Raw genomic sequence first — 56398 nt, forward strand, 5'->3', positions numbered from 1 at the left:
TCCGACACCCCCAATCAATCGAGTGTCGTCCTCAGAATCCATATTGCAATTCAACGCAATAGGCCCACAAAAATCATATGCGATTCCCCTGCCCTCCAGGGGAGGGTAAGATAGACCTCACGCCCCCGCGGGCACCTGATCCAGGAATCCCGTCACGCTCTTGATCCGCCCGTCCTTCAGCACGGCAAAATCCGTCCCCTTGATCGGGCTGTCGACGCCATCAGGGCCGAGCCCCCACGAGAAGCGCACATGATCGCCGTAGCCGTTGGGCTCGCCGATCAGCTTGAACCTGAAATCGGGAAAGCGCTGCTGCACGCCTGATATCAGCGCGTCGATTCCGTCCTGGCCGTCGCCTTTCATCAGGGGATCGACATAGCTCGCATCTGCCGTCCAGTTCTCGCTCAGCAGCTCGCGCCGGCGGCTCGTCGTGCGCTCGTTCCAGACATCGATATAGAGGTGGGCGATGGCGGTGTGATCGGTCATGGGATGCTCCTTCGATGACGCCGTGTTCGGCTGACCGTCACTATCGAAGGACTACGCGCGCTGATCGATTACCTCGGAGGTCATCGGAGCGTGCAAAAAATGAAGCGCGATGATGGCCTCATCGCGCTTCATTCGCATGTGTCTTGTTGGCGAAGGTTACTTCGCGGCCGTCACCATGATCTCGACGGTGTATTGCGGGGCCGCCAGTTTGGCTTCGACGGTGGCGCGAGCCGGGGTGTTGCCGGGCGAAACCCAGGCGTCCCACACCGCGTTCATCTCGCCGAAGGTCTTCATGTCGGTGATGTAGATCGTGGCCGAGAGCAGCTTCGACTTGTCGGTGCCGGCCTTGGCGAGATGGCCATCGATCGTCTTCAGGATGTCCTGGGTCTGCTTCGTCACGCTTTCACCGGCCGCGTTGTTGGCGACGACGCCGGCGAGATAGACGGTGTTGCCGTGCACGACGGCCTGGCTCATGCGCGGGCCGGTTTCGAAACGCTGAATGCTCATTTGGGATCTCCTGGTGGAATGGCGGCCCTGTCTAGCCCAGCGCTTTGCGCTGTGCCACCCCGGGCACGCATGCGTTGCCAGGCACGCATGCGTTGTCGGGCACGCATGCGTTGCCGCCGATGCATGCGTCAGGGAAACTGGCTGAAGAAAGCCCAGATCGTCTCGGCGCCGTCGATGTCGCCGTTCTGCGGCCCGAGCAGACCCGTCGCGACCCTCGGGAAGCGAGCATCGGGCGAGAATCCGGGCATGCGATGACCGCCATGGTTGACGCGATAGAGCACGACGTCGTGCCCGGTTGGGCAGCGCGAGGTGATCCGCGTGACCCCGGACTGATCCGCGGGATTCTTGTCAGGCAGATCGACTGCGGCCGCATCGTCCGTCTCGCAGCCATTGAGCTTGCGCCAGAATGCCAGCGTCTCGTTGGTCGACCAGAACCCGTCTGCGGCAAAATAGCTCGATCCGCGTCCGCCCGCGTAAGGCACCAATGGGTCGGCCGTGCCGTTCATGAGCAGCATCGGCAGCGGTCGCGACGGATGACAGGTGACTGCGGTCTCATCAGTGAGATTCATGACCACGCTGGCGCCGGCCGCGAACAGATCGGCGCGCGCACAGAGAAGCGTCATCGCCATCGCCCCGCCATTGGAGATGCCGGCGACATAGACGCGCTTCGGGTCGGCCGTGCCGTTCGCCACCAGCTTCTCGACGAGCTTGGTGATGAAGGCGATGTCGTCGGTGCCGTCGGGCGGACCGCGGAGCGCGGGTCCCGCCTTGGTCCGCGCATCGGCCCAGGCGTGGTTGAGGCCATCAGGAAAGACCACGGCGAAACCTTCACGTTTTGCGACCTGCGGCCACGCCGTGCGCGCGACCATGTCGGCGCCGCGCTGGGTCTTGCCATGCAGCACGACCACGAGCGGTGCCGGCTTCTTCGCCGGAAGCTGCGCGGTGTAGGAGCGCTTCACGCCGTTGACGTCGATGATGTCGGCGGATGCGACCGAGGCGGCGGTCAATGCCGCAAGAAGCATCCCGAGCTGCATCCACCGCCGCATGATCTATCCCACCGCTTTCGCCGCCGCACGGCCGGCATTGCGGCCCGAGAACAGGCAGCCACCGAGGAACGTGCCCTCCAGCGAGCGATAGCCATGCACGCCGCCGCCGCCGAAGCCCGCGGCTTCGCCGACCGCATAGAGACCCGGGATGACCTGTCCCTCCTCGCCGAACACGCGCGAGTCGAGATCGGTCTCGAAGCCGCCGAGCGTCTTGCGGGTGAGGATGTTGAGCTTGACCGCGATCAGCGGCCCCTGCGCGGGATCGAGGATGCGGTGCGGGGCGGCGGTGCGGATCAGCCTGTCGCCGATATAGCGGCGCGCATTGTGGATGTTCATGACCTGCGCATCCTTGACGTAAGGATTGGCGATCTCGCGGTCGCGTGCCTCGATCTGCACTTTGATGTGCTCGAGCTTGAGCAGGTCGTTGCCGGCAAGCTTGTTCATCTCCGCAACAAGGTCCTCGAGCTTGTCGCGCACGATGAAGTCGACACCATGGCTTTTGAAGGCCTCCACCGGCGCGGGGGCGCCCTTGTTGGTGGCGCGGCGCAAGGTCATGCGCCAGCTCTTGCCCGTCAGGTCGGGGTTCTGCTCCGAGCCCGACAGCGCAAACTCCTTCTTGATGATGCTCTGCGTCAGGATGAACCAGGAATAATCATAGCCGGTCGACATGATGTATTTGAGCTGGCCGAGCGTGTCGGAGCCGGGGAACAGCGGCGCCGGCAATCGTGTGCCGGTTGCGTCGAACCACATCGACGAAGGCCCGGGCAGGATGCGGATGCCGTGGCGCGGCCAGATCGGATTCCAGTTCTGGATACCCTCGACATAATGCCACATGCGGTCGCGGTTGATCAGCCGCGCGCCGGTCTTCTCCGTGATGCCGATCATGCGGCCGTCGACATGCTCGGGCACACCGGAGATCATGAATTTCGGCGGCTCACCTAACCGCTTCGGCCAGTTCGCCCGCACCAGCTCGTGATTACCGCCGATGCCGCCGGAGGCGACGATCACGGCTTGCGCCTTCAGCGCGAATTCGCCGACCACGTTGCGCGAGGAGCTTTTGCCGCGCTCGATAGTGTCGGGTGCGAGGATCGCGCCACTGACGCCATCCACCGTGCCGTTGGTGACGGACAGCGCATCGACGCGGTGACGGAACTTGAAGGTGAGGCGGCCGCTCTTCATCGCCTCGCGCGCCCGGCGCTCGAACGGCTCGACGATGCCGGGGCCGGTGCCCCAGGTGACGTGGAAGCGCGGCACCGAATTGCCGTGGCCCATCGCGTCATAGCCGCCGCGCTCGGCCCAGCCGACCACGGGAAAGATGCGATGGCCCATCGCGCGCAGCCAGTCGCGTTTCTCGCCGGCAGCGAAAGCCACATAGGCCTCGGCCCATTGCCGCGGCCAGAAGTCCTCGTCGCGGTCGAAGCCGGCGGAGCCGAGCCAGTCCTGCATCGCGAGCTCGAACGAGTCCTTGATGCCGAGCCGGCGCTGCTCCGGCGAATCGACCAGGAACAATCCGCCGAACGACCAGAATGCCTGGCCCCCGAGCGATTGCTCGCCTTCCTGGTCCACAACGATCACGCGCTTGCCCGCGTCGGCGATCTCGGTGGCGGCCACGAGGCCCGACAGTCCCGCGCCGACGACGATGACGTCTGTTTCTTCAGCCATGCGTTTCCCCCTCCATGAGTTCCCCCCTGTAATTGCCCGGATTGAAGCCAGCGGTTGTACCTGAGATCAAGGGTGTGGCGCGCAAGACACCGTTAACTTGTTCCAGTCTGGGATAGGGACCGGCCGGGTGCAGCGCGGACGCAACACTGGAGTTGAATTTGTTTTGAGCCAGCCGGCCTGCCTAGACAAAACCTTGGTTACGACGGACGCTAGCACTGCATCACCACCTGACACGCAGATTCGAATTCGACCGGGGCGGGGGACAATGAAGTTTCTGACGGGGTTGCTTGCGGCGGTTCTCTTGATCGCGGGCATGGGGGCTTCTCACGCGGTGGTTCGGATCGCGGATGACCGCGGCGGCCGGATTGGAACCTACGTCGACAGGTACCAGGACCTCAGGCAATCGGGCGAGACCGTCATCATCGACGGCCTCTGCGCCTCGGCCTGCACCATCGTCCTCGGCGCCATCCCGCACGACCGCATCTGCGTGACCTCGAGCGCGACGCTCGGCTTCCACGCCGCCTGGGATTTCGGCGCCAATGGCCGCGCCGTGACCAATCCCGAAGCGACCCAGATGCTCTATGCGATGTATCCGTCGCAGGTGAGGCGCTGGATCAACCAGCGCGGCGGCCTGACCCCGCACATGCTGTTCCTGAAGGGCAGGCAGCTGCAGGCCATGTACAAGCCCTGCTACATGGACGCGCAGGCCTCGGCGATCAAGCCGGCACGCCGGTCCCTCCCGCAACCGGAGCAGGTCGAGACGGCTCGGGGCCAGCTCCTCCACTGACATTCGCCGTGACGGGATCGTTTGGCTCGCCAGCGGCGCCTTGCCTGCTGGCGGCGCCTTGCCCGCAGGCGGGCTAAAGCCTATCTGAAAGCCTGGGAACCGGGGCCTTCGCCCCCATCGTTGTCATGGCTCAACCACTGCACCCGGGACATCCGCTACAGGACAATTCGCCCACTGCCGGCCGGACGCCGTCCGTGCTGCTCTTGGCGGGCGCCGGTGCCGGCGGGCTGGTCGTGATCGGCGCGCTGGCGCTCTGGTTCCACTACGGCAGCCAGGTGTTCTTCGAAATGATCAGGACCGGTTTCGCCGCCTGCTTCTGACCCGACAGGAAGTTTTCCGCCCATGAGTTCCACCGCCCGTCCGCTGGTGATCGCGACCGCCTTTGCTGCAAGCCTCGTCCTCGGGCTCCTGATCATGTTCTGGGCCATGGGCGGGGTCAGCAAGGTGGCGCAGCCCGCCGCGGTCGGCGGCCCGTTCCAGCTCACCGACCAGAACGGCAAGGCCGTCACCGACAAGAGCCTGAAGGGCAAGCCGACCCTGATCTTCTTCGGCTACACCCATTGCCCCGACGTCTGCCCGACCTCGCTGTTCGAGATCTCGGAAGTGCTGCGGGCGCTGGGCAAGGACGCCGACAAGGTCAATGCCGTCTTCATCTCGGTCGATCCCGAGCGCGACACGCCGGCGACGATGAAGGACTATCTGTCGAGCTTCGATCCGCATCTCGAAGGTCTGTCCGGCGATCCCGCCGAGACCGCCAAGGTGATCACCTCCTACCGGGTCTACGCCAAGAAGGTCCCGACCAAGGACGGCGACTACACCATGGACCACACCGCGCTGATCTACCTGATGGACCGCGACGGCAGGTTCGTCTCGCCGTTCAACCTGAAGCGCACGCCGGAAGAGGCCGCGGCCGATTTGAAGCGGTATCTTTGAGCTTCACCCTGGCCGCAATCGGCACTCGCGTTCCCGGCGGGATGGTCTATAAGGCCCTCTGATCCCAACGAAATTCATTACTTTCAGCCGATGGCTCCATCGCAACAGGCGAAATCGTTCAAATCTGTCCGTGGCTTGCTGGCAGGGCTGGCTGTCGGCCTCTGCCTGCTCGCCGGCCTGGCGAGCGCGAACGCCCAGGCCCCGGCCAAGCAGCCCCCCTCGGCGCCCCAGGCGACGCCGCAAACCGTCCCCCAGGCGGCCCCCCAGGCCGTGCCCGGGTTCTGGGACCCGCGCCGGCGGCCGGAGCGGCCGGATCTGTCGCGCCTGACCGTGATCCGCTTCCTGACCGAGACCGACTATCCGCCGTTCAACTACACCGGCGCCGACGGCAACCCGGCCGGCTTCAACGTCGACCTTGCCCGCGCGCTCTGCGAGGAGATCAAGGTCACCTGCACGGTGCAGATGCGCCGCTTCGAGACGCTGGTCGATGCGCTCACCTCCAACCGGGGCGATGCCATCATCGCCTCGATGGCGGTGAGCCCGCAGTTGCGCGCCCGCGTCGATTTCACCGATCCCTATTACCGCGTGCCGGCGCGCTTCGCCTCGCGCAAGGATGCGGTGATGCCGGAGATCCGCCCCGAATATCTCGAAGGCAAGAAGGTCGGCGTCATCGCGGGCTCCGCGCATGAGGCCTATCTGAAGGCGATGTTCACCGACGCCGAACTGCACCCCTATCAGAGCGACGACGCGATGCGTGCCGCCCTGCGCAAGGGTGAGGTCGACTTCATCTTCGGCGATGCCATCTCACTCGCGTTCTGGATCAACGGCACGGATTCCGGCGATTGCTGCGCCTTCTCCGGCGGCCCCTTCGTCGAGAGCCGGTTCTTCGGCGAAGGTATCGGCATCGCCGTCCGCAAGGGCAACGACGTGCTGCGCCAAGCCCTGAACTGGGCCCTGTTCCGCGTCTGGGAAAAAGGCCGCTACACCGATCTGTGGCTGCGCTACTTCTCGGTGAGCCCGTTTTAGCTTCGTCGCTGCTCCCTCCGCCGTCATTGCGAGGAGCCCTTGCGACGAAGCAATCCAGACTGTCTCTGCGGAAACATCCCTGGATTGCTTCGCTTCACTCGCAATGACGGTGCGAGAGGCTACACCGCCCACAAAATTGCATTCTGCCCGGAAATCGCTATTTTCCGCGGCCCGGAGGCCCCTGATGTCCGTTATCGACCTTGCCGCAAATCCGAGCGACCTGCGTGCGCTCGCCGAACAATCCAACGCCTGGCCGTTCGAGCAGGCGAAGGCGATCGTCGCGCGGCTGAAGAAAAGCCCGAAGGACGAGGTGCTGTTCGAGACCGGCTACGGCCCGTCAGGCCTGCCGCATATCGGCACGTTCGGCGAGGTCGCGCGCACCTCGATGGTGCGCCATGCCTTCCGCGTGCTGACCGAGGACAAGATCAAGACGCGCCTGCTCGCCTTCTCCGACGACATGGACGGATTTCGCAAGGTGCCCGACAACGTCCCCAACAAGGAGATGCTGGCGGCGCATCTCGGCAAGCCGCTGACGCGGGTGCCGGATCCGTTCTCCAACGAGTACCCGTCGTTCGGCCACCACAACAATGCGCGGCTTCGCGCCTTCCTCGATCATTTCGGCTTCGACTACGAGTTCGCGAGCTCGACCGAGTACTACACCTCCGGCCGCTTCGACGCGACGCTGCTCAAGATGCTCGCGGCCTACGACAAGGTCATGGCGATCATCCTGCCGACGCTGGGGCCGGACCGCCGCGCGACTTATTCGCCGTTCCTGCCGATCAGCAAGACCACGGGCGTCGTGCTGCAGGTGCCGATGATCCGCCGTGACGTCGCGGCCGGCACGGTGACCTATGTCGATCCTGATACCAACCAGGAAGTTGAAACGCCCGTCACCGGCGGCAACGTCAAATGCCAGTGGAAGGCCGACTGGGCGATGCGCTGGGTCGCGCTCGGCGTCGACTACGAGATGGCCGGCAAGGACCTGATCGATTCGGTGAAGCTCTCCGGCGCCATCGCCAAGGCGCTCGGCGCCACGCCGCCCGAAGGTTTCAACTACGAGCTCTTCCTCGACGAGAAGGGCCAGAAGATCTCGAAGTCGAAGGGCAACGGCCTCACCATCGACGAATGGCTGCGCTACGCCTCGCCGGAATCGCTGTCGCTGTTCATGTACCGCGAGCCGAAGGCGGCCAAGCGGCTGTATTTCGACGTCATCCCGCGCAACGTCGACGACTACCAGCAGTTCATCGACGGTTTTGCCAGGCAGGACGGCAAGCAGCAGCTCGGCAATCCGGTCTGGCACATCCACAACGGCAAGCCGCCGAAGGGCGATATGCCCGTCACCTTCCAGCTGCTGCTGACGCTGGTGTCGTCGTCGAACGCGGAGAATGCCGAGACGCTGTGGGGCTTCATCGGCCGCTATCGTCCAGGCGTGAGCCCGCAGACGCATCCGAAGTTCGATGCGATGGTCGGCTATGCCATCAACTACTACCGCGACTTCGTCGCGCCGACGAAGCAGTTCCGCGTGCCGACCGACACGGAACGCGCCGCGCTGCAGGATTTGCGCGATGCGCTTTCGCAGCTTCCGCAGGAGGCGTCCGCGGAGGACATCCAGAACGTCGTCTACGAGATCGGCCGCCGCGAGCCGTTCCTCGACCAGGTCAAGAAGGGCAAGGACGGCCGCCCCGGCGTCACGCTCGACTGGTTCAACATGCTCTACCAGGTCCTGCTCGGCCAGGAGAAGGGCCCGCGCTTCGGCTCCTTCGTCGCGGTCTACGGCGTGCAGAACGCGGTGAACATGATCGACGGCGCGCTGGCGAGGAGCGCGTAGATACGGCCCGCTTCTACAGCGGATCGCCCGCCTTGGTCGTGAATTTGTAGACGCCGTCCGGCCCGAGCACGGCGCGCATGTCGACGTCGGGATAGCTGATCTCGTCGTCCGCCGTGCGGTCGCCGATCACGAGCAGCTTCACGTCCCGCGTCGTGCGATTGATGAAGCGGTGAGCGTCGCCGGTGCCGGCGGGGAAGCCAGCGCACATGCCCGCCGTCAGCACTTGCGCGCCGGAGTTGGTCTCGAGCACCACCTCGCCCTCGATCACGAAGACAAACTCGTCCTGGCGCGAATGCGCGTGACGGAACGAGGACTGGCCGCCCGGGATGATGCGGGTCAGGTTGACGCCGAAATTCTTCAGTCCCGCATGGTTGCCGAGCCGGCGATTGTAGCGCGTCTGATTGGCGGCCCGGTGCATCTCGGGATAGCTCGTGAAATTGCTCTCGTTCACGTCGTCCGGATCGAATGCCGGAGGTCTCGGTTTCGATGGTGCGGTCATTTCGCTTTCTCCGTCAGGCCAGGGATCGGCGCGGCGTCCGCCGCGCGCATCAAGGTCAGCAGCACGCGGCAGAGCGGCGTTGCGATCTGGTGGCGCTCGCCGGCCGCGACCACCGCGCCGGTGAGCGCGTCCACCTCCGAGCGCCGGCCCGCCAGCCGGTCGAAATACATCGATGTGCCGGCATCGGGCGGGAACGTCATCAGCATTGCCCGCAGCTTCGAGGCTTCGTCGTCTGCGAGCCGGGCGCCGTCGGCGCGCGCGACCGCGGCGGCTTCTTCCAGGGCCGCGAGCACTAGCGGGCCCATGTCCTCGCGCCTGAACACGCCCTGGCGCTGCAGCGTGAGCGCGGTGATCGGGTTGGCGATCGCGTTGAGCAGCAGCTTGCGCCAGGCCATCGTCTTGAAGTCGGGGCTGACCAGGATCTGCATTCCCGTGCCTTCGAGCAATTCCACGAAGGCGCGGCCGCCGGCATCATCGCTCACCGCAAAATCATGGTCGCTGGCGCGGCGGTAGCGCACGCGGTCGGGCGCAAGCCGCTCGCCATTATAATAGACGATGGTCGGCACGATGGTCGCCGCTCCGACGAATGGCGCAAGCCGTTCGGTGTGGCCTATGCCGTTCTGCAGGACCGCAACATGCGTGCCGTCGCCGCAGAGCCGCTGCAGCCAAGGCGCGCTCGAGGCGGTATCCTGCGCCTTGGTGCACAGCAGCACCCAGTCATGGATGTCGGCCTGTGCCGGATCCGTCAACATACGTGGCCGCGCCTCGATCGTGCGGTCGGGACGTTCCACCATCAGCCGCGCGATCCCGTGCCTGACGCAGGCGGTGACGTCGTGCCGGCCCGTCGCGTCGAGCGCGCCGGCGATGACGCCGCCAATGCTGCCCAGGCCGACGACGGCGACCCGGCGGCGCCCGGTCGTTGCGGCATGATCGATCGCGGACATCGCGGAATCTCCAGGCATCGCTTTAAGGCGTGTGTTCGCTGAGAGTATTTACTGAAATTGCGGCGTCAGCCAGCCCGCGCGGCCTGCGCAAACTGCAGGGGCGTGATGCCGTAGCAGCACCTGAAGGGCTTGTTGAGTGCGGGCATCTTCGGGCCATCGACGGCTTTTCCGGCGCCTCGTTGTTGCGCCGTGGGGGCGCAGGCCATGCTGACGGCCTTCGATGCCACGGCCGCCAATTATGAGGTCGTCGTGGACGTCCGACCCAGCGTCTCCGGCGCCTGAGCTGCGTTTCAGATCGACCTTAACACGTAACGCCTGTTATCCTTCTGCACCGGGCGTGCGTTCATCGGGTAGAGCTTTGCGAAAGCGGCGACGTCGGCCGCCGACACCTGGATCGGGTCGGTCAGCAGCAGCCATTCGACCACTTCCGAGCAGGGCGGCGTCGTCAGTGAGCCGGGATAGCGGTAATAGCTGAGCTTCGGCGGCAGCATGGCGAGCGGATCGATGCTCGCATCCGCCTTCACCGCCGGCCCTTCCGCCGCCGGCATGGTCTTGACGATCTTGCCAAAGGCCGGGTTCGGCTTGCCCTCGGCCATGAGCACGCCGACCACGGCGAGCCCGCCGGCCTCGTTGCGATGGACGAAATGCGCCTCCATCGGAAAATTCTTGCCGCCGATCATGTGCTCGCTCGGCCGGTGGAAGTGCACCTGGAGCAGCTTGTATTTGACGTCGCCGAGCGTGAGCGTGCTGCCCTCGGCGAAGTTGAGCTGGATCGTGTGCCCGTTGTTGACGATGGTGTCGGCACTCTTGCCCCAGTTCAGCTTCAGCGCCGGCAGTTGCGACTTGACCGTCGCCTCGATGTCGATCGGCGATTGTTGCAGGCCGACCGCGCAGGCCTTGTTGGCTGCATCGAGCTCGCCCCATTTGCCCGGACCGCCGGCGCCTTCATAGCTCCAATGCGCGCCTTCGGCGGCGAAGCCCGGCCTGCAGATCGGACAAAGCGCAAGACCGGCGAGTGCTTTCAATGCGTGGCGGCGATTCATCATATTCCCCCTCCGATGAATTTGATCGGCAATTGCGCGCGCAACCTAGGCGAGAGGGACGGTGAGTCGCAATGGCGATCGCGCGCCAGATCTATTGACTCGCCCACACGATCCTGGCGACCCACGCGACCTCGCCCGTCGCCATCGTGCGCTCGGCCTGCGAGGCATCGAGCGGCTGCAATTCCAGCGTCTTTGCCGTGCGGCGCTTCAGGGTGGCGATCGTCAGCTCGCCCGCTCTGGTCTTCACCACGACGCGATCGCCCTTGCGGATCGGCGTGCCCGGCGAGACCAGGATGACGTCGCCGTCGCGATAGGTGGGCGCAAGCGCGTCGCCCGCGATCCCCAACGCAAAGGTCTGGCTGTCATCGGCGATGGGAAGCGCGACTTCGGTCCAGCCCTTGCCCGATGGAAGGCCGGACTCGTCGAAGGCGCCGCTCGCGCCGGCCAGCGCCAGGCCGAGCAGCGGCACCGAACGGCCATCGCCGGCCTCGCCGTCGACCAGCTTAGCAAAAGTGTCGATCGAGTCGCCGGTCGCCGCCAGCGCTTTCGCGATCGATTCGGTCGAGGGCCATCGCTCGCGGCCGTCCGCGGTGACGCGCTTGGACCTGTTGAAGGTGGTGGGGTCGAGCCCGGCGCGCTTGGCAAGGCCGGACGGAGACAGGCCGGCACGCGCCGCCAGCCGATCCAGCGCGACCCAGATCTGGTCGTGACTCAGCATCCTCTGCGCTTTGGCCTGTCTGACCATGGAAGGTCCAGCCCGTCGCAACTCAGGAAAACTGTCCTCAAATCAACCGGTTTTCCGTTTTTCGCGCAAGGGGTGGCGCGAAAGCGGTTGTCGAGCGAAGGGTATACAAGTTCGTGGCAAGGAAAACGCGTCAAACTGGGAATCTGGAGCCCCGTTCCGATTTCATCGGGACGGAATAGGCTCTAAGTCTTGAGTTCGGAAGGAGCGGCCTTTACGGTCGCGCCCGGGGTTTCAGGGACCCCAACAGACGAAAAAAACCCAGAAAAAACCCAAGAGACTCAAAGAGCTGTCTCAAAGGGCAAACAGGGCTGCGTAAGCGGTGGTCAAGATCTACAAAATCTGTCCGGCCTCGGCCTGGCGCGAGGCGGAACGGCAGGGCGTGTACCAGGGCAGCGCGGACGATTCGCGCGACGGCTTCATCCATTTCTCGACGGCCGCCCAGGTTCCCGAGACCTTGCGCAAGCACTTCGCCGGGCAGCGGGCGCTGTTCCTGGTCGAGGTCGACGGCGACGTGCTCGGCAGCGAGCTGCGCTGGGAGCGCTCGCGCAATGAGGAGCTGTTTCCGCACCTCTATGGCGAGCTCGATCTCGGTGCCGTCATCTCGGTGATAAACCTCAACATGCGCTCGGACGGCGGTCACGACGTGCCGGAGCTTGCCCCGTGATCCGCGCTTTCGACGCTTTCTCGCTGCCGGTGCTGCGCTGGCTCGATCCGGAGGATGCGCATCGCCTGGCGATCCAGGGCCTGCGTTTCCTGCCGCCGGTCAAGCCGCGCCCTGACGATCCCAAGCTCGCGGTGCGCGCCTTCGGGCTCAACTTTCCCAATCCGATCGGCATGGCCGCGGGCTTCGACAAGAGCGCCGAGGTGCCGGACGCGCTGCTGCGGCTCGGTTTCGGCTTCGTCGAGATCGGCTCGGTGACGCCGAAGCCGCAAGTCGGCAACCCGCGGCCGCGCCTGTTCCGGCTCGAGCGCGACGAGGCCGTCATCAATCGCATGGGCTTCAACAATGACGGCGCCGAAGCGGTGCTGCGCCGGCTCGCCGCGCGCGCGCAGCATGGCGGCATCGTCGGCGTCAATGTCGGCGCCAACAAGGATTCGCCGGACCGTGTCGGCGACTACGTCAAGCTGATCGAGACCTTTGCGCCGGTCGCGAGCTACTTCACCGTCAACGTCTCCTCGCCGAACACGCCGGGCCTGCGTAACTTGCAGGAAGGCGCGCTGCTCGACGATCTCCTCGCGCGCGTCATCGATGCACGCGAGCGGGTGCGGCAGAAGGCCGGCGATACGCCGGTGCTGCTCAAGATCGCGCCGGACTTGAGCCTCGCCCAGCTCGACGATGTCGTGCAGGTCGCGCGCTTGCGCCGGGTCGACGGCATGATCGTATCGAATACGACGATCGCGCGGCCGAGCACACTGCGCGAGGAGATGCGCGCCAAGGAGCAGGGCGGCCTGTCCGGCCGGCCGCTGTTCCGCCTCTCGACGCGGATGGTCGCGGAAACCTATGTGCGCGTCGAAGGCGCGTTCCCGCTGGTCGGCGTCGGCGGCGTCGATTCCGGCGGCGCGGCGCTGACCAAGATCCGCGCTGGCGCCAGCCTGATCCAGCTCTATTCGTCGCTGGTCTACAAGGGCCTCGGCCTCGTCGACGAGATCAAGCGCGACCTCACCTCGACATTGCTGCGCACGGGCCGCGATTCGCTCTCCGAGATCGTCGGCGCGGATGCGGCGACGCTGACCGCGGAAGACTGGCCGGGGATGTAGCTCTTCGCCTCGCCCCGCGCTTGTCCGCCGAAGCCTTGGCGAAGGCGGATGCGGGGCTACGTTCTTCTACGGTTTTGAAAACGTCGCCCGGTACAACACCGGATACCTCACCCCCTGCAATCCGCCGCGCGCAACATAGAACGCGATCAGCGCGCACCACAGTCCGGCATTGCCGAGGGATTGCAGCGCCAGCCAGACGCCGAAGAAGATCGCGAGCGAGACCAGCATCAGGTTGCGCATCTCGCGCGCCCAGGTGGCGCCGACATAGATGCCGTCGAAGCCGAACGCGAACACGCCGGGGATAGGCGCGAGCACGATGAACGGCAGGAAATCGCGCGCAGCGCGGCGGACGTCCTCGCTCGCCGTCATGAAGTCGATCAGCGCCGGCCCGAACAGCGCGAACAGCACCGCGACGACCACCGCAAAGCCGAGCCCCCACAAGAGCACCAGCCGGGTAGAATCCGAAAACCCTTTGGCGTCGCGCGCGCCAAAGCTGCGGCCGCAGAGCTGCTGGGCCGCATTGGCAAGGCCGTCGAGGAAGAAGGCGCTGACCAGCAGGAAATTGTTGAGCACGGAGTTCGCCGCCAGCGTGACGTCGCCGGCACGCGCGCCCTTGGCGGTGAAGAACAGGAACACGGCGATCAGCGCCGCAGTGCGGATCAGGATGTCGGTATTCACCGCCAGGAGCCGCATCAGTTTGGCGCGATCGAACAGCGTTGCGCGAGGCACCTTGAAGCCGCCGGCCGCATGGCGGCGGCACACGATCACGCCCAGCACGAAGCCGATGCCCTCCGACAGCAATGCAGCGATCGCCGCGCCTGCTATGCCGGTGTCGTAGACCAGCACCAGCAAAATCGTCGCCACCATGTTGATGAGATTGATGACGACCTGCAGCAGCAGCGCCGGATTGGCGCGGGCCTGTCCAACCAGCCAGCCGAGGATGACGTAGTTGGCGAAGGCGAAGGGCGACGACCAGATCCGGATCATGAAATAGGTCTTTGCCGCCCGCGTCACGCCCTCGCTGCCGCCCATCAGGTCGAACAGCACGGAGGCAAGAGGCAATTGCAGCGCGATCAGCGCCGCACCGATCAGGCCGGCGACGATGAAGCCGCGCACCAGGATCACGGTCTGCTCGCGCGTCTCGCCCGCGCCGAGCGCCTGCGCGGTGAAGGCGAGCGTGCTCATGCGCAGGAAGCCGAACAGCCAGAACAGGCAATCGAAGATCACGGAAGCCATCGCGACGCCGCCGAGCAACGCCGCGTCGTCGAGCCGGCCGATCGCGGTGGTCGAGACCACGCCGATCAGCGGCGTCGTGAGGTTCGCGACCATCGCCGGACCTGCGATGGCGAACACCTGCCGGCTTCCGACGCGGGGATGAACGGGTGCGTGCATCTTTCAGAACACGAGCACCATGCCGTCTTCGGCGGCGAGGTGCGGCACGTCGTCCAGGCGCGACAGCATGTCGTCGCTCATATGAGTGAGGACGAGGCGTTTTGCACCAATTGCAGGCAAATGCTGTTCCAAGGTCTTCAGGCTGAGATGGTTCTTGACCACCTTCTCGTACATGTAGGCCTCGGCGATGAAAAGGTCCGCGTCATGCGCCAGCGGAATGAGCGTCTCTGTCCATTCGGTATCGGCGCTGTAGGCGAGCGTGCGGCCCTCGGCCTCGACGCGGTAGGCGAGGAAGGGACCGCCGGATTCGCCGTGCACGACCGGGTAGGGTGTCACGGTCACGGCGCCAAAGATCTGGCGTTGCCCGGGCGTGAGCGCGACAACGTTGAGCTCGAAGCGCTGTTTTGTTTTCGAGGAGTGCTCGAACAGCGCTTCCATCACCTGGGCGAGCCGCGTCTCGATGCCCTGCGGCCCCGCGATCGTCAGCGGCCGCGTCCGCCGCGAGAATTGAGCGTCGAGCAGAAAGAACGGCAGGCCGGCAAAATGGTCGCCGTGGAAATGCGTGATCAGGATCAGGTCGATGTCGTTGCGCTCGATCTCGAGGCGCTTCAGGGCCGGCAGCGCCGACGCGCCGCAATCGATCAGGAAGTTCGCTTCGCGCCCGGAGACATGGAAGCAGGTATTGAGCCTGCCACCGGAGCCGAAAGCGTCACCGCAGCCGACGAATCGCAGTTGCATCGGCTGCGCACCCCCTTGAATCAAATCCTTACCGGCCGCGCGGCGCGCCGAACACGCGCGACAGCAGCCAGATCGGAATCACGATGACCGCGCCGAGCAGGAAGTAGCGCCACAGCCAGTTTACCGCATCGAAGCCGAGATCCCAGAGACGCTGGAACAACAGGCGGATGCTGTGGATGATGTTCCAGGGATCGAAGCCGATCGCGGCGAGCACGACGCCGACCAGGATCGAGAGCAGGACCAGGCGAAACGCGACCGCCAGCGGCGAGCCGCCGAGAAAGCGGTGCAGGCCGTCGCTGCGGCCGGCCGGCAAATCTCTGACGTCTTGGACCATCACAAACTCCCTGGACGGATTCGGCCCCATTATAGGGCACGGCGAGGCACATGGGGAACCCGCAACGGAGCGTCAATCGGGTTACGGGAGTTTAATTCGGGCGGTTGGTCATCTCTCCCGCGGCCCGATTGAGAGTGTTTCCCAGCGGCCATCCTTCGAGACGCCCGCTTTAGGCGGGCGCCTCAGGATGAGGACGGAGTGCGCGGCAGCAGTTTCAACGGGCACCGACGCCGATTAGCCTCATCCTGAGGAGACCGCGAAGCGGTCGTCTCGAAGGACGAGGCGCGCGCTCAGGCGGCGCCAAAGTTCGGCTCAGCGCGCGCCTCACACCTCGATCTCCGCCGGCTCCGCCTTCAGCATCCTTTCCAGCGTCTCCAGCCGGTCGGCCTCGCGCGGCGGCTTGTCCCAGCGCAGGCGGCTGATGCGTGGAAAGCGCATGGCGATGCCGGATTTGTGCCGCGGCGATCGCTGCAGGCCCTCGAAGGCGACCTCCAGCACCAGCCCCTTGTCGCCCTCGTGCACGACATGGCGCACGGGGCCGAATTTTTCGGTGGTGTTGCGGCGGACGAAGCGGTCGATCTGCAGCAGCTCCTCGTCGGTGAAGCCGAAATAGGCTTTTCCGACCGGCACCAACTCGTCGCCGCCATCGCCTGCCGTCCAGACGCCAAAGGTGTAGTCGGAATAATAGGACGAGCGCTTGCCGTGGCCGCGCTGCGCATACATCAGCACGGCATCGATGATGTGCGGATCGCGCTTCCACTTCCACCACTGGCCCTTCGGTCGCCCCGGCAGATAGGGCGCATCGCGCCGCTTCAGCATCACGCCCTCGACGGCATCCGCGTCCTCGCCGGCGCCGGCACTTGCGGGATCGGCGCGCGCGGCGGTCAGCGCCTCCCAGCTTGTGAAGGGGACGGTGGGCGACAGGTCGATGCGGGGATCGTCGAGCTTCTTGATGAATCTCTCCAGCCGCTCGCGCCGCCCTGCGAACGGCAGCTCGCGCAGATCGTTCTCGTCATCGCCGAGCAGATCGTAGGCGCGCAAGTGAATCGGAAACTCCTTGATCAGCTTTGGCGACACGACCTTGCGGTTGAGGCGCTGTTGCAAAACGTTGAAGCTCTGCACGCGGCCCTCGCGCAGGATCAGCAACTCGCCGTCGATCGCGCCCGGCAGGCGCAGCGACGGCACGAGATCCGGAAAACTCCCCGTGATGTCCTCGCCGGTGCGTGAATAGAGCCGCGCCGTGATGTGGCCGCGATCGTCGCGTCCGGCGACCGCCTGCACGCGGATGCCGTCCCATTTCCATTCGGCGATGTAGTCGGTGGGATCGAGCGCGGCGAAATCGCCGTCCTCGATCGCATGCGCCAGCATCACCGGACGGAACGGAGCGGGATCGCGATTAACAGGCTTTTCGCCGCGGCCTTCCAGCCAGGCGAACAGGTCGAGATAGGGCGGGCTGAGCCCCGGCCAGATCAGCTCGATCTCGTGCGGATCCTTGTCGCCGAGCGCGGCGGCCGCGGTCTTGGCGAGGCGCGCGGAGATGCCGATGCGCAGCGCACCGGTGACCAGCTTGAGCAGTGCCCAGCGGCCGATCTCGTCCAGCTCGTCGAGCCAGCGTTCGAGCTGTTTTGGCAACTCCGTCTTGCCGAGGGTGCGCAGGGTGGTGACGACCTCGGTGAGGGTTGGTGGGGGAGGGTTGTTGTGGCCGGCGAGCTCCGCCCTCGGCCACATCAGCGCCACCGTCTCCGAGAGGTCGCCGACATAGTCGTAACTCAACCCGAACAGCACCTCGTCCGTGCGCGCCGCGATGAGATCGCGGACCAGCGCCGGCTTGGCGTGCTTGAAGCTGAGCGCGCCGGTCAGCGCTGCCAGTGCGTAGCCGCGGTCGGGATCACCGACTTCGCGGAAATAGCCGGTGATCAGCCGCAGCTTGTTGTTGCGGCCGGGCTCGTAGGCGAGACGGTCCAAAAGTTCGGCGAAGCGGTTCATGCTTCGGCCTCGTCTTGAAGCGGCGTCTCGCTCTCCTCCTCGTCGCCATAGCCGACGAGGTCGAGCGGCTGCGCTTTCAGCCCTTTGCTCCGGCACCAATGCACCAGCGCATCCTCCTGGCCGTGCGTGACCCAGATTTCGCCGGCGCCGGTCGCCGCGATCGTCGCGGTGAGGCCGTCCCAATCGGCGTGATCGGAGATCACCAGCGGCAGCTCGACGCCGCGCTGCCGCGCCCGGGCGCGCACGCGCATCCAGCCCGAGGCGAAGGCGGTGACGGGATCGGGAAAGCGTCGCGTCCAGAGATCGGATGTCGCCGAAGGCGGCGCCAGCGTGATGGTGCCGGCGAGTGCGGCCTTCTTCACGCCCTTCACCGGCCTGAGCTCGCCGAGGTCGATGTTGCGGCTCTGGTAGTATTCGGTGATCGTCTCCATGGCGCCATGCAGGTAGATCGGCGCGTCATAGCCGGCCTGGCGCAGCAGCGCGATCACGCGCTGCGCCTTGCCGAGCGAATAGGCGCCGACGAGATGCGCGCGTTCCGGAAACAGCGCGACCGAGGCCAGCAACTTCTTCACCTCGTCGGCCGCATCACCATGCCGGAACACCGGCAGGCCAAAGGTGGCTTCGGTGATGAAGACGTCGCAGGGCACCAGCTCGAGCGGTGTGCAGGTCGGGTCGGGTGCGTCCTTGTAGTCGCCGGAGGCGACGATGCAGGTGTCCTTGCACGTCACCGCGATCTGCGCCGAGCCGAGCACATGGCCGGCCGGGTGGAATTTGACACTGACGTCACCGAGCCGGATCTCCTCGCCATAGCGGATGGCTTGCGTCGAGCCGGCAAAATTCTCGCCGTAGCGCAGTCGCATCATGTCCAGCGTTTCCTGCGTCGCCAGCACTGCGCCATGGCCGGCGCGGGCATGGTCGGAATGGCCGTGGGTGATCACGGCCCGCTCGACCGGGCGGACAGGGTCGATATGGAAGCCGCCGGGCTTGCAGCACAGGCCGGCAACAGCTGGCAACAGGATGTCTTGCGGACGCATGGAAGTCATATAGGCTGCGCCGCGTTTTCTTCGAGTCTTCCTTGCTCCTGGTTCCTATGCCGCTCCGCCTCTTCCTGACCTCCGGCGATCTCATGGCCGACCGCCGTTTCGAGTTCGCGCGCGACCTCCAGCTCAAGGGCGATCTGCCCGCCGCCGCCGACCTTCTGGAGCAGGCGATCGAGCTCGCCCCGAACTTCACCTCGGCCTGGTTCACGCTCGGCGAGATCCGTCAGCAGCTCGGCGAGCGCGACAAGGCGATCGCGGCGTTCCGCAAGGCGCGTGACTCCGACCCTGGGGATCAGCACGGCGCCGGCCTGCATCTGATGCGGCTCGGCGACGCCGAGATGGCGGAAATGCCCAAGGCCTATGTGCAGGCGCTGTTCGACCAGTACGCGCCGCGTTTCGAGCACGCGCTGATCAACGATCTCGGCTATCGCGCCCCCGCGCTGATCTTCAAGGCGGTGCTGGCCGCGCGCGTCGCCGCCAAGAAGCCGGCCTTCTTCAAGCGCACCATCGATCTCGGCTGCGGCACCGGGCTTGCGGCCGCGGCCTTCGCCAAGCAGGTCGATCATTTCGTCGGCATCGACCTGTCGCCCGGAATGATCAAGGAGGCGCGTGCCACCGCGCTTTATGCCGAGCTCGAAGTTGCCGACATGATCGAGGGCCTGCGCACCAAGAGTGACGCGAGCGCGAACCTCGTGGTCGCGGCGGATGCGTTCGTCTATCTCTCCGATCTCGCGCCGGTGCTGACTGAAGCCAGGCGCGTGCTCGTATCCGGCGGCGTGCTCGCCTTCACGCTGGAGACGCATGCGGGCGATGGCATCGTGCTCGGCGAAGGCCTGCGCTATGCCCATTCGGCGGAATATGTGCGCAGTGCCATCGCGAAAGCCGGGCTCAAGCTGCTGACACTGGAGCCGGCCTCGCCACGCAACGAGAACAACGAGCCGGTGCGCGGCCTTGTTGTTGTCGTCGAGAAAACTTGAGTCTAGGCGCTAACGCCCCCCTGCGATTTGAGCGTCATTGCGTCGCAAAGCTGCGACTTCTCACTTGCGAGCCGTGCTGCGTTCCCAGCACAATGCGCGCACCAGGGAGAAAACAACAATGACGAAAAATCCATCGCGGCGCGATTTCAGCGCCGCCGCGCTCGCCACCATCGCCGCATCGACTTTGCCCGCGCCGTATGTCTGGGCCGCGGAGAAGAAATACGATGCCGGCGCCAGCGACACCGAGATCAAGATCGGGCAGACCGTGCCGCATTCCGGCCCCGGCTCGCTCTACGGCGTGCTCGGCCGCGTCGGCGAAGCCTATTTCCAGATGCTGAACGAGAAGGGCGGCATCAACGGACGCAAGATCAAGTTCCTCACCATGGACGACGCCTACAGCGCGCCGAAATGCGTCGAGGCGACGCGGCGCCTCGTGGAGCAGGAAGAAGTGCTCGCGCTCTACGGCTCGCTCGGCACCGCGCCGCAGACCGCCGTGCACAAATACCTGAACTCCAAGGGCGTGCCGCAGCTGCTGCTCAACACCGGCGCCTCGAAGTGGAACAACCCGAAAGAGTTCAAATGGACGATGGCGGGGCTGCCGCTCTATCCGACCGAGGCGCGCATCCTGGCGCGGCACGTCGTCAGCGTGAAGCCGAACGCGAAGATCGGCATCCTCTACCAGAACGACGACTTTGGTCGCGACTTCCTGGGGCCGTTCAAGAAGGTGCTGGCGGACGCCGGCGGCACCGCGCAGGTGATCATGGAGCAGACCTACGATCTCACCGAGCCGACCGTCGATTCCCAGCTCATCAATCTCTCCAAGTCGGGCGCCGACGTCTTCTACAACATCTCGACCGGCAAGGCCTCGTCGCAGTCGATCCGCAAAGTGGCCGAGCTCGGCTGGAAGCCGCTGCAGCTGTTGTCGGCTGGCTCGACCGGCCGCTCGATCCTCAGCGCCGCCGGCCTCGAAAACGCCGCCGGCATCGTCGCCATCCGCTACAACAAGGAGGTCGGCCTGCCGAAATGGGAGAAGGACCCCGACGTGATGGCGTTCGAGGAGCTGCGCAAGAAGTACACGCCGGCGATCGACCCCGACAACACCATCGCCTTTGCCGGCTACGGCCAGGCGGTGACCATGGGCGAGATCCTGCGCCGCTGCGGCGACGACCTCACCCGCGCCAACGTCTTGAAGCAGGCCTCCACGCTCGCGGGCTTCCACTCGCCCTATTTCCTCGACGGCGTCACCTACAGCTACACGCCCGAGGACTACACGCCGATGAAGACGCTCTTCATCTCCACCTTCACCGGCAAGGACTGGGACATCTCCGACAAGCCGATGTCGGAGTAGGAACGGGGCGCGCTGCTCTCTCTTCCCCTCTCCCCGCCTGCGGGGAGAGGGTGAGACTCCCCTCACCCGTCGCTTCGCGCCGGCCTCTCCCCGCAAGCGGGGCGAGGCGAAGAAGCCCCCCTCGACGAACCCACCCGCACGGCTTACCTGTGATGCCGTGCCGCCCCGCATCCTCAAAATCCCGGCCGAGCCGGCCACGCTGCTGCCCGATCGCTTCAACGCGTGGTTCGCGGCTCGCGGCTGGTCGCCGCGCGCGCATCAATTGGCGCTGCTGGAGAAGGCGCGCGAGGACGCTAGCGCGCTCCTGATCGCGCCGACCGGCGCCGGCAAGACGCTGGCGGGATTTCTGCCGACGCTGGTGGAGCTGTCGACGCCGGCGGTCGAACGCAACGCCGGTTCGAAGCAAAGCCTCGTCTCCACCGGCCGCAGCGTGCAACGCGCCGGCGGCCTGCACACCCTCTACATCTCGCCGCTCAAGGCGCTCGCCGTCGACATCGCCCGCAACCTCGAGCGACCCATTGCCGAGATGGGCCTGCCGATCAAGGTCGAGACCCGCACCGGCGACACGCCGGTGTCGCGGCGCCAGCGCCAGCGGCGCTATCCGCCTGACGTCCTGCTGACGACGCCGGAGCAGCTTGCGCTGTTGCTGTCGTCCCATGATGCGCCGTTCCTGTTCTCCTCGCTCAAGCGCATCGTGCTGGACGAGCTGCATGCGCTGGTCACGTCCAAGCGCGGCGATCTCTTGTCGCTGGGCCTTGCGCGGCTGTGGCGCCTCGCGCCGCAGATGCGCGCGATCGGCCTGTCGGCGACGGTGGCCGAGCCGGATCAGCTCGCGCGCTTCCTGGTGCCGCAGCCCGAAGGCAGGGAAGCTGCCGCCGACATCGTCATTGCCGGCGGCGCCGCGCCGCCGCTGGTCGAGATGCTGGACACACGCGAGCGGCTGCCCTGGGCGGGCCACAGCGCGCGCCACGCGCTCCCCGAAATCTACGAGCTGATCAAGGCGAACAAGACGACGCTGGTCTTCGTCAACACCCGCAGCCAGGCCGAGATGCTGTTCCAGAATCTCTGGAGCATGAACGACGACGGCCTTGCCATCGCGCTGCATCACGGCTCGCTCGACGTCGCGCAGCGCCGCAAGGTCGAGGACGCCATGTCGGCGGGACGTTTGCGCGGCGTGGTCTGCACCTCCTCGCTCGATCTCGGCGTCGACTGGGGCGATGTCGATCTCGTCGTCAATATCGGCGCGCCCAAGGGATCCTCGCGCCTGATGCAGCGCATCGGCCGCGCCAACCACCGTCTCGAAGAGGCCTCGCGCGCGGTGCTGGTGCCGGCCAACCGGTTCGAGGTGCTGGAATGCCGTGTCGCCATCGACGCCATCGCCGAGAATGCGCAGGACACCCCGCCGCTGCGCACCGGGGCGCTCGATGTGCTGGCCCAGCACGTGCTCGGCTGCGCCTGCGGTGCGCCGTTTTTCAGCGACGAGCTCTACAGCGAAGTCGGCACCGCCGCGCCTTACGCTGACCTGTCACGGAAGGATTTCGACGACGTCGTCGATTTCGTCGCCTCCGGCGGCTACGCGCTGAAGACCTATGAGCGTTTCGCCCGCATCAAGCAGGACAAGGAGGGCCGCTGGCGCGTCGCCAATCCCAAGGTGCGGCAGAGCTATCGCATGAATGTCGGCACCATCGTCGAGGACGACATGCTCAAGGTGCGCCTGGTGCGCTCCCGCGGCGGCGGTAGCGGCTCGACCGGCGTGATCGCGCGCGGCGGCAGATTGCTCGGCGAGATCGAGGAGGCCTTCATCGAGGGCCTCACGCCCGGCGACACTTTCGTGTTCAGCGGCGAGGTGGTGCGCTACGAAACTCTGGTCGAGGACCAGGTCTATGTCTCGCGCGCGCATGATAAGGACCCGAAGGTGCCGTCCTACATGGGCGGAAAATTCCCGCTCTCGACCTATCTCGCCGAGCGCGTGCGCCGCCTGCTCGACGACGGCCGCGCCTGGGGCGGCTTGCCCGAGCAGGTGCGCGACTGGCTGTCGCAGCAGAAGGATGTCTCCCGCGTGCCGGCGGTGCGTGAACTCCTGGTCGAAAGCTTTCCGCGCGCCAACAAGCATTATCTGGTCTGCTATCCCTTCGAGGGCCGTCTCGCGCATCAGACGCTCGGCATGCTGCTGACGCGGCGCCTCGAGCGCGCCCGCGCGCGGCCGCTCGGCTTCGTCGCCAACGAATATGCGGTGGCGATCTGGGGGCTCGGCGATCTCTCCTTCATGATCCGTGAGGGCCGGATCGATCTCAACGCGCTGTTCGATCCTGACATGCTCGGCGACGATCTCGAAGCCTGGCTCGCCGAATCCGCGCTGATGAAGCGCACGTTCCGCAATTGCGCGATCATCTCCGGCCTGATCGCGCGCCGGCATACCGGCGAAGAGAAGAGCCGTCGCCAGGTGCTGTTCTCGACCGACCTCGTCTACGACGTGCTGCGCAAGCACCAGGCCGATCACGTCCTGCTCCGCACCGCGCGCGCCGATGCCGCCACCGGATTGCTCGATCTGCGCCGCTTGGGGGACATGCTCGCCCGCATCCAGGGCCGCATCACCCACCGGGAACTCGACCGCGTCTCCCCGCTCGCGGTGCCCGTGATGCTGGAAATCGGCCGCGAGTCAGTTTATGGCGAAGCTGCAGACGAGCTGTTGGCGGAAGCCGCCGATGAGCTCGTCAAAGAGGCGATGGGATAGCAGCAGGTTTCGACGTGACGGCAGGCGCGCTGGTTTCAGGAGATGACGAGGACATGCGCGTTTCCAGGGTCACCATCAGCGACGTGACGTTCGCGGCCGATCTGTCCGGCGCGCTGTTCTGGGAAGAGCAGCGCCTGCTCGTCGTCTCCGACCTGCATCTGGAAAAGGGGTCGAGCTTCGCCACCCGCGGCGTGCTGTTGCCGCCCTACGATACCATCGCAACGCTCGGCCGGCTCGCTGCTGTCATCTCCCGCCATGATCCCCGCGTGGTCATCGCGCTCGGCGACAGCTTTCACGACCGCACCGCGCATGAGCGGCTGTCAGCGGAGGATCGCGACGCCGTCGCTGGGCTCCAGAGCGGCCGCGACTGGATCTGGATATCAGGCAATCACGATCCCATGTTGCCGCGCGATCTCGGCGGCACCATTGCCGACGAAATCGCGATCGGCCCGATCACCTTCCGCCACGAGCCGACCGGCGCGCCCGGCGAGATCGCCGGCCATCTGCATCCGAAGGCCCGCATCTCCGCGCGCGGCCGCTCGATGGAGCGCCGCTGCTTCGCCAGTGACGGGATGCGCGCCGTGATGCCGGCCTTCGGCGCCTATGCCGGCGGCCTCAGCATCCGCGACGCCGCGTTCGCCAGGATATTTCCGAAGAACGGCTTCGTCGCGCACCTCCTCGGCGACCGCCGCGTCCACGCGATCGCAGCGTCGCGGTGTTATTGAGGCGGGAGGGAGTTTTGTTGCGGCCATCCTTCGAGACGCCCGCCTGCCGGCGGGCCCTCAGGATGAGGACGGAATGCGTGGCAGCAGCATCAAAGGGCGCAGATGCCGCTTAGCCTCATCCTGAGGAGGCGCGTAAGCGCCGTCTCGAAGGACGAGGCGCGTGCTCAGCTTCGTAGGGTGGCCCTGCGGCGGCGCGTAGCGCCGTCCGCTGGCGTAACCCACCATGTCTCCGCGGATGCGGGACGAAGTTGGTGGGTTACGCCGAGCGGTTTGCGCTTCGCGCAGCCGCACGGCTAACCCACCCTACGCACCGTCACGCCGCCTTCGCCTGCACGTTCTCGCAGAACTCCGCCAGCCGGTCGGCGAGCCGCAGCGTTCCGGAGCTCGCATTGGGCGAGGCCATCAGCGCCACTTCCGTCTTGTTGATCGGCGCAAAGCCGTCCTTCGCGGTCAGCACGCGGTGATCGGACTGGATCGACATCTCCGACAGGATGCTCAGGCCCATGCCGGCGGCGACCGCGGCCTGGATGCCGGCGAGGCTCGATGACGAATAGGCCATGTGCCAGGCGCGCCCGGCGCTTTCCAGCGCGTGGATGGCGCCGGCGCGATAGAGGCAGCCGAGCGGGAAGCCGATCAGCGGCACCGACGAGGTGTCGACGTCGATCGGATGGCTCTTGCTGGTGACCCAGTGCACCCGCTCGGGCCACACCGCAATCGCGCCCCTCTCGCCGGCCGCGCGCTTGTAGAGCGCCAGATCGAGCTCGCCGCGTTCGAGATCGCGGGCGAGGTTCTTGCTCTGGTCGGCGCGCACGTCGAGGCGCAGGCCTGGATGCGAGCGCGAGAACGTCCCCAGCAATTTCGCCAGCCGGTACGCGGCAAAGTCCTCGGGGATGCCGAGCCGGATCGCGCCTTCGCCGTCCGGCTGGCGCAGCACGTCGCGCGCTTCTTCCGCGAGCGACAGCAGCCGCCGCGCATAGGACAATAGCCGCTCGCCGGCTTCCGTGGGGCGCACGTCCTTGCCGTCGCGATGCAGCAGCATTTGGCCGACGTCCTCCTCCAGCCGCTTGATCTGCTGGCTCACGGTCGATTGCGTGCGGTGGACGCGCTCGCCGGCGCGGGTGAAGCCGCCGGCCTCGACCACCGAGACGAAGCTGCGCAGAAGCTCGAGATCGAGCATCGCTGCCCCCATTCGAAAATCAACTGATCGGAAGTTAATCATTTAATTTCCAAATGACAAGCGGCGTCCCTAGATCGAGGGCCAGGAGAAAACATCCGAGAATGCCCTCATGTCGCTCGCCACCTCGCTTCCCGCGCCCCGCAGCCGCTTCAACACGCTGCCGCTCGCAATCGGCCTGTTCTGCCTGCTCTGGAGCTATGCCTTCGTCGCCGGCAAGATCGGCGTCACCCATTGTCCGCCGCTGATCCTGCTCGCCGCCCGCTTCTCGCTCGCCGGCATCTTGATCCTGGGCGCGACGCTGATCCGCGGCGAGGCCTGGTCGCTGTCCTGGCGCGATGTCGCGATCTTCGCGGTCCTCGGCATCGCCAACAACGCGCTCTATCTCGGGCTCGGCTACACCGGCCTGCAATCCGTCTCCGCCGGTCTCGGCGGCCTGATCGTGTCGGCCAACCCGGTGTTCACGGCGGCGCTCGCCACATTACTGCTCGGCGAAGGCATGACCTGGCGCAAGGCAGCTGGCCTTCTGCTCGGCATCATCGGCGTGATGGCGATCGTCTGGCATCGCCTGTCGGTCGGCACCGACCAGCTTCACGGCATCGTCTTCACGCTGGCCTCGCTGGCCTCTATCGTCGCCGGCACCATCCTGTTCAAGTTGCTGGCGCCGAAAGGATCTCTGTGGATCGGCAATGGCGTGCAGAACCTGGCTGCCGGAATCGTGCTCGCGCCGGTCGCGCTCACCTTCGCTGACATCCACGCGATCGACTATACGCCCAGCCTGCTCGGCGCCTTCGCCTTCCTCGTGCTCGGCGGCTCGATCCTCGCCTACTGGCTCTGGTTTCATCTCCTGAAAGTATGCGGCGCCACCGCCGCCAGCGCCTACCACTTCCTGATGCCGCCGCTCGGCATGCTGTTCGCATACATCGTGCTCGGCGAGCATGTCGAGGCGCGAGACCTGCTCGGCATCATCCCGGTCGCGCTCGGCATCTATCTGGTGACGCGGCCGGCGAAGGCGGTGTCGTGAGCAAGGCGCCACAATCTCAACTGTCATGCCCCGGCTTGACCGGGGCATCCAGTACGCCGCGGCGGTTGTTGTGAGAGCGAGGCACCTAACGCCGGCCTCTGGAATACTGGATCGCCCGGTCAAGCCGGGCGATGACGAGAGGAGAAGGACGGCGGCTAGTCCTTCCTGAACACAATCGACGCCATCCAACCCGTCATCAGTGCCATCGCCGCGGTGGCGAGGCCGTAGATCAGGCCGTTCTGCCGCGCCGTCGTCGCGACGAACTGCTCGAAGCCGACCTTGACGATCTCGAAGGCGGTCTCGGTCTTGGCGACCAGCGCGCCGTTCGCAAACAGCTTGATCTCGATCTCATAGGTGCCGATCGGCACCTCCGCCGGCAGCGGAATGCCGGTGCGGAACAGCGTCGGCGTCAGGAACGTCACCGCGCTCGGGTCTTCGCGATAGAGCCCGCGCTCGGTGCGCAGGCGGATGAAGGCCGAGCGGAACGCATCGTTCGGCACCACGTCGGCAAAGTCGCCGCTGACCCGCTGGGTCAGCCGCACGTTGTTGAGCCCGATCTGCTGCCGCCGCGCGATCTCGGGCGAGGTGATGGCGTCGAAGGGACGGTTGGCGAACAGCGCCAGATAGCTCGGCACCTGCAGGAACTGCCGGTAGTCGGTGTTGATCCAGATGCCGAAGGTGCGCTCCTTGCGCCGCGTCACCATGTCGGCGCGCGGGCCCATCACGGTGACCACCAGATCGTAGGCGGTGCGGTCCGCGGGCGTGGTGGCGTCCTTCTCCACCGAGCCGAACAGCACCAGCTCCTCGCCGGAATAATTCGGCGTCACCGTGACGCGATGGTTGGACACCGACACGATCAGCCGCTCGGCTTGCGCGGCTGAGCCGAGCAGCAGGACAACGAGGAGAGCGAGAAGCGCGCGCATCAGGTGCTCACCCCCAGCTCACGGATGGTGAAGAGATCTTCGGGCCGGATCACGAGCTCGATCGCGAAGCGGACGCCGACCGAGAGGATGAGCAGGCCCAGCAGCAGCCGCAGCTGCTCGCCGCGGATCTTCTGGCCGGCGCGTGCGCCGAACTGCGCCCCGGTGACGCCGCCGACCATCAGGATCAGTGCCAGCACGGCATCGACCAGGTGATTGGTCACCGCATGCAGCAAGGTCGCGAACAGCATGGTGACGAGGGTGAGGACCATCGAGGTCCCGATCACCGTCGAGGTCGGCACCCTGAGCAGGTAGATCATGATCGGCACCAGGATGAAGCCGCCGCCGATGCCCATGATGGCGCCGATGAAGCCGATCACGATGCCGACGATCACCACGGGAATGACGGAGAGATAGATCTTCGAGCGCTTGAACCGCATCTTCAGCGGCAGGCCGTGGATCCAGTTGTGCGTACGCCGCGGCGGCACCGCGCCGCGCCGGGTCCGCATCAGGGCGCGCAGGCCTTCGGAGAACATCAGGCTGCCGACCGTGGTGAGCAGCACGACGTAGGACAGCGCGATCATCAGGTCGAGCTGGCCGAGCGCGCGAAGCTGCGTGAAGGTCCACACGCCCAGCGTCGTGCCGGTGATCCCGCCGCACAAGAGAACGCTCGCCAGCGCGGGATCGATCGCGCGCCGTCGCCAATAGGTCAGCGCGCCGGAAAACGAGGAGGCCGCGATGTGGCTCGCCACGGAGGCGACCGCGACCGCCGGCGTGATGCCGATGAAGATCAGCAGCGGCGTCATCAGGAAGCCGCCGCCGATGCCGAACATGCCGGAGACGAAGCCGACCGCCGCGCCCATCGCCAGCACCAGGAAGACGTTGACCGGAAGATCGGCGATCGGGAGATAGAGCTGCATTGAGCCTAGTCCGGCGGACGATCGAAGACTGCGGAATGCTCGCGCAGGACGAGCGATTGCCGCGTTCCTCCCATAGCCGAAAACGTCGCGCCGCGGGACAACGAATTGAACACGGCGCGGCGTTTTTCGCAACAAACCTATGCTGAGCCGAATTCAAGGCACTGCATCTGCGGCTTCTTTTGCCTGGAAATAGCCCAGCCCGGTTACGGCTCGAGCGAACGACGTGCCTCCATACACACCCGAACTGGCGATTGCCGCCATCGAAAGGGGTCCGAAGCGTTGATGCAGATCAACAGCCGAGCATCGTCAGCCCGGGTAGATAACCGAGGTAGAGGGACGTGAGCGCAGCCTGATCCGCATCGTCCTGACGAAAAGGCCGGGTGACAAGATGAACGAGAATGTCGTCGCTCTTCTCAACCCCATCAAAACGATCAGGGCGCACAAGATCCTGAGTGTCGCGTTTTTGGCTCTCGCGCTGACGTTGATCGCGGTCGTCAACTCATTTCGGTTTTCACCAGATCCGAGCGGAGATGCAAGTTTCATCAACCGCGCCCAGCAGAAGTCCGTGCCGGGAATCAAGGTGAGTGCGAGCGCACTCGGAGCGGATGAGAGCGAAAGGAGCTTCGGTGAAAATCTGGCCGGCTACAACATTCAACCCGTCTGGCTGTCGATCGAGAACGAGACCGATGAGGCATTGGCGCTTCTCCCGGTCGCCATGGATCCCGATTATTATTCTGCCTATGAGGTTTCCTACAGATTCCACGGCGCTCTGTCATGGTTCGCCAACCGCGCCCGTGACGAATTCTTTCTCAAGCGCCAGATGCCGAGCGACCTAGCGCCGCACAGCAAGACGACAGGCTTCGTCTACGGGGTTCTGGATGCCGGCATCAAATATGCGCACATCATGATCGTCGGGAAGAGCCGCGTGGAGAGCTTCGACTTTGCGCTGTTGGTTCCAGGGCCGCAGTTTGTCGGCGCCAATATTCGGGCCGAGAAAGTCTATCCCGGCACGAAGATCGAAGAACTCGATCTTTCGTCATTGCGGGAGAGATTTGCAAATTTCGCCTGCTGTACTAAAGGGCCTGAGGGAAAACGTGATGGTGATCCGCTCAATCTCGTCATCATCGAAGGCAAGCAAGACCCCATCGTCCCTCTTATTGCCCGCGGATGGCACCTTGCTAGACAGCTCGATTTTGCAAGCGCGATCGAGACCGCGCGCGCTTTCTTGCTTCGAGATCCGTATCAGACGTCGCCCGTGAGCCCGCTTTACGTGTTCGGCCGCAGGGAAGACGTCGTCGTTCAGAAAGCCCGGTCCACCATCAATGAGCGCATTCACGCCCGATTTTGGCTGACGCCGTACACCTTCGATAATCGAAGGGTGTGGGTCGGCCATGTGAGCCGGGATATTGGTGTCCGCCTGACCGATCAGACATGGAATTTGACCACGCACAAGATTGCGCCCGACGTCGATTTCGATCGGGCCTATTTTCTTCAGGATCTCATCATGTCCGGATTCAGCGAGCGGTTCGGTTACGTCAATGGCGTCGGAGCCGCACCACCATCCGCGCCGCGTGCAAATCTGACAGGCGACCCCTATTACACCGATGGATTGCGCGCGGTCATATTCCTGTCGAATCAAATAACGCCGCTCGGCAAGATCGACAGGCTTGCCTGGGAAACGCCGCCGTAGTGCGAGGGCCCCTGTTCGCGGAGCGCTATCGCATCGCGCTTCAGTGCGCCGCCGAGGCCGAGCGCTTGACGGCGACCGGCTTCGGCGCGGGCTTCGCGGTTGCCTGCGGCGCGCTGTCCCAGCCGCCGTTCGGGGCGGGGACGTTGACCGCGTCGTCGGGCTGCGGCTCGGCGCTGAACGTCTGGATAGCGAGCTTGGCGGCGGCGAGCGATTGCGGGTCGAGGCGCTTGGCGACGTCGTCACGCTTGCCGGCGGCATCCGCATCGCCCTGGGCGGCCGCGAGGCTGAACCATTTGTAGGACTCGGCGAGGTTCTGCTCGACGCCGATGCCGCGGGCATAGAGGATGCCGAGGTTGAACTGGCTGTCGGCGACGCCGCGATCGGCAGCTTTCCGGAACCACTGCGCCGCGCTCTTGTAATTGGCGCCGCGTCCGCCGCCGTCGGCATCGAGCACCGCAAGATTGTGCATCGCCTTGGCGTTGCCGCGCTCGGCGGCCTGGGTGTAGTAGCGGCGGGCGATGTCGGCGTCCTTCTTCACGCCGAGACCCTTCTCGTAGAGCGTGCCGAGGCGGAAGGTCGCGGGCACCACGCCGGCCTGCGCCGCGCGGTCGTACCACTTCGCCGCTTCGTCGTAATTGGTGGCGACGCCCTTGCCTTCCGCAAAGCGTACGCCGATCTCGTAGGCCGCGGTGGCATCGCCCTTCATCGCAGCGGTGCGCAAGGACGGGCCGCCGATGCCGTCAGGCAGCTTCTCGCTCGGCGGCACCTGGACGAGGCCGAGCCGCGCGCGGCTGCTGCCCGACAGCGCGCCGGTGATGTCGCTGCTCGCAGCAGGCGGCGGCACTGCCGCGGCGGGCGCCTGCGGGATTTCAACCGAGGCCGAGCTGCCGGAACTGGGCGTGGGCGCCGGCGCAGTATTGTTCTGCGATTGCCGTCCGATCGGCGTCGGCGAGGTCATCGACGGCGTGATCTGTTCGGGCGCGGCCGGCTTGGTCTCGACCGGCGGTGGCGCGGCCTGCGGGGCCGGCTCGCTCGGAATATTTTGCATCGCCTGCGGCGCCGGCGGCGCGCTGCCGCCTTCGAGCAGGTTCATCGCCATCTTGAAGGTGCCGAGCACGATCACGACCACGCTCGCGCCGACCAGCAGCGAGCGGATTTTTGAGGTGATGGTCGAGCCACCTTCCTGGCCCTTCTCCTTGGCGCGGGCGATCGCGGCCTTGGCGCCACGGGCCGGCTTCTCGGGCGGCTGAGCCGCGGCAGCTTGCGCTGCGCGGCGCGCGGCCGCGATGAAGCTCGACGACGACACCGGCTCCTTTGGAGCTGCGGGAATTTCGCTGATCGCGCTCTCGGACGCCGCGATGCGCTCCGACGGCGTGGCGACGCGCCCGCCCGGCCGCGTGCCCGGCTCGAGCGGATGATCCGGCGGCAGCTCCGGCGCGATCGCAGCGCGCGCGGGCGCCGTATGCGGCTCCAGAATCTCGCTGATCGCGCGCGGCGGAACAGGCGGCGGTGGCGGCATCGGCGGCGGCGCGGCAGCAGCATGGAATTCGCGCGGTGCGGCGACGAAGGCCGCCTGCGCCGCTTGTGCGGCGGCGGGATTGGGCAGCTCCGGCTTCGGATCGTATTTCGGCGGCTGTGCTTGCTGCCGTGGCTCACGCGCCACCGGCGCGGGCTCCATCGGCGCGGCCATTGGCATCGATGCCGGCATCGGCTGCGGCGCAGGGGCCGGCGGCGCGGTGCGCACCGCGCGCAGATCGCCCTCGATCATGGAGAGACGATCGACGACGTGGCCGAGCGCGCTGTGCACGGCGTCGAGCGAGTCCTGCGTGCTGCGGTTGGTCTCGGCCTGGCTGAAGCGGATGTCGGAGAGCTCGCGCTTGACGAGATCGACCACGCCGGAATCGACAGGCGGCGCCGCGTTGCGGCTCTCGGCGAGGGCCGAATAGGTCGCCTGCTGCCGCTCCAGGTGCCTGAGGATGTCGTGCAGGCCATCCTCGACGCGGCTTAAGTTTCCGTTGCGCGGATCGGCAGCAGCCTCGATCCGCTCCAGCAGATACGAGACGCGCTGCTCGAGATGTGCGAAGGTCGAGGCAGAATCGTTGCCGACCTGCATGCGGTCGAAGCGGTCCGACAGCGCGCGGATCGCAGCCTCCAGATGCTCGGTGCTCTCGGACGTCTGCGGCCGCTCGCGGGTCTCCAGCGCGGCGGTGAGCGCGGCGATGCGCTGCTCCAGCACCGCAAAGCTGTCGCTATGGCCGGATGAGCGGGTAATCTGGTCGACCTTGGACGACAGCAGTTGCACGTCCTCGGACAGCCGTGCCAACGCCTCGTTGGAGGCGACGTTGGAGACGATGCCGCGCAACGCCGCGATCGCGCCTTCGAGCTGGCGCACCGTCGAGGGATCGTCATTGGCGCGCAGGATCAGGTCGAGCTTGGCGCCGAGATTGCGGATCGCCTCGTCATAGCCGGTGAGCTGCTCGGCCGGCGTCAGCGTGCGCAGCACCTGCTTGATGTCGGACAGCGCGTGCTCGATGCCCGACAGGATCTGGCCGTCGGTGCCGTTGGAGCGGGTCTCGTCGATGCGACGGTGCAGCGAGCGGATCTCGTTCTCGATCGATTCGATCGCGCGCCGCGGCATCGCCTCGGTGATGGCGGTGCGAATTTCGGCGAGCTCGCTGCGGAAGGCATTGATGGCCTGCTCGGTAGTGTCAGGCCGCTGCAGCGCTTCGATCTGGCTCGTGATCTTGAGCAGGTGGCGCTCGAGCGACGAGAAATCCGGCCCTGCTTGCGGTGGCGGCGGAGCATAGGCAGGCGCGGGCGGCGCCATTGGTGCCATGGTCGGCGCGTAAGGCGCTGCGGGTGCAATCGAGGGCGCTGAGCGCGGCGGCATCTGCCTGGGCGCAAAGCCGTCGAGCTCGCTCTGGCGCGCGGTGATCTCGGCGACCGCGACGTCGAACGAGGCGGGGCTCAGGGGTGGTGAGCTGCGGTAGACTTGAGCTGCCGCGCGCTCGACTGCGTCGGCCTGGCGCTGGCGCGTTTCAACAGGCGACGGCGCGGGGGCTGGCCGCGGGGCCTGAGGTTGCTGCGGGCGGGAGATTTGCGACAGGCGCGCGTCGAGCCGCGAGATCGCGTCGTTGAGCTGGCGCGCGACGCCATGCTCGCGCGAGACGTCTGGTCTTGAAGAGTCCTGGCGCGGGGCGGGCTTTGAAATCCGTTCGATCTGCTGGGTGATCGCGTCGAGCCGCTGGTGGATGTCGGCGACTTCGCGGCTCTCCTGACTCGGCATGTGTTGCGGACGTTGATCCTGACGCTGATCGTAAGGTCCGCGAAAGTTCGGCGGGACAGTCTCGCCGAGCGTGGAGTTGAGCCAATCGTTGAGCGACATGCCAGCGCGACGCGCAGCAGCTTCGGCCCGCTCCCTCACGGATGGATCGATGCCGTCAACACTCCACGATACGCGCGAATTCATGACTCTGTCCGGTTCCGACTCCGGCGCCCCACCCGGCGCCTCCAGCCTCCCCACGCGTGCCGGTTGCAAAGACAATCGAATTTGGCGCGGGTCGTCTGCCTCGAAAACCGACTTTTTCCTGTTACGGTAAATAACGGGTTAAGGAATGCGGCGCGGGTGTCTTAAAGTTGGGCGAGGAACCTTCTCCGGTGTCATGCCCCGCGAAGGCGGGGCATCCAGTACGCCGCGGCAGCGCGGCTAGAATCGAGCTGGCGCGGCGTACTGGATCGCCCGCCTGCGCGGGCGATGACATTGGGAGTGGGTAGCCAGAACTCCGTCCTATCGCACCCGCCCCCTCACCCCTTCCCCTCACCCCTTCCCCTCGCGCTTGCCATCCTCGATCGGCACCACGGTGCTCTTGCCGCTCATCGTCGACAGCGCCGCGAGGGCCTCTTCGCAGAAATCGGCCACCATCTGCTCGTGGCGCGCGCCGAGCTGAAGCAGGAGCAGGTTGCCGAGATCGAGCCGGCCTTCCGCGGTGCCGTCCGGAAAGCGCTTCTTCAGGATGCGTTCGTAGTTGGCGTGGCGGTCGCGGTGGTGCTCCAGGCGGGCCATCAGGTCGGTGCGCATCGGCTCGATGTCGATGCTGTCGAGCGCGTGCAGCCGCACCAGCAGGTCGTCCTTGATCGAGGGGGGCGTGCTCGGGCGCGCGGCCCAGTGCCGCAGCGCTGTTCGGCCTTCCGGAGTGAGCGTATAGATGAGTTTATTGGGTTTGCCTGACTGCACGACCTCGCGGCCCTGGATGTAGCCGCGGTCGCGCAGCTTGGAGAGCTCGCGATAGATCTGCTGGTGGTCGGCCTTCCAGAAGAAGCCGATCGAGGAATCGAACGTCTTGGCGAGCTCGTAGCCCGTCATCGGACGTTCCGTCAGGCATGCGAGGATTGCGTCGCCCAGTGCCATGACCGGCCTCCTGTTCTCGATCTCTGACCAATCTACTTGACTTTATGCGCATCGGCGCATATGCGTCAATGTGCATATGGGACGGATCGAGGATGGGGCCAAAGACCCACCCGAAAACCCAGCGAAATCAACCTCCTCGCTACTGTGCATGGGGTTGTTTTCGCAACTTTTTTCCAGGCCTTAGGGAGGCACCCGAGAATGACCGGCCTCGATTCCTGGTACGCCTACATGAAGTCTCATGACCGCGCCGCGCTCTGGGACCTCCTCCATCCTGACGCCATCTTCGAAAGCCCCGTCGTGCATTCGCCGCAGCGCGGCCGCGACATCACCTTCAAATACCTCTCCAGCGCAGAGAAGGTGCTCGGCGGTCCCGGCTTCACCTATGTCGGTGAGTGGAAGAGCGCTGATGGCGCCGTGCTCGAATTCAAGAATGTCATCGACGGCATCGAGATCAACGGCGTCGACATCATCAGCTTCGATACCGAGGGACGCATCACGCATTTCAAGGTGATGGTGCGTCCGCTCAAGGCGATCAACATGCTGCACCGCCTGATGGCGGAGCAGCTTGCCGCCCAATCATGACCCTGCCCTGAGGTTGCCGAACCCGCTAAGCTCGCGGGCAAAGGCTGCGCCGCAGGAATCGCGCAAACATCATTTCAAGCCCAGACTTCAAGGCTAATGCCGGGAGAACCCCATGCCGATCTATAAAGCCCCCGTCGAAGACGTGAACTTCCTGCTCAACGACGTCTTCCAGATCGATCGCTACGACAATCTGGCGGGCTTCTCCGATGCGTCGAGCGACGTGCGCGAGGCGATCCTCGGCGAAGCCGCCAAGCTCGCGGAAGAGGTGCTGCAGCCGCTGAATCGTGTGGGCGATCTCGAAGGCTGCAAGCGCGCCGACGACGGCAGCGTCAGGACGCCGAAGGGCTTTAAGGACGCCTTCAAGCAGGTCGCCGAAGGCGGCTGGCTCGGCCTGTCGGCTCCGACCGAGTTCGGCGGTCAGGGCCTGCCGGTGACGCTCTCGCAAGCGGTCAACGAATTCCAGATCTCCGCCAACATGGCGTTCTCGATGTATGGCGGCCTCACCATGGGCGCGACCGCCGCGCTTCTCGTGCACGGCACGCCCGAGCAGAAGCAGACCTACGTGCCGAAGATGGTCGCAGGCGAGTGGACCGGCACCATGAACCTGACCGAGCCGCATTGCGGCACCGATCTCGGCATGCTCCGCACCAAGGCGGTGCGGCAGGCCGACGGCAGCTTCAAGATCACGGGCACCAAGATCTTCATCTCGGCCGGCGAGCACGATCTCGCGCCCAACATCATCCACCTCGTGCTGGCCCGCATCGAGGGCGCACCCGCCGGCATCAAGGGCGTGTCGCTGTTCGTGGTGCCGAAGTTCCTGGTGAACGCCGACGGTTCGGTGGGGCAGCGCAACGGCGTCGTCTGCGGCTCGATCGAGCACAAGATGGGCATCCACGGCAATTCGACCTGCGTGATGAACTACGACAACGCCACCGGCTGGCTGATCGGCGAAGAGAACAAGGGCATGCAGGGCATGTTCGTGATGATGAACGAGGCCAGGCTCGGCGTCGCCGTGCAGGGCCTCGCGCAGTCCGAGGTCGCCTATCAGAACGCGGTCGCCTATGCCCGCGAGCGCATCCAGGGCCGCGCGCTCACCGGCGCCAAGGCGCCGGACAAGGCGGCCGATCCGATCATCGTGCATCCCGACGTGCGCCGCACGCTGCTCTCGATCCGCGCCTTCAACGAGGCCGCGCGCGCCTTCGTGATGTGGACCGCGCTGAAGAGCGACGTCGCCCACCGCTCCGAAGACCCGAAGGACCGCCAGGCCGCCGACGATCACATGGGCCTGATGACGCCGGTGCTGAAGGGCTTCCTCACCGAGTACGGTTTTGCCAACGCGGTGCAGGCGCAGCAGATGTATGGCGGCCACGGCTACATCGCCGAGCAGGGCATGGAGCAGTTCGTGCGAGATGCCCGCATTGCCATGATCTATGAAGGCGCCAACGGCATCCAGGCGCTCGACCTCGTCGGCCGCAAGCTGCCGCGCGACGGCGGCCGCGCCATCATGGCCTTCTTCGGCGAGGTCATGGCCTTCGCCAAGGAGAACGGCGGCGACGAGGCGATGAAGCCCTTCATCACCCCGCTCTCGGCCTCGCTCGGCCATCTGCAGCAGGCCACGACGTGGCTGATGCAGAACGCGATGATGAAGCCGGACAATGCCGGCGCGGCCGCGACCGACTACATGCATCTCTTCGGCTTCGTCGCGCTCGGCTACATGTGGGCGAAGATGGCCAAGGTGACGAATGCCAAGATTGCCGAGGGCGGCGCGACGCCCTATCTCTCGACCAAGCTCGTCACCGGTCGTTTCTTCATGGAGCGGATGCTGCCGGAGACCGCGGCCAATCTCGCGCGCATCCAGTCCGGCTGCGCCACCATCATGGAATTGCCGGCGGAAGCTTTCTGAGCCGCTCCCGCTGCCTGCTCCCAATCGTATCGAACATCACATCAGGAGGGCGTCATGCCTGAGGCATTCATCTACGATCACGTCCGCACCCCCCGTGGCCGCGGCAAGGCCGACGGCGCGCTGCACGAAGTCACTGCGCTTGCGCTCGCCGCGGTGCCGCTGAAGGCGCTGAAGGACCGCAACAACCTGCCGGAAGACTCGGTCGACGACGTCGTGCTCGGTGTGGTCGATCCCGTCGGCGAAGCCGGTTCCGACATCGCGCGCTTCGCCGCGCTGAAGGCCGGTCTCGGCGACGCCGTGCCCGGCGTGCAGATCAGCCGCTTCTGCGCCTCCGGCCTCGATGCCGTGAACTTTGCCGCCGCGCAGATCATGAGCGGTCAGCATGAGCTGGTGATCGGCGGCGGCGCCGAATCGATGAGCCGCGTCGGCATCGGCGCCTCCGGCGGCGCCTGGCCGATGGATCCCTCGATGGCGGTGCCGGCCTATTTCATGCCGCAGGGCGTGTCGGCCGATCTGATCGCGACCAAATACGGCTTCTCGCGTGATGACGTCGACGCCTACGCGGTGCAGAGCCAGCAGCGTGCGGCGAAGTCTTGGGATGAAGGCCGCTTCAACAAGTCGATCGTCCCGGTCAAGGACATCAATGGCCTCACCATCCTCGCCAAGGACGAGCACATGCGTCCCTCGACCACGATGCAGTCGCTGGCGCAGCTGCAGCCGTCGTTCACGATGATGGCGCAGATGGGCGGCTTCGACGGCGTCGCGACCCAGTCGCACCCGGAGATCGAGCGCGTCAATTACGTGCATCACGCCGGCAACTCGTCGGGCATCGTCGACGGCGCCGGTGCCGTGCTGCTCGGCAGCAAGGAGGCGGGTGCCAAGTACGGCATGAAGCCGCGCGCCAAGATCCGTGCCTTCGCCAACATCGGCTCGGAGCCGGCGATGATGCTGACCGGTCCGGTCGACGTCACCGAAAAGCTGTTCGCGCGCTCCGGCATGAAGAAGTCGGACATCGACCTGTTCGAGCTCAACGAGGCCTTCGCCTCCGTCGTGCTGCGCTACATCCAGGCCTTCGACATCGACAATGCCAAGATCAACGTCAATGGCGGCGCCATCGCGCTCGGCCATCCGTTGGGGGCGACCGGCGCGATGATCCTCGGCACCGTGCTCGACGAGCTCGAGCGCACCAACAAGTCCACGGCCCTTGTGACGCTGTGCATCGGCGGCGGCATGGGCACCGCGACCATCATCGAGCGCGTCTAAGGGTAAGGAGCAACCACCATGTCGTACAAGAACTTCAAGGTTGAGACCGACACCGACGGCATCGCGCTCGTCACCTGGGACATCCCGGGCCGTTCGATGAACGTGCTCGACGAGACCTCCACCAGCGAGCTCGACGCGATCGTCAAGGCGACCACGGCTGACGCCGCAGTGAAGGGCGTCGTCATCACCTCGGCGAAAGAGGCGTTCTGCGCCGGCGCCGACCTCTCCATGCTCGAAGGCATGAACCAGGCCTACGCAAAAGTGTTCAAGGAGCAGGGCGAGACCGCCGCGAACCAGATGCTGTTCGACCAGAGCCGCCGCTTCTCGCAGGTGCTGCGCTCGATCGAAACCTCCGGCAAGCCGTGGGCGGCCGCGATCAACGGCCTCGCGCTCGGCGGCGGTTTCGAGATCACGCTGTGCTGCCACTATCGCGTCGCGGCCGAGAATCCCAAGACCCGTCTCGGCCTGCCCGAGGTCAAGGTCGGCCTGTTCCCGGGCGCCGGCGGCACGCAGCGCGTGCCGCGCCTGGTGCCGCCGCAGGACGCGATGACGATCCTGCTCAAGGGCGATCCCGTCACGGTCGAGAAGGCCAAGGCGCTGAACCTGATCCACGCCATCGTTCCCGCCGCCGACCTCATCAAGGCGGCGAAGGACTGGATCAAGGGCGGCGGCAAGGCCGTCGCACCCTGGGACGAGAAGGGCTTCAAGCTGCCCGGCGGCCCGGTGTTCTCCAAGGCCGGCATGATGATGTTCCCGGCCGGCAATGCGATCTACCGCCGCGAGACCTACGACAATTATCCGGCCGCGCGCGCGATCATGAGCTGCGTCTATGAGGGCCTGCAGCTGCCGATCGACGCCGCGCTTCGCGTCGAGTCGCGCTACTTCACCTCGGTGCTGCGCTCGAAGGAAGCGGCCGCGATGATCCGCAGCCTGTTCCTGTCGATGCAGGAGCTCAACAAGGGCGCGCGCCGCCCGAAGGACGTGCCCGCGACCAAGGTGAAGAAGATCGCGGTGATCGGCGCCGGCTTCATGGGCGCCAGTGTCGGCTACGTCTCGGCCCGCGCCGGCCTCGACGTCGTCCTGATCGACCGCGACCAGGAGAGCGCCGACAAGGGCAAGGCGCATGCGCAGAAGGTGATCGAGGAGCAGATCAAGAAGGGCCGCGCCAAGCCCGGTGATGCCGAGACGCTGCTCGCGCGTATCACGCCGACCGCCGACTATGCCGCGCTGAAGGACGTCGACCTCGTGATCGAGGCCGTGTTCGAGGACCGCAAGGTCAAGGCGGAAACCTTCGCCAAGGCGCAGCAATATCTCAAGCCGGATGTGATCTTCGCGTCGAACACCTCGACGCTGCCGATCACCTCGCTGGCCGAGAGCTTCAAGGACCAGGGCAAGTTCGTCGGCATCCATTTCTTCTCGCCGGTCGAGAAGATGATGCTGGTCGAGATCATCCTCGGCAAGAACACCGGCGATGTCGCGCTGGCGACCGCGCTCGACTATGTCCGCCAGATCGGCAAGACGCCGATCGTCGTCAACGACTCTCGCGGCTTCTTCGCCAACCGCTGCGTCGGCCGCTACGTCGCCGAAGGCAACGAGATGTTCCTTGAGGGCGTGCCGCCGGCGATGATCGAGAACTGCGCCAAGATGGCCGGCATGCCGGTCGGCCCGCTCTCGCTGTCGGACGAAGTCGCGCTCGATCTTGGTCTGAAGATCATGAAGGCGACCGAAGCCGATCTCGGCCCCAACGCCATCAATCCCGATCAGAAGAAGCTGATGGTGGAGATGGTCGAGAAGCAGGGCCGTCTCGGCCGCAAGAACAGCAAGGGCTTTTACGACTACCCCGAGAAGGGCAAGGGCCAGAAGAGCTTGTGGCCGGGTCTCTCCGCGCTGCAGCCGAAGCAGCTCGACCCTGATACGCTCGACATCGAGGAGCTGAAGCAGCGTTTCCTGGTGGTGCAGGCGGTGGAAGCCGCGCGCACGGTCGAGGACAACGTCATCACCGATCCGCGCGAGGCGGATGTCGGCTCGATCCTCGGCTTCGGCTTCGCGCCGTTCACCGGCGGCACGCTGTCCTATATCGATTTCATGGGCACGAAGAAGTTCGTCGAGCTCTGCCACAAGCTTGAAGCGAAGTACGGCTCGCGCTTCACCCCGCCGAAGCTGCTCGAGGAGATGGCGGCGAAGGGGGAAACCTTCTACGGGCGGTTCGCGCCGAAGAAGGCGGCAGCGGCCTGATCGGCTGACAGGCTGCGCATTCGAAACAGAAAGGCCGGATCGTTGATCCGGCCTTTTTGCATTTTCAGACAACTTATCAAGGGTTGTGTCAGATTTGTTCCAGGTTGTGGAACCGCTCACAGATTCCGAGTAGGAACCGTGCCAGAGTCCCCGCTGCTGCGGCGTCGCGCAATTGTCATAGGCGCGCCAAAGCGGCGCCGTTCTTTTGCTCGGCCCTGGCACTAGTCTTGCTGCGGGTCAGGGTCACGAATCGCGTTGGGACACTTGCCGATCCCCATCGGCAAGCCGAAGACGAAAAGAAAGTTGTCCTTGATGAACTCCTTGGTGCTGCGGAAGACCGCGCTCGATCGCGATCTTGCCGCAAAAGATGCTGTTGCGTCCGCAACTGGCCAACTCTCATCGCAGCAGAAGCCGGCGCGCCTGCGCCGCAAAGGCCCCGCGCTCTGGGCCGCGTTGGCGCTACTTGTGCTGGCGGCGGATTTTTTGCTGGCCTATCTCGCCTGGCTCGCCGTCGACTTCGTCATGGGGTGAGACCGCGCGAGCGTGCAGCAGATACGATGCAGCGAGATAGGCGAGCTGGGCGGCGACAAGACAGACGGCAATGACAATCACGCCCCCCACCATCCCGAAATCGTACGCGCGAAGAACGATCGCCGAGACAACTGCGATCAACGGCGAGATCACGACCAGCGCCCAGATCCTGAAAACGCGACCTGTCGCGATTCCCACCAGCGCGCTTGCAACGATCAGGACGATGGCAATCGTCAACTTAAACCCCGGTGAGAGTGCAAATATTCTTCAATCAATGCCTCAAGCTCGCCCGCTTTGCGCGTGCTGACAAGACAGCACCACTTACATTTGGCGAACAGTAGTTCATAAGTCCAGTCAAGGTACGATGATCGGGCGGAACAGGTTCGCGCTGCGCTGCGGCAAATAAAAAGGCCGGATCCTCGATCCGGCCTTTCGCACGTTGCGTCTTGCGAGCGCCTACTTCGCCTGCGCGAGCCCTTCCTTCTTCAGCGCCTCCTGCACCTGCGGGCGCGCGGCGACGCGGGCCTTGTAGGCGGCAAGGTTCGGCATCGCGGTGAAGTCGAACTTCATCCGGTCGGCCCAGGTCAGCATCGTGAAGAGGTAGCCGTCGGCCACCGTGAACTGCTTGCCCATCAGGTAGTCGCGGCCGGCGAGCTGGCTGTCGATGTATTTCAGCTTGCCCATGACGCGATCCCTGAAGAAGGCCTTGGCCTCGTCGTTCAGCGCCGGTGCGAACATCGGGCTGAAGCTCTTGTGCACCTCGGAGGTGAGGAAGTTCAGCCATTCGAGCAGCTTGTAGCGCTCGGCGCTGCCGTGGGCCGGCGCCAGCGCCTTGGTTGACGCCTGATCGGCGATCATCTGGACAATCACGGGACCTTCGGTCACGATCTCACCGCTGTCGAGGCCCAGCGCAGGGACCTGGCCCTTGGGGTTCAGCTTCAGATAATCCTCACCATTTTCGAGCTTCTTGGCCCGGATATCGACCTTGACCAGTTCGTAGGGCAGGCCGGCTTCCAGGAGCGCGATGTGGGGGGACAGGGAGCAGGCCCCGGGCGAATAATAGAGCTTCATGGAATTTCCTCCTCTTGACGCTTGGCTGCGGCGAAGGAACGCCTACATGCACCTGCATGCAATAGTCAAGATTGATGCAGGTGCATCGAGTGAGGTAAGAGACGGGCGACCAGCTTGAGCGGGACCATGAAACGCAAACCATCGACCGAGGCAACCTCCGCCTGGATCCGCCTGATGCGGGTGCAGAGCCGCGTGCTCGACTGCGTCGAGCAGGACCTGAAGAAGGCGGGCTTCCCCCCGCTGGCCTGGTATGACGCGCTGCTCGAGCTGTCGCGCGCGCCGAGCGGAGAGCTGCGGCCGGTGGAACTCGAGCGGCAGATGCTGATCCCGCAATACTCCACCTCGCGCCTGATCGACCGCCTGGTCGACGAGGGGCTCGCCTCCCGGCGCGAATGCAAGATCGACAAGCGCGGCCAGTTCGTGGAGATCACCGAAGCCGGCCGCGAACTGCAGAAGCGGATGTGGGGGGCCTATTCGGCCGCAATCGAGAAATATGTCGGCTCGAAACTGTCCGATGCCGATGCCGTCAAGCTCAGCGGTCTGCTCGACCGGCTGGGCTGCTCGTGCGGCGAGATGAAGCTGCCGCCCGTCGCCAACGTCAACGAAAGCACGCCGTCGCGATGATCGCGCGGCAAACCAGCACGTCCGCGCACCCGGTGGTTCGCGGACGATCCCCTTCACCCCGCGCGCATTCGGTCGAAGCGCCTTTGATTAGAGTTTGATATGGCGCGAGACCAGATCGATATGACGCCACTGCAGTCACGCGACGAACTCGTCGCGTGGTTCGAGGCCGGCTGCAAGGACCCGTCCGAATTCCGCATGGGCACCGAGCACGAGAAGACGCCGTTCACGCTCGAAGGCCACCGTCCGGTGCCGTATGAAGGCGCGCGCGGCATCGGCGCGCTGCTCGAAGGCATGAAGCTCCTGCTCGGCTGGGAGCCGATCATGGAGAAGGGCAACATCATCGGCCTCTATGACGTCACCGGCGGCGGCGCGATCTCGCTCGAGCCGGGCGGACAGTTCGAGCTGTCGGGCGCGCCGGTCGAGAACGTGCACCAGACCCAGAGCGAGCTGATGGCGCACCTCGCCCAGGTGCGCGAGATCGCAGCGCCGCTCGGCATCGGCTTCCTTGGCCTCGGCATGACGCCGTCCTGGTCGCGCTCGGACATCCCGGTGATGCCGAAGGGCCGCTACAAGATCATGACCAATTACATGCCGAAGGTCGGCCAGTACGGCCTCGACATGATGTACCGGACCTGCACGGTGCAGACCAATCTCGACTTCTCTTCCGAAGCCGACATGGTCAAGAAGCTGCGCGTGTCGCTCGCGCTCCAGCCGGTCGCAACCGCCTTGTTCGCCAACTCGCCGTTCACCGAGGGCAGGCCGAACGGCTTCCTCTCCTTCCGCTCCGAGATCTGGCGCGACACCGACAATGCGCGCGCGGGCATGATGCCGTGGGCGTTCGAGGACGGCATGGGCTTCGAGCGCTATGTCGACTACGCGCTCGACGTGCCCATGTATTTCGTCAAGCGCGGCGAGGAGTACATCGACGTGTCGGGCTCCTCGTTCCGCGCCTTCTTCGATGGCCGCAACAACAACCTTCCCGGCGAGCGTCCGACGCTGTCGGACTGGGCCAACCATCTCTCGACGATCTTCCCGGAAGTGCGGCTGAAGCGCTATCTCGAGATGCGCGGCTCCGACGGCGGACCGTGGGGGCGCCTGCCGGCGCTGCCGGCATTCTGGGTCGGGCTGCTCTATGACGATGTGTCGCTCGATGCCGCCTGGGACATGGTGAAGCACTGGTCCGCGCATGAACGCCAGGCCCTGCGCGACGATGTGCCGCGCTTCGGCTTCAAGTCGCGGATCAAGGACCGCTATCTGTTCGAGATCGCCAAGGACTGCCTCGTTCTGGCGCATGCCGGCCTGCGTCGGCGCGGCCGGATCGACCAGCTCGGACGCGACGAGACCCGGCATCTGGAGCCGCTCGACCGCATCATCGATTCCGGCCGGACGCCGGCCGAGGAAATGATCGAGAAGTTCAACGGTCCCTGGAAGGGCTCGGTGGAACCGGCCTACGCGGAATACGCGTTCTAATTCGATACGCGACGACCAGGATTTAGGCCGTTCATCGCCCATACAGGTTTGCGGCGATCAAATGATCGGCTGAAAAAACCTGAGCGTCGTCAATAACTCGAAAGCTGTTCCGATGGGGAAGGGCCGCCTGTCCGGGGGCGTCATGGCAAGCGTCCTGGCAAGCGTCGTGGCATGTGTCACGCTGCTTTCGCTCGCGTTTGCGAGCGTGCCGGCGCGCGCCCAGACGGCATTCGACCGGCCCGGCGGCGACTATTTCAGCACGCCGGTCACCTCGGGCGACCCCGAGGACTGCGCTCTGCTGTGCGAGCGCGACCGCCGCTGTCGCTCGTGGAGCTTCAGCTATCCCGACATCGACGGTGCCGCGGCGGTGTGCTGGCTCAAGAACACCGTGCCGGCGCGCGTGCCCGGCAGTTGCTGCATCTCCGGCGTCCGCGGCGCCGGCGTGATCGAGCCGCGCGTCGAAGGCGTGGAGACGTCGATCGATCGCCCCGGCGGCGACTTGCGCAATTTCGAGCTCAAGGACGGCGAAAGCGTAGAGGCCTGCAAGGCCGCCTGCACCGCCGACAACAAGTGCCGCGCCTTCACCTACGCCCGCCCCGGCTATACCGGCCGCGAGGCGCGCTGCTTCCTGAAAAAGGAGATCAAGCCGCCGCGCAGGAAGGCGGGGTTCACGTCGGGCGTGGTGCGGTAGAGCGCAGCTCTCACCGCCGTCATTGCGAGCGCAGCGAAGCAATCCAGACTGTTTCCGCGGAGGGATTCTGGATTGCTTCGCTTCGCTCGCAATGACGAGGAGGATGAAGCGGGCAACTCACTCCGCCGCGATCACCGTGAGCTCCGGCCACAGCGCCTTCCAGCGCGCGGCTTTCATCGCGTAGTTCGTCGCTGAAAAATTCGGGCCTGGATTCGGTCGCGCGATCAGCCCTGCGACATCGCCAAAGCCATGCGGCGCGTAGACCTCATAGCCATCGCCTGCGCGCCTGACCCCGACTTGCGTGTTCTGCGTGAGGAAGCGGTCGATGCCCTCGGTCGAGCTTCTCAGGGGCGGGTAGGGCAGGCCGTGCTTGGCGGGGTACCACAGATGCACGCGCGCCTGGTTGCGGATCTCGACCTTGACGCCGAGATGCGCGAGCCGCTGATGCAGCTTGCGGATCACCGAATCCTCCGCCTCCCACGATGTATCAGGATCGAAATAGAACGCGTCGTAGTCGGCAATGCCGTGATCGGTGGCGCGGTTTGTCAGCACGTTCCACACCGTCTGCACCAGGCATCCCGAGACCAGCCAGGCATCGGGAAGGGCGAGATGCGCGAGCTCGTCGATGATCGTGACATTGACCGGATTGCGCAGGGCGAGAGCGAGAAATTCGTCGCGGGTCATCGGAAATCGTAGGGTGGGCAAAGGCGCGCTCTTCACGCGCCGTGCCCACCATCTCTCCACGTTGCGACAGACGTGGTGGGCACGCTTCCGCTTTGCCCATCCTACGATCCCGTCAATGCACGGCGGTGAAGAACCGCGCGAGCCGGAAGCCGGACAGCCAGGTCCACACCGGCTGGCCGCGCATGCCGAGATCCCAGGAGCCGAGCACGGCATCCGCGCGTCCGACCAGATTGTCGATCGGCAGCAAGCCGACGCCGCCGGAGCGCAGCGGCACGCGGCTGTCGGCGGAGTTGTCCCTGTTGTCGCCGAGCACGAACAGGTGGCCGGCCGGCACCGTTACCTCGGGCGTGTTGTCGAGCGGGCCGTTGTCGCGCATCTTGAAGATCAGGTGCGAGACGCCGTTCGGCAGCGTCTCGACATAGCGATAGGCCGGCTCGCTGCCGCCATTGTCGTCCTCGGCCGCGCCAACGCCATCCGGCTTCAGCTCGGCGGGGCGGTCGTTGATGAAGAGCTGGCCCTGGCGCATCTGGATGCGGTCGCCGGGCAGGCCGACGACGCGCTTGACCCAGGCCTGCGCGCGATCGCCGGGCCAGCGGAAGACCACGACGTCGCCCTGCTTCGGCGTCTCCGCGAACACGCGGCCGCTCTCGGGCAGGTTGATCTGGATCGGCAGCGACGAGGTGCCGTAGCCATAGGGGAATTTCGAGGCGATCAGCGCGTCGCCGATCAGCAGCGTCGGCTCCATCGAGCCCGACGGCACGTAGAACGGCTCGGCGAGTGCGCCCTTGGCGATGAACACGGCGGCGACGATGCCGGCGAGCTGCACCAGCTGCCCACCCCAGCCGCTGCTCTTGCGCTTGGCGGGTGCAGTTACCTTTTCAACGCTCATGCGCCCGTTCCACCCACCGTAATGCGTTCCATCAGAAGCGACGGCTGGCCGACGCCGACAGGCACGCCCTGGCCGTTCTTGCCGCAGGTGCCGATGCCGGTGTCGAGCGCGAGGTCGTTGCCGATCATGCGGATGCGATGCAGGTCGGTCGGCCCGTTGCCGATCAGCATCGCGCCCTTCAGCGGCGCGCCGATCTTGCCGTTCTCGATCTTGTAGGCCTCGGTGCACTGGAATACGTATTTGCCCGAGGTGATGTCGACCTGGCCGCCACCGAAATTCGCGGCGAACACGCCGTTCTTCACTGAGCTAAGGATCTCGGCCGGATCGCGGTCGCCCGCGAGCATGTAGGTGTTGGTCATGCGCGGCATCGGCACATGGGCATAGCCCTGGCGGCGGCCGTTGCCGGTCGGCTTCATGTTCATCAGCCGTGCGTTCTGGCGGTCCTGCATGTAGCCGACCAGGATGCCGTCCTCGATCAGCACGGTGCGGTTGGTCGGCGTGCCCTCGTCGTCGATCGAGAGCGAGCCGCGGCGCGAGGCCATGGTGCCGTCGTCGACCACGGTGACGCCCTTGGCCGCGACCTGCTGGCCCATCAGGCCAGCGAACGCCGAGGTTTTCTTGCGGTTGAAGTCGCCTTCGAGGCCATGGCCGACCGCCTCATGCAGCATCACGCCGGGCCAGCCGGCGCCCAGCACGACGTCCATCTCGCCGGCCGGGGCCGGAATCGATTCCAGATTGACCAGCGCCTCGCGCAGCGCGCCGTCGGCGGCATCGCGCCAGTTCCTGCTCTCGATGAACTCGGCATAGCTGGCGCGGCCGCCATAGCCCTTGCTGCCGCTCTCCTGGCGGTCGCCCTGGCCGGCGACGACGGAAATGTTGACGCGCACCAGAGGACGGATGTCGCGATAGCTCTCGCCGTCGGGCCGCAGGATCTCGACCACCTGCCAGGTCGCGCCCAGACTGACACTGACCTGCCGCACCCGCGGATCCTTGTCGCGCAAATAGGCGTCGATCTCGGCCAGCAGCTTGACCTTGGTCTCGAAGCCGGGGGCATCGAGCGGATTGTCGTCACTATAAAGCCGCACGTTGGTATGCGCCGGCGGGGCCGCAAAGCTGCCGGAATAGCCGCCGCGCACGGCCGCGACCGCGTCGGCGGCGCGAATCAGTGCCGGCAGCGAGACGTCGGAGGAATGCGCGTAACCCACCGCGTCGTCCTTGACAGCGCGAAGCCCAAAACCCTGCGAGGTGTCGTAGGTCGCCTGCTTCAGCCGCCCATTGTCGAACATCAGCGCTTCGGTCTGGCTGTATTCCAGGAACAGCTCGCCGTCGTCGGCGCCGGAAAGCCCGCGCGCGACCTCGTTGCGAACCTGGTCGCGGTCGAGATTGGCACGGTCGAGCAGGGAGGTTGTGGCGGGGTTGGTCATCGATCACCCATTGTCGGAGAGATGTCGGGCAAGATAATGGCTTCCGAACCGTTCGGCGAGAGGGCGGGCCGTCACATTACCGAAACGACATGATTGAAATCATTGTCATATCCGAAGCGCAGATCGAAAGCTTTGGTCCATCACCGTCACCCCCGCGCAACGGCGGAGCCGTTGTCGCTGGAGGCGCTCACCTCTTCGGCGAGCCTCGAAGGGCGACGGCCCGGCCGGCAGCTCGGCCGTTCATCCTTCGAGGCTCGCACGGCAGCGCGATTGCGCTGCCGAACTCGCGCCTCAGGATAACGGGATTGAGAATGTGCGAGGGATATCGCCTACGGCAGCTTGTCGTAGCCCTCGCCGAGCCCGTTCAGGCTGAGCGGGAAGCCGATGCCTTCTTCCGGGGTCTCGAAGATGATGAAGGTGGCGGTCTTGGCGGTGCGAAGCTGGCCGAGCAGCTTGTCGTCCATCACGACCTCGGCGACGCAGCCATTGGGCAGGCAGCGCACGAAGCCGGCGCGGCCGACGTCCTGGTTGTCGAGCTTGAGGCCGAGGCCGGAGGGCAGCAGGACGCCGAGCGGGGCGACCACGCGCATCAGACGGCTCTTCTGGTCGGCGGTCTTGAGCACGATCACGGTCAGGCCGGCATTGGAGCGGTCTTCCGCCACCACGCTCTGGATCAGGGCGCATTGCTCGGTCTGGGCGCCCGGCGGGGTGTCGCAGCGGATCTGCCAGTCGCCATGGACGGAGCGCACCGCGCCCTGCGCATGGGCAAGGCCCGGAAGGGCCAGGAGAACGACCGCAGCCAGCAGGGCTGCCAGCGCCGAGAGGCCGTCAGCCTGCCTTGCCATGCATCTCGAAAGCCCCATCGGGGTCGGTCCCTCTGCTCGCTTGGGTCGCTTGCGCGGGTGGACTGATACGGAAATGACGGCGTCTTGAAGGCAATTCCCAAGCAAATTCCGCGCCGCCGAGGCCGCCACCGCCGGCACGAATCAGGTTCCTGTGCGGCCGTTCGCAAGTGCCTACAGCGGGCAATTCCGCTGTCAAGCCGCGGCATCCCGGGAAACGGTATTTTTGTCTGATGTTACTAGGAAATATCTTGCGGGTGATCGCTGACAGACGGGGCTCAAGACTGCATTGCGATAGATCAAGAATTATGGTTTGAGAGGCTTGATTTCGGCGTTCTAGCGATCTGGCCCCAATTCCTCTTAGAGGTATTCTTGAGCGGCGGTTCGTCAGACGGACGGATCGAATAAGCGTTTCCCGGAAATAGGGGGACGCACTTGGGGTGATTTCGTAAGGGGAGCGCGAACGGCATGAGGATGTCGATGGGCCGGGTAGGCCGGCATTTGCTGGGATTGGCGACCATCGCCTTGGTGGCGGCTGGCCTGACGCTGGCGACGGGCGGCGTGGCATTCGCCGAGCTCGGGCAGCCGGCGCCGTGGGAGTGGAGGCTCCAGCAGTCCGGATCGCCGGTGATGGACAACATCGTCTGGTTCCACAACTTCCTGTTCGTGCTGATCGCCCTGATCACGCTGTTCGTCCTGGCGCTGCTGATCGTCGTGGTCATCAAGTTCAACGCGAAGGCCAATCCGGTGCCGTCGCGGACCACCCACAACACGCTGATCGAGGTGGTGTGGACCCTGGTTCCGGTGCTGATCCTGGTCGGCATCGCGGTGCCGTCGTTCCGCCTCTTGTTCCTCGAGCTCGATGTGCCGAAGGCGGACCTGACCATCAAGGCCACCGGCAAGCAGTGGTACTGGTCCTACGCCTATCCCGATAACGGCAAGTTCGAGTTCGACTCGCTGATGGCCCAGGACAAGCAGCCGCGGCTGCTCGGTGTCGACAACGAGATGGTGGTTCCCGTCAACAAGGTGATTCGCGTCCAGACCACAGGCGCCGACGTCATTCACTCCTTCGCGGTGCCGTCCTTTGGCATCAAGATCGACGCCATCCCCGGCCGCTTGAACGAAACTTGGTTCAAGGCCACCAAGGTCGGCATGTATTACGGCCAGTGCTCGGAGCTGTGCGGCAAGGACCACGCCTTCATGCCGATCGCGGTGCGCGTGGTGAGCGACCAGGAGTTCGCCTCCTGGGTCGAGACGGCGAAGAAGAAATTCGCGAGCGGCGGCGCCAGCACCTACGCCTCCGCGGCCGGCCCGACGCAGTAAGCGCCGGGCAAGGCTCGAGGGGACTGAAATCGACATAAGAGGGCGGGACCTCCAAAGGTCCGATTGGGACGCAAGGCAGGATTTGAAAATGGCAACGAGCGCAGCGGCACACGGCGATCACGCGCAAGACCACGGACACGAGCACGCCCATCCGACCGGATGGCGGCGCTACGTCTATTCGACCAACCACAAGGACATCGGCACGATGTACCTGATCTTCGCGGTCATCGCCGGCATCATCGGTGCGGCGATGTCGATCGCGATCCGCGCCGAGTTGATGTATCCCGGCGTGCAGCTCTTCCACGAGTCGCACACCTACAACGTCTTCGTGACCTCGCACGGTCTGATCATGATCTTCTTCATGGTCATGCCGGCGATGATCGGCGGCTTCGGCAATTGGTTCGTGCCGCTGATGATCGGCGCGCCTGATATGGCGTTCCCGCGCATGAACAACATCTCGTTCTGGCTGCTGCCGGCCTCCTTCGCGCTGCTCTTGATGTCGACCTTCGTCGAGGGCGAGCCGGGCGGCAACGGCGTCGGCGCCGGCTGGACCATCTACGCGCCGCTGTCGACCACGGGCCATCCGGGCCCGGCCGTCGACTTCGCGATCCTGTCGCTGCACCTCGCCGGTGCCTCCTCGATCCTGGGCGCGATCAACTTCATCACCACGATCTTCAACATGCGCGCGCCGGGCATGACCCTGCACAAGATGCCGCTGTTCGTGTGGTCGATCCTGGTGACGGTGTTCCTGCTACTGCTGTCGCTGCCGGTGCTCGCCGGCGGGATCACCATGCTGCTCACCGACCGCAATTTCGGCACCACCTTCTTCGCGCCCGACGGTGGCGGCGACCCCGTGCTGTTCCAGCACCTGTTCTGGTTCTTCGGCCACCCCGAAGTTTACATCCTGATCCTGCCCGGCTTCGGCATGATCAGCCAGATCGTCTCCACGTTCTCGCGCAAGCCCGTGTTCGGCTATCTCGGCATGGCCTACGCCATGGTCGCAATCGGCGGCATCGGCTTCGTGGTGTGGGCGCACCACATGTACACGGTCGGCATGTCCTCGGCGACGCAGGCCTATTTCGTCGCCGCGACCATGGTGATCGCGGTCCCGACCGGCGTGAAGATCTTCTCCTGGATCGCCACGATGTGGGGCGGCTCGATCGAGTTCCGCGCCCCCATGATCTGGGCGGTGGGCTTCATCTTCCTGTTCACGGTCGGCGGCGTCACCGGCGTCGTGCTGGCGAACGCCGGCGTCGACCGCGTGCTCCAGGACACCTACTACGTCGTCGCGCACTTCCACTACGTGCTGTCGCTGGGTGCGGTGTTCGCGATCTTCGCCGGCTGGTACTACTGGTTCCCGAAGATGTCGGGCTACATGTACAACGAGACGCTGGCGAAAGCGCACTTCTGGGTCACCTTCGTCGGCGTCAACATGGTGTTCTTCCCGCAGCATTTCCTCGGTTTGTCGGGCATGCCGCGCCGCTACGTCGACTATCCCGATGCGTTTGCGGGCTGGAACCTGGTCTCGTCGCTCGGCTCCTACATCTCCGGCTTCGGCGTGCTGATCTTCCTCTACTGTGTGCTCGACGCCTTCATGAAGAGGGTGCCGGCGGGCAATAATCCTTGGGGTGCTGGCGCAACCACGCTGGAGTGGACTCTGTCCTCGCCGCCGCCCTTCCACCAGTTCGAAGTGCTGCCCCGCGTGCAGTAAGCAAGCTCCCGCGGCGCCCGTCATGGGCGCCGCGGCTCTATAACGAAGCGAGTTGAATTAGTGTCCGTCCTCGACCACAACGCCGTCAACATCAATCCCCGCATCTCCGAAGCGGAGGTGCGCGACTACATTGCGCTGCTGAAGCCGCGGGTGATGTCGCTGGTGATCTTCACCGCGCTGGTCGGGATGGCGATGGCGCCCGGGCATTTCCATCCCGTGCTCGCGATCACCTCGCTGCTCTGTATCGCCGTCGGCGCCGGTGCCTCCGGCGCGCTGAACATGGCGCTCGAAGGCGACATCGACGCCAAGATGTCGCGCACGGCGAACCGGCCGATCCCGCGGGGCCGCATCACCCGTCCCGAGGCGATGGCATTCGGCACGACGCTCGCCTTCTTCTCGGTGATGACGCTCGGCATCCTCGTCAACTGGATCGCGGGCGCGCTGCTCGCCTTCACCATCTTCTTCTATGTCGTGATCTACACGATGTGGCTGAAGCGCTGGACCGCGCAGAACATCGTGATCGGCGGTGCCGCCGGCGCGCTGCCGCCGGTGGTGGCCTGGGCCGCCGTGACGGGCACGGTCGACGTCGAGCCGCTGCTGCTGTTCGCCATCATCTTCTTCTGGACCCCGCCGCATTTCTGGGCGCTGGCGCTGTTCCGCTCCGACGATTATGCGCGCGCCGGCATTCCGATGCTGCCCAACGTCGCCGGCCCCGATGCGACGCGTCTGCAGATCCTGCTCTACACCGTCGTGCTGATCGCGGTGGCCGCTGCGCCCTGGGCGCTCGGCTATTTCGACGCCATCTACGGCGTGGTCTCGCTGATCCTCGGCGCCGGCATGCTGGTGCTCGCCATCAACGTCTATATGCGCCGGACGCGAGCTGCGTCGCTGCGCGCGACGCGAAAACTGTTTGCTTTCTCGATCCTGTATCTGTTCGCGCTGTTCGCGACCCTGCTGGCCGAGGTCGTGGTCCGGGCGCTTGCTCCGATGGTTGGGGGCGCATGAGGCAGGAATGGCTGACAAACGCGAGCCAGACGGAATCGTCCTCACCGAGGCGCAGCAGAAGAGCCGTCGTCAGCGTTCGATCGCGATCGCACTCGCGCTCGGCGTGCTGGTGGTGCTGTTCTTCGCCGTCACCATGGTCAAGGGACCGGCAGTGCTAGTCCGGCCGATGTAGGAAACATGGATCACGAGCCGACCATATCGCGGGATCAGAGCCGGACGGCCAAGGGCCGTTCCAAGGGTCGTTTCGGTGGTCTTGGCCGCGACGCGCTGGTCGCCTCGATCTGCGGCGGCGTGGTGGCGCTGATGGTCGGCGCCTCCTATGCGGCGGTGCCGTTCTACAACTGGTTCTGCCGCGCCACCGGCTTCAACGGCACGACACAGGTCGCGACCTCCGCGCCGGCGAGCGGTCCCATTGCACGAAAGATTTCCGTGCGCTTCGATTCCAACGTCGCGCCCGGCCTGCCCTGGAAGTTCGAGCCGGAGCAGGGCGAGATCGAGATCAATATCGGTCAGGTCGTGACGGTCTTCTACACCGTGACCAACCAGGCCGCGCGCACCACCGCGGGGCAAGCCGCCTACAACGTCGCGCCGCTGACGGTCGGCTCCTACTTCCAGAAGATCAACTGCTTCTGCTTCACCGAGCAGACCATGGCGCCGGGCGAGAAGCGCGAGATGCCGGTCGTGTTCTACGTCGATCCATCGATCGCCGACGATCACGAGAACGACAGGCTGAACACGATTACGCTGTCCTACACGTTCTATCCGGTGAAGGATCCGGTGGTGAAGCCGCTCGCATCCGGCGAGGGCGACAGACGCAAGGGAAATCTCTGACCGCCGGGCCTGTCGCTCAGGGGTTGGAAACAAGGGGATAAGTGCCGGACAGGCACGGGATTGAGGAGAGAGACGGAAATGGCTACGGCGAACACCAAGCATCACGACTATCACCTGGTCGATCCCTCTCCCTGGCCGGCCGTCGGTTCGCTCTCGGCCTTCATCATGGCGGTCGGTGCGATCGCCTGGATGCATCACATGTTCGCGGCCGCCCCGATCGTGTTCGGCGTCGGCACCGTCGGCGTGCTCTACACCATGGCGAGCTGGTGGGGCGACGTGATCAAGGAAGCCCAGTACAAGGGCGACCACACCCGAGTCGTGCAGCTGCATCACCGCTATGGCATGATCCTGTTCATCGCCTCCGAGGTGATGTTCTTCGTGGCCTGGTTCTGGGCCTATTTCAACGCGGCGCTGTTTCCGGCCGACGCCGTCCATGCCACCCGCGATGCGGTGTTCGGCTGCGGCCTCGGCACGCAGGCCGGCGCCTGCGCGGTGCCCGGCACCTGGCCGCCCAAGGGCATCGAGACCTTCGATCCCTGGCACCTGCCGCTGCTGAACACGCTGATCCTGCTGACGTCAGGCACCACCGTGACCTGGGCCCACCACGCGCTGCTTGAAAACGATCGCCAGGGCCTCAAATACGGCCTGATCCTCACCGTTGTGCTCGGCGCGCTCTTCACCTGCGTGCAGGCCTATGAGTACAGCCACGCGGCGTTCTCTTTCGCGGGCAACGTCTATGGCGCGACCTTCTTCATGGCCACCGGCTTCCACGGCTTCCACGTGCTGGTCGGCACCATCTTCCTGATCGTGTGCCTGGCGCGCGCCTATGCCGGCCACTTCACGCCGAAGCAGCATCTCGGCTTCGAGTTTGCGGCCTGGTACTGGCACTTCGTCGACGTGGTCTGGCTGTTCCTGTTCCTGTGCATCTATGTGTGGGGACAAGGTGCCGAGGCCATGGCTCACGGCGCGCACTGAGCTGTGTTGGATTGATTGGAAAGGGCGGCCGCAGGGCCGCCCTTTCGCTTTCCGGCCGCCGAAAGATTCTACGGGAAATGTGATAAAGTACGCCATCATGAACGATACCGCCGGTCCATCCGAGCCTGAAACCACCGTTCTGCAAAGCGCGATGCGCGGGCTTGCCTGCAAATGTCCGCGCTGCGGCCAGGGCAAGCTCTATGCGGGCTTCCTCAACCTCGCCCCCGCTTGCGATCGCTGCGGCCTCGACTATGCCTTCATCGATGCCGGCGACGGTCCAGCGATCTTCATCATCATGCTGGCCGGCGCGATTGTGGTCGGCTGCGCGCTCGTCGTCGAGGTCAAGTATCAGCCGCCGTTCTGGCTGCATGCGGTGCTCTGGCTGCCGCTGATCCTCGCCACCACGCTGCTGCCGCTGCGCTCCATGAAGTCGCTGCTGATCGCGCTGCAATTCCACCACAAGGCGGCGCCGGGCCGGCCGATCGACCGCACGAAATGAACCAGCCTGCGCGCAAGCCTCGCGTGGCCGGCTTCGCGCTGTTCACGCTGGTCCTGACCGCTTCCTTCGTCGCGCTCGGCGTCTGGCAATTGCAGCGCCGGACGGCCAAGCACGAGCTGATCGCGGCGCTCACCGAGCGTCTGGCGGCGGCTCCCGTTGCGCTGCCGCCGTCCGCACAATGGGCGGCGCTCAATTCCGCCCGCGATGAATTCCGCCGTATCAGCTTCACCGCGACCTACGCCCCGCTGCCCGATGCGATGGTCTATTCGTCCGGCTCGGCCGTACGCAAGGACGCTTCAGGTCCCGGCACCTGGGCCTTCCTGCCGGCGCGGCTCCCGACCGGCGAGATGGTCGTGATCGATGCGGGCTTCATCGAGAACACGATGCAGGACCGCAGCATCGAGGACCGTGCGGTGAAGAAGCTCGTCACCGGGCAGCCCGTCGCGCTCACTGGCTATCTCCGCTTTCCCGAGGCACCTAACTGGATGACTCCGGCGGAGAATCGCGACAAGCGGCTCTGGTTCGTGCGCGATCATCTCGCGATCGCAAGCGCGCTTCATTGGGGCGCTGTGGCACCGTTCTATCTCGACCTGGAGCAGCCGGCGCCGGACAACGGAATTCCGCGCCCCGGTGCGCTGGACGTGCATCTGAAGGACGATCACCTGCAATACGCCGTCACCTGGTTCGCGCTTGCGGGCGCCGTGCTGATCGCTTTCGGCGTCTGGATGAAAGGACGGCGCTCGGTCTGAACCATCCGTAGGTTCCCGGACGGAACCCGGAATCGCCCGGGCTTTATTATTCAACACATATTCACGAGTGTGATCCTAAGCCGTGCTTGAGTGTGTCCGCGGCAGACAGGAATGCAGCGTGAGCGATTTCGATCAGATGGGAATTGTCGTCGACTGGGTGGATGCCTGCAGGACGGGCGACCTTGCGACGTTGCTCGACCTCTATGCGGACGATGCGGAGGTCGAGTGCATGTGCAACGGCACGCAGCACTATCATCGCGGCCGACGCGAGCTCGAAAGCTACTGGGGATCGCGGCTCAGCGCCTACCTGGCGGCGGGTTTCGGGCTGGAAGAGATCGAGCCGGCGCCGCATGGCGTCGATCTCGAATATTCCGTCGCGGGCGCGCTGCGTATTCACGCCTCGTTTCGCTTCAGCCCGGAAGGCA

General features: G+C 65.4%; 53 protein-coding genes (1 of these 53 cut by a window edge). 29 read left to right on the forward strand and 24 right to left on the reverse strand.

The window, feature by feature from the left end; all coding sequences use genetic code 11:
• Positions 1-117: 117 nt before the first annotated feature.
• The 4 genes from GGD63_RS24180 to GGD63_RS24195 form a co-directional block, all read right to left on the reverse strand.
• Positions 118-483, reverse strand: a complete 366-nt coding sequence (locus GGD63_RS24180; RefSeq protein WP_183245664.1) for a nuclear transport factor 2 family protein — start codon at positions 481-483, stop codon at positions 118-120.
• Positions 484-639: 156 nt separating this feature from the next.
• The gene (locus GGD63_RS24185) at positions 640-990 is read right to left on the reverse strand and encodes a RidA family protein (RefSeq protein WP_183245665.1); all 351 of its coding nucleotides are present in this window, start codon (positions 988-990) and stop codon (positions 640-642) included.
• A gap of 128 nt (positions 991-1118) precedes the next feature.
• Complete coding sequence (locus GGD63_RS24190) at positions 1119-2036, reverse strand: PHB depolymerase family esterase (RefSeq protein ID WP_183245666.1); 918 nt, start codon at positions 2034-2036, stop codon at positions 1119-1121.
• Positions 2037-2039: 3 nt separating this feature from the next.
• On the reverse strand, positions 2040-3698 hold the full coding sequence (locus GGD63_RS24195; RefSeq protein ID WP_183245667.1) for an FAD-binding dehydrogenase: 1659 nt from the start codon (positions 3696-3698) through the stop codon (positions 2040-2042).
• A 265-nt stretch (positions 3699-3963) separates the two neighbouring features.
• Here GGD63_RS24195 and GGD63_RS24200 point away from each other — a divergent pair, with 265 nt between their 5' ends.
• The 5 genes from GGD63_RS24200 to GGD63_RS24220 all read left to right on the forward strand — a co-directional run bounded on the left by GGD63_RS24200 (position 3964) and on the right by GGD63_RS24220 (position 8272).
• On the forward strand, positions 3964-4485 hold the full coding sequence (locus tag GGD63_RS24200; protein ID WP_183245668.1) for a hypothetical protein: 522 nt from the start codon (positions 3964-3966) through the stop codon (positions 4483-4485).
• 194 nt (positions 4486-4679) lie between these two features.
• On the forward strand, positions 4680-4805 hold the full coding sequence (locus GGD63_RS40630; RefSeq protein WP_271581449.1) for a hypothetical protein: 126 nt from the start codon (positions 4680-4682) through the stop codon (positions 4803-4805).
• A gap of 22 nt (positions 4806-4827) precedes the next feature.
• Entirely contained in the window at positions 4828-5418 is a 591-nt protein-coding gene (locus tag GGD63_RS24210) for an SCO family protein (protein WP_183245670.1), read from the forward strand.
• A 90-nt stretch (positions 5419-5508) separates the two neighbouring features.
• A complete protein-coding gene (locus tag GGD63_RS24215) occupies positions 5509-6444 on the forward strand; it encodes a transporter substrate-binding domain-containing protein (protein ID WP_183245671.1) in 936 nt (311 codons plus the stop codon).
• Between the two features lie 184 nt (positions 6445-6628).
• Positions 6629-8272, forward strand: coding sequence for a lysine--tRNA ligase (locus tag GGD63_RS24220; RefSeq protein ID WP_183245672.1), 1644 nt, complete (start codon positions 6629-6631; stop codon positions 8270-8272).
• Positions 8273-8285: 13 nt separating this feature from the next.
• Here GGD63_RS24220 and GGD63_RS24225 read toward each other — a convergent pair whose 3' ends face one another.
• The 4 genes from GGD63_RS24225 to GGD63_RS24240 form a co-directional block, all read right to left on the reverse strand.
• Positions 8286-8771 carry a cupin domain-containing protein gene (locus tag GGD63_RS24225; protein WP_183245673.1) on the reverse strand — a complete coding sequence of 162 codons (486 nt, stop codon included), beginning with the start codon at positions 8769-8771 and terminating at the stop codon, positions 8286-8288.
• Entirely contained in the window at positions 8768-9715 is a 948-nt protein-coding gene (locus GGD63_RS24230; protein WP_183245674.1) for a 2-dehydropantoate 2-reductase, read from the reverse strand. Before GGD63_RS24230 ends, GGD63_RS24225 begins: the two co-directional genes overlap by 4 nt.
• Positions 9716-10005: 290 nt before the next feature.
• Positions 10006-10758, reverse strand: a complete 753-nt coding sequence (locus GGD63_RS24235) for a carbonic anhydrase (protein ID WP_183245855.1) — start codon at positions 10756-10758, stop codon at positions 10006-10008.
• A 91-nt stretch (positions 10759-10849) separates the two neighbouring features.
• A complete protein-coding gene (locus GGD63_RS24240; protein WP_183245675.1) occupies positions 10850-11503 on the reverse strand; it encodes a helix-turn-helix transcriptional regulator in 654 nt (217 codons plus the stop codon).
• A 319-nt stretch (positions 11504-11822) separates the two neighbouring features.
• Between GGD63_RS24240 and GGD63_RS24245 the strand changes: the two genes are divergently transcribed.
• Both GGD63_RS24245 and GGD63_RS24250 read left to right on the forward strand, forming a co-directional pair.
• Entirely contained in the window at positions 11823-12167 is a 345-nt protein-coding gene (locus GGD63_RS24245) for a DUF952 domain-containing protein (RefSeq protein ID WP_183245676.1), read from the forward strand.
• Positions 12164-13261 carry a quinone-dependent dihydroorotate dehydrogenase gene (locus GGD63_RS24250; RefSeq protein WP_183245677.1) on the forward strand — a complete coding sequence of 366 codons (1098 nt, stop codon included), beginning with the start codon at positions 12164-12166 and terminating at the stop codon, positions 13259-13261. Before GGD63_RS24245 ends, GGD63_RS24250 begins: the two co-directional genes overlap by 4 nt.
• Before the next feature lie 66 nt (positions 13262-13327).
• Here GGD63_RS24250 and GGD63_RS24255 read toward each other — a convergent pair whose 3' ends face one another.
• From GGD63_RS24255 to GGD63_RS24275, 5 genes are all read right to left on the reverse strand, one after another.
• A complete protein-coding gene (locus tag GGD63_RS24255; RefSeq protein WP_183245678.1) occupies positions 13328-14653 on the reverse strand; it encodes an MATE family efflux transporter in 1326 nt (441 codons plus the stop codon).
• A gap of 3 nt (positions 14654-14656) precedes the next feature.
• A complete protein-coding gene (locus GGD63_RS24260) occupies positions 14657-15391 on the reverse strand; it encodes an MBL fold metallo-hydrolase (RefSeq protein WP_183245679.1) in 735 nt (244 codons plus the stop codon).
• Positions 15392-15419: 28 nt separating this feature from the next.
• Positions 15420-15725: a DUF6460 domain-containing protein gene (locus tag GGD63_RS24265; protein WP_027575165.1), complete on the reverse strand. Its 306-nt coding sequence runs from the start codon at positions 15723-15725 to the stop codon at positions 15420-15422.
• 324 nt (positions 15726-16049) lie between these two features.
• Positions 16050-17711: an ATP-dependent DNA ligase gene (locus tag GGD63_RS24270; RefSeq protein ID WP_183245680.1), complete on the reverse strand. Its 1662-nt coding sequence runs from the start codon at positions 17709-17711 to the stop codon at positions 16050-16052.
• The gene (locus GGD63_RS24275) at positions 17708-18745 is read right to left on the reverse strand and encodes a ligase-associated DNA damage response exonuclease (protein WP_183245856.1); all 1038 of its coding nucleotides are present in this window, start codon (positions 18743-18745) and stop codon (positions 17708-17710) included. Before GGD63_RS24275 ends, GGD63_RS24270 begins: the two co-directional genes overlap by 4 nt.
• A 56-nt stretch (positions 18746-18801) precedes the next feature.
• Here GGD63_RS24275 and GGD63_RS24280 point away from each other — a divergent pair, with 56 nt between their 5' ends.
• The 4 genes from GGD63_RS24280 (at position 18802) to pdeM (ending at position 24535) form a co-directional block, all read left to right on the forward strand.
• Positions 18802-19728, forward strand: a complete 927-nt coding sequence (locus tag GGD63_RS24280) for a class I SAM-dependent methyltransferase (protein ID WP_183245857.1) — start codon at positions 18802-18804, stop codon at positions 19726-19728.
• A gap of 118 nt (positions 19729-19846) precedes the next feature.
• Positions 19847-21076: an ABC transporter substrate-binding protein gene (locus GGD63_RS24285; protein ID WP_183245681.1), complete on the forward strand. Its 1230-nt coding sequence runs from the start codon at positions 19847-19849 to the stop codon at positions 21074-21076.
• A 157-nt stretch (positions 21077-21233) separates the two neighbouring features.
• Complete coding sequence (locus GGD63_RS24290; protein ID WP_183245682.1) at positions 21234-23810, forward strand: ligase-associated DNA damage response DEXH box helicase; 2577 nt, start codon at positions 21234-21236, stop codon at positions 23808-23810.
• A gap of 53 nt (positions 23811-23863) precedes the next feature.
• Complete coding sequence (gene pdeM / locus GGD63_RS24295) at positions 23864-24535, forward strand: ligase-associated DNA damage response endonuclease PdeM (protein ID WP_183245683.1); 672 nt, start codon at positions 23864-23866, stop codon at positions 24533-24535.
• A 313-nt stretch (positions 24536-24848) separates the two neighbouring features.
• Here pdeM and GGD63_RS24300 read toward each other — a convergent pair whose 3' ends face one another.
• Positions 24849-25712, reverse strand: coding sequence for a LysR family transcriptional regulator (locus GGD63_RS24300; RefSeq protein ID WP_183245684.1), 864 nt, complete (start codon positions 25710-25712; stop codon positions 24849-24851).
• A gap of 109 nt (positions 25713-25821) precedes the next feature.
• Here GGD63_RS24300 and GGD63_RS24305 point away from each other — a divergent pair, with 109 nt between their 5' ends.
• Positions 25822-26733, forward strand: coding sequence for a DMT family transporter (locus GGD63_RS24305; RefSeq protein WP_183245685.1), 912 nt, complete (start codon positions 25822-25824; stop codon positions 26731-26733).
• Between the two features lie 155 nt (positions 26734-26888).
• Here the strand turns inward: GGD63_RS24305 and GGD63_RS24310 are convergent, their stop codons facing one another.
• Together GGD63_RS24310 and GGD63_RS24315 are read right to left on the reverse strand one after the other, a co-directional pair.
• Positions 26889-27656: a TIGR02186 family protein gene (locus GGD63_RS24310; RefSeq protein ID WP_246785625.1), complete on the reverse strand. Its 768-nt coding sequence runs from the start codon at positions 27654-27656 to the stop codon at positions 26889-26891.
• Positions 27656-28573 carry a sulfite exporter TauE/SafE family protein gene (locus GGD63_RS24315; RefSeq protein WP_183245686.1) on the reverse strand — a complete coding sequence of 306 codons (918 nt, stop codon included), beginning with the start codon at positions 28571-28573 and terminating at the stop codon, positions 27656-27658. Before GGD63_RS24315 ends, GGD63_RS24310 begins: the two co-directional genes overlap by 1 nt.
• Before the next feature lie 388 nt (positions 28574-28961).
• Between GGD63_RS24315 and GGD63_RS24320 the strand changes: the two genes are divergently transcribed.
• On the forward strand, positions 28962-30263 hold the full coding sequence (locus tag GGD63_RS24320; RefSeq protein WP_183245687.1) for an LssY C-terminal domain-containing protein: 1302 nt from the start codon (positions 28962-28964) through the stop codon (positions 30261-30263).
• A 40-nt stretch (positions 30264-30303) separates the two neighbouring features.
• On the opposite strand, the gene GGD63_RS24325 is transcribed toward GGD63_RS24320, so the two are convergent.
• Together GGD63_RS24325 and GGD63_RS24330 are read right to left on the reverse strand one after the other, a co-directional pair.
• Positions 30304-33732, reverse strand: a complete 3429-nt coding sequence (locus tag GGD63_RS24325; protein ID WP_183245688.1) for an SEL1-like repeat protein — start codon at positions 33730-33732, stop codon at positions 30304-30306.
• A 348-nt stretch (positions 33733-34080) separates the two neighbouring features.
• Positions 34081-34671, reverse strand: a complete 591-nt coding sequence (locus GGD63_RS24330) for a PadR family transcriptional regulator (RefSeq protein ID WP_183245689.1) — start codon at positions 34669-34671, stop codon at positions 34081-34083.
• A gap of 198 nt (positions 34672-34869) precedes the next feature.
• On the opposite strand from GGD63_RS24330, the gene GGD63_RS24335 reads away from it, so the two are divergent.
• The 4 genes from GGD63_RS24335 to GGD63_RS24350 all read left to right on the forward strand — a co-directional run bounded on the left by GGD63_RS24335 (position 34870) and on the right by GGD63_RS24350 (position 40654).
• Positions 34870-35253 carry a nuclear transport factor 2 family protein gene (locus GGD63_RS24335; protein ID WP_183245690.1) on the forward strand — a complete coding sequence of 128 codons (384 nt, stop codon included), beginning with the start codon at positions 34870-34872 and terminating at the stop codon, positions 35251-35253.
• Between the two features lie 112 nt (positions 35254-35365).
• Positions 35366-37156: an acyl-CoA dehydrogenase C-terminal domain-containing protein gene (locus GGD63_RS24340; RefSeq protein ID WP_183245691.1), complete on the forward strand. Its 1791-nt coding sequence runs from the start codon at positions 35366-35368 to the stop codon at positions 37154-37156.
• A gap of 54 nt (positions 37157-37210) precedes the next feature.
• Positions 37211-38419: an acetyl-CoA C-acetyltransferase gene (locus GGD63_RS24345; protein ID WP_183245692.1), complete on the forward strand. Its 1209-nt coding sequence runs from the start codon at positions 37211-37213 to the stop codon at positions 38417-38419.
• 18 nt (positions 38420-38437) lie between these two features.
• Positions 38438-40654 (forward strand): FAD-dependent oxidoreductase, encoded by a 2217-nt coding sequence (locus tag GGD63_RS24350; RefSeq protein ID WP_183245693.1) that lies wholly within the window; start codon positions 38438-38440, stop codon positions 40652-40654.
• Positions 40655-41113: 459 nt separating this feature from the next.
• On the opposite strand, the gene GGD63_RS24355 is transcribed toward GGD63_RS24350, so the two are convergent.
• On the reverse strand, positions 41114-41422 hold the full coding sequence (locus tag GGD63_RS24355) for a hypothetical protein (RefSeq protein WP_183245694.1): 309 nt from the start codon (positions 41420-41422) through the stop codon (positions 41114-41116).
• A gap of 219 nt (positions 41423-41641) precedes the next feature.
• The gene (gstA, locus tag GGD63_RS24360) at positions 41642-42256 is read right to left on the reverse strand and encodes a glutathione transferase GstA (RefSeq protein WP_183245695.1); all 615 of its coding nucleotides are present in this window, start codon (positions 42254-42256) and stop codon (positions 41642-41644) included.
• A gap of 126 nt (positions 42257-42382) precedes the next feature.
• On the opposite strand from gstA, the gene GGD63_RS24365 reads away from it, so the two are divergent.
• The 3 genes from GGD63_RS24365 to GGD63_RS24375 all read left to right on the forward strand — a co-directional run bounded on the left by GGD63_RS24365 (position 42383) and on the right by GGD63_RS24375 (position 45041).
• Entirely contained in the window at positions 42383-42880 is a 498-nt protein-coding gene (locus GGD63_RS24365; RefSeq protein WP_018644966.1) for a MarR family winged helix-turn-helix transcriptional regulator, read from the forward strand.
• Positions 42881-42979: 99 nt separating this feature from the next.
• The gene (locus GGD63_RS24370) at positions 42980-44350 is read left to right on the forward strand and encodes a glutamate--cysteine ligase (protein ID WP_183245696.1); all 1371 of its coding nucleotides are present in this window, start codon (positions 42980-42982) and stop codon (positions 44348-44350) included.
• 112 nt (positions 44351-44462) lie between these two features.
• On the forward strand, positions 44463-45041 hold the full coding sequence (locus GGD63_RS24375; protein ID WP_183245697.1) for a PAN domain-containing protein: 579 nt from the start codon (positions 44463-44465) through the stop codon (positions 45039-45041).
• 117 nt (positions 45042-45158) lie between these two features.
• Here the strand turns inward: GGD63_RS24375 and GGD63_RS24380 are convergent, their stop codons facing one another.
• From GGD63_RS24380 to GGD63_RS24395, 4 genes are all read right to left on the reverse strand, one after another.
• On the reverse strand, positions 45159-45725 hold the full coding sequence (locus GGD63_RS24380; RefSeq protein ID WP_183245698.1) for a nucleotidyltransferase family protein: 567 nt from the start codon (positions 45723-45725) through the stop codon (positions 45159-45161).
• A 112-nt stretch (positions 45726-45837) separates the two neighbouring features.
• A complete protein-coding gene (gene lepB / locus GGD63_RS24385) occupies positions 45838-46614 on the reverse strand; it encodes a signal peptidase I (protein ID WP_183245699.1) in 777 nt (258 codons plus the stop codon).
• A complete protein-coding gene (gene tldD, locus GGD63_RS24390) occupies positions 46611-48038 on the reverse strand; it encodes a metalloprotease TldD (RefSeq protein ID WP_183245700.1) in 1428 nt (475 codons plus the stop codon). The genes lepB and tldD overlap by 4 nt, the downstream gene beginning before the upstream one ends.
• Positions 48039-48367: 329 nt before the next feature.
• Positions 48368-48901: an invasion associated locus B family protein gene (locus GGD63_RS24395; RefSeq protein ID WP_183245701.1), complete on the reverse strand. Its 534-nt coding sequence runs from the start codon at positions 48899-48901 to the stop codon at positions 48368-48370.
• Positions 48902-49348: 447 nt separating this feature from the next.
• Between GGD63_RS24395 and coxB the strand changes: the two genes are divergently transcribed.
• The 9 genes from coxB to GGD63_RS24440 form a co-directional block, all read left to right on the forward strand.
• Complete coding sequence (gene coxB, locus GGD63_RS24400; RefSeq protein ID WP_183245702.1) at positions 49349-50203, forward strand: cytochrome c oxidase subunit II; 855 nt, start codon at positions 49349-49351, stop codon at positions 50201-50203.
• Between the two features lie 88 nt (positions 50204-50291).
• On the forward strand, positions 50292-51914 hold the full coding sequence (gene ctaD / locus GGD63_RS24405; RefSeq protein ID WP_183245703.1) for a cytochrome c oxidase subunit I: 1623 nt from the start codon (positions 50292-50294) through the stop codon (positions 51912-51914).
• A gap of 60 nt (positions 51915-51974) precedes the next feature.
• Entirely contained in the window at positions 51975-52919 is a 945-nt protein-coding gene (locus tag GGD63_RS24410; protein WP_183245704.1) for a heme o synthase, read from the forward strand.
• Between the two features lie 7 nt (positions 52920-52926).
• Positions 52927-53091, forward strand: coding sequence for a CoxF protein (locus GGD63_RS24415; RefSeq protein WP_183245705.1), 165 nt, complete (start codon positions 52927-52929; stop codon positions 53089-53091).
• Between the two features lie 5 nt (positions 53092-53096).
• Positions 53097-53750, forward strand: coding sequence for a cytochrome c oxidase assembly protein (locus GGD63_RS24420; RefSeq protein WP_183245706.1), 654 nt, complete (start codon positions 53097-53099; stop codon positions 53748-53750).
• 78 nt (positions 53751-53828) lie between these two features.
• On the forward strand, positions 53829-54725 hold the full coding sequence (locus GGD63_RS24425) for a cytochrome c oxidase subunit 3 (RefSeq protein ID WP_183245707.1): 897 nt from the start codon (positions 53829-53831) through the stop codon (positions 54723-54725).
• Positions 54726-54822: 97 nt separating this feature from the next.
• Positions 54823-55224 (forward strand): DUF983 domain-containing protein, encoded by a 402-nt coding sequence (locus GGD63_RS24430; protein ID WP_183245708.1) that lies wholly within the window; start codon positions 54823-54825, stop codon positions 55222-55224.
• Complete coding sequence (locus tag GGD63_RS24435; RefSeq protein WP_183245709.1) at positions 55221-55973, forward strand: SURF1 family protein; 753 nt, start codon at positions 55221-55223, stop codon at positions 55971-55973. The genes GGD63_RS24430 and GGD63_RS24435 overlap by 4 nt, the downstream gene beginning before the upstream one ends.
• 118 nt (positions 55974-56091) lie before the next feature.
• Positions 56092-56398, forward strand: the 5' portion of a protein-coding gene (locus GGD63_RS24440; RefSeq protein ID WP_183245710.1) for a nuclear transport factor 2 family protein. It continues 62 nt past the right edge of the window; the window shows 307 of its 369 coding nt (coding positions 1-307); the start codon lies at positions 56092-56094; its stop codon lies beyond the right edge, outside the window.

The sequence above is a fragment of the Bradyrhizobium sp. cir1 genome (assembly GCF_014198245.1).
GTDB lineage: Bacteria > Pseudomonadota > Alphaproteobacteria > Rhizobiales > Xanthobacteraceae > Bradyrhizobium.

Bases quoted from the DNA above. Each gene is read 5' to 3' on its own strand.
- GGD63_RS24425 (WP_183245707.1), top strand. From the start codon at position 53,829: ATGGCTACGGCGAACACCAAGCATCACGACTATCACCTGGTCGATCCC.
- GGD63_RS24200 (WP_183245668.1), top strand. From the start codon at position 3,964: ATGAAGTTTCTGACGGGGTTGCTTGCGGCGGTTCTCTTGATCGCGGGC.
- GGD63_RS24340 (WP_183245691.1), top strand. From the start codon at position 35,366: ATGCCGATCTATAAAGCCCCCGTCGAAGACGTGAACTTCCTGCTCAAC.
- GGD63_RS24325 (WP_183245688.1), bottom strand. From the start codon at position 33,732: ATGAATTCGCGCGTATCGTGGAGTGTTGACGGCATCGATCCATCCGTG.
- GGD63_RS24260 (WP_183245679.1), bottom strand. From the start codon at position 15,391: ATGCAACTGCGATTCGTCGGCTGCGGTGACGCTTTCGGCTCCGGTGGC.
- GGD63_RS24180 (WP_183245664.1), bottom strand. From the start codon at position 483: ATGACCGATCACACCGCCATCGCCCACCTCTATATCGATGTCTGGAAC.
- GGD63_RS24350 (WP_183245693.1), top strand. From the start codon at position 38,438: ATGTCGTACAAGAACTTCAAGGTTGAGACCGACACCGACGGCATCGCG.
- GGD63_RS24270 (WP_183245680.1), bottom strand. From the start codon at position 17,711: ATGAACCGCTTCGCCGAACTTTTGGACCGTCTCGCCTACGAGCCCGGC.
- GGD63_RS24225 (WP_183245673.1), bottom strand. From the start codon at position 8,771: ATGACCGCACCATCGAAACCGAGACCTCCGGCATTCGATCCGGACGAC.
- ctaD (WP_183245703.1), top strand. From the start codon at position 50,292: ATGGCAACGAGCGCAGCGGCACACGGCGATCACGCGCAAGACCACGGA.
- tldD (WP_183245700.1), bottom strand. From the start codon at position 48,038: ATGACCAACCCCGCCACAACCTCCCTGCTCGACCGTGCCAATCTCGAC.
- GGD63_RS24375 (WP_183245697.1), top strand. From the start codon at position 44,463: ATGGGGAAGGGCCGCCTGTCCGGGGGCGTCATGGCAAGCGTCCTGGCA.
- GGD63_RS24335 (WP_183245690.1), top strand. From the start codon at position 34,870: ATGACCGGCCTCGATTCCTGGTACGCCTACATGAAGTCTCATGACCGC.
- GGD63_RS24215 (WP_183245671.1), top strand. From the start codon at position 5,509: ATGGCTCCATCGCAACAGGCGAAATCGTTCAAATCTGTCCGTGGCTTG.
- GGD63_RS24220 (WP_183245672.1), top strand. From the start codon at position 6,629: ATGTCCGTTATCGACCTTGCCGCAAATCCGAGCGACCTGCGTGCGCTC.
- gstA (WP_183245695.1), bottom strand. From the start codon at position 42,256: ATGAAGCTCTATTATTCGCCCGGGGCCTGCTCCCTGTCCCCCCACATC.
- GGD63_RS24320 (WP_183245687.1), top strand. From the start codon at position 28,962: ATGAACGAGAATGTCGTCGCTCTTCTCAACCCCATCAAAACGATCAGG.
- GGD63_RS24380 (WP_183245698.1), bottom strand. From the start codon at position 45,725: ATGACCCGCGACGAATTTCTCGCTCTCGCCCTGCGCAATCCGGTCAAT.
- pdeM (WP_183245683.1), top strand. From the start codon at position 23,864: ATGCGCGTTTCCAGGGTCACCATCAGCGACGTGACGTTCGCGGCCGAT.
- GGD63_RS24430 (WP_183245708.1), top strand. From the start codon at position 54,823: ATGAACGATACCGCCGGTCCATCCGAGCCTGAAACCACCGTTCTGCAA.
- coxB (WP_183245702.1), top strand. From the start codon at position 49,349: ATGAGGATGTCGATGGGCCGGGTAGGCCGGCATTTGCTGGGATTGGCG.
- GGD63_RS24190 (WP_183245666.1), bottom strand. From the start codon at position 2,036: ATGCGGCGGTGGATGCAGCTCGGGATGCTTCTTGCGGCATTGACCGCC.
- GGD63_RS24365 (WP_018644966.1), top strand. From the start codon at position 42,383: ATGAAACGCAAACCATCGACCGAGGCAACCTCCGCCTGGATCCGCCTG.
- GGD63_RS24300 (WP_183245684.1), bottom strand. From the start codon at position 25,712: ATGCTCGATCTCGAGCTTCTGCGCAGCTTCGTCTCGGTGGTCGAGGCC.
- GGD63_RS24240 (WP_183245675.1), bottom strand. From the start codon at position 11,503: ATGGTCAGACAGGCCAAAGCGCAGAGGATGCTGAGTCACGACCAGATC.
- GGD63_RS24210 (WP_183245670.1), top strand. From the start codon at position 4,828: ATGAGTTCCACCGCCCGTCCGCTGGTGATCGCGACCGCCTTTGCTGCA.
- lepB (WP_183245699.1), bottom strand. From the start codon at position 46,614: ATGAGCGTTGAAAAGGTAACTGCACCCGCCAAGCGCAAGAGCAGCGGC.
- GGD63_RS24435 (WP_183245709.1), top strand. From the start codon at position 55,221: ATGAACCAGCCTGCGCGCAAGCCTCGCGTGGCCGGCTTCGCGCTGTTC.
- GGD63_RS24195 (WP_183245667.1), bottom strand. From the start codon at position 3,698: ATGGCTGAAGAAACAGACGTCATCGTCGTCGGCGCGGGACTGTCGGGC.
- GGD63_RS24255 (WP_183245678.1), bottom strand. From the start codon at position 14,653: ATGCACGCACCCGTTCATCCCCGCGTCGGAAGCCGGCAGGTGTTCGCC.
- GGD63_RS24420 (WP_183245706.1), top strand. From the start codon at position 53,097: ATGGATCACGAGCCGACCATATCGCGGGATCAGAGCCGGACGGCCAAG.
- GGD63_RS24330 (WP_183245689.1), bottom strand. From the start codon at position 34,671: ATGGCACTGGGCGACGCAATCCTCGCATGCCTGACGGAACGTCCGATG.
- GGD63_RS24230 (WP_183245674.1), bottom strand. From the start codon at position 9,715: ATGTCCGCGATCGATCATGCCGCAACGACCGGGCGCCGCCGGGTCGCC.
- GGD63_RS24185 (WP_183245665.1), bottom strand. From the start codon at position 990: ATGAGCATTCAGCGTTTCGAAACCGGCCCGCGCATGAGCCAGGCCGTC.
- GGD63_RS24370 (WP_183245696.1), top strand. From the start codon at position 42,980: ATGGCGCGAGACCAGATCGATATGACGCCACTGCAGTCACGCGACGAA.
- GGD63_RS24265 (WP_027575165.1), bottom strand. From the start codon at position 15,725: ATGGTCCAAGACGTCAGAGATTTGCCGGCCGGCCGCAGCGACGGCCTG.
- GGD63_RS24415 (WP_183245705.1), top strand. From the start codon at position 52,927: ATGGCTGACAAACGCGAGCCAGACGGAATCGTCCTCACCGAGGCGCAG.
- GGD63_RS24315 (WP_183245686.1), bottom strand. From the start codon at position 28,573: ATGCAGCTCTATCTCCCGATCGCCGATCTTCCGGTCAACGTCTTCCTG.
- GGD63_RS24285 (WP_183245681.1), top strand. From the start codon at position 19,847: ATGACGAAAAATCCATCGCGGCGCGATTTCAGCGCCGCCGCGCTCGCC.
- GGD63_RS24345 (WP_183245692.1), top strand. From the start codon at position 37,211: ATGCCTGAGGCATTCATCTACGATCACGTCCGCACCCCCCGTGGCCGC.
- GGD63_RS24275 (WP_183245856.1), bottom strand. From the start codon at position 18,745: ATGCGTCCGCAAGACATCCTGTTGCCAGCTGTTGCCGGCCTGTGCTGC.
- GGD63_RS24305 (WP_183245685.1), top strand. From the start codon at position 25,822: ATGTCGCTCGCCACCTCGCTTCCCGCGCCCCGCAGCCGCTTCAACACG.
- GGD63_RS24395 (WP_183245701.1), bottom strand. From the start codon at position 48,901: ATGGGGCTTTCGAGATGCATGGCAAGGCAGGCTGACGGCCTCTCGGCG.
- GGD63_RS24235 (WP_183245855.1), bottom strand. From the start codon at position 10,758: ATGAATCGCCGCCACGCATTGAAAGCACTCGCCGGTCTTGCGCTTTGT.
- GGD63_RS24280 (WP_183245857.1), top strand. From the start codon at position 18,802: ATGCCGCTCCGCCTCTTCCTGACCTCCGGCGATCTCATGGCCGACCGC.
- GGD63_RS24310 (WP_246785625.1), bottom strand. From the start codon at position 27,656: ATGCGCGCGCTTCTCGCTCTCCTCGTTGTCCTGCTGCTCGGCTCAGCC.